Below are 52,014 nucleotides of genomic sequence, written 5' to 3'. Positions count from 1 at the left end.
ACGGTGTCGTCGGTGGCTGGGCGCCCGACTCCTCCGCACGTGTAGCACTCGTACGCGTCCGGGACCCCTTGGCCTGCGCGAAGTGCGGCACTGTTCGGAGTGCCGATCCGTTGCTCCACCGTCGGCGAGATGGTCAGCACGAGGGGTCAACTCCCTGGTCGATAGCGGTGGATCCGATCCTAGGGCGCTATCCCGCGGCGGTGCGCGGTGTTCACCCGATGGCGTGCAATCGCGCCGGTCGGCGGTCAAAAAGTCACCCGCCGCAGGGATCTCGCGACACCATTGCCGCCAGCCCGCCTCCCTGGCGGCTGCCCGAGCTGGGCTCAGGCCCCCGACCTGCTTGCCCAGCGAGGCTTACCGCTGCGACCGGATGAGATCACGCCGAGGCGACCGGCACGCCGTTGCGGACGAACCATGCGCGGACCTCTTCCAGATCACGGGCGCTCCGGCCGTCCTTCGCGGGGAAGGGATCGGTGCTGGTCTCCGGTGTTCGCGTCTTGGCGTAGTACCGCACCTGCTCCAGCGTGACGCCGAGCTCCCGGGCGAGAGCGCTCGGGCCCAGCATGCGCGTCGGTGCCGGCGCCGAGGCGGCCGGGACTCCCCGGAGCAGCTGGTCCGCCTGCTCGGCGTCCTCCAGGCCGAGGGCTTCCGCGACCCACTGCGCCGGAACGGCCTCCCCGGCGGCCCGGGCGACGCGCACCCGCTCGATCACGTCCCGGTGCCCCACGGTCAGACCCAGCTCGTCGTGGAAGACGCGGCCGCTCGGGTAGTTGACCGTGTGGAGGTGGTTGCGCATCAGCCAGATCTGCACCCTGCTCCACTCGCGTGTCCCCTCGGGGCCCGGCTTGGGGAGCGGGTCGGCGTGCCGCAGCAGCCAGGCCCGCACCTCGCTCCAGGAGAGCCTGCCGTCGCTGTCCTTGCGCGGGAAGGGGTCGTCCGTGGTGCCGGGCGCGTAGATCTCGCCGTACTTGTTCACCCCGCGTCGCGTGATGGTGAGCAGGTCGGCGACCTCGCTGGCAGTCAGATGCGTGCGCGGTGGACGGGCGGTCCGCGCGATGTCGTTCAGATCGCGCGGACCCCGGCGGGGCTCCTGGGAGAAGTCCTGGTTCAGGTACCACTCCAGTACCTCGCCCCGGTCGCGGTAGTCGGTGCGCCCCACGCGCTCGGCCTCGGGGAAGCCGACGAATCCCTTGGTGGGATCGGTCCAGTTGTGGATGTGGGCGCGGCCGGTGGCCTCGGCGATCTGGCTGGCGGTGACCTTCGGCGGCAGCTTCGCGAACGCCGCGATGACTTCCTCGTGGGTCTTCATAGGTGGGTGCTCCGTGTGGGCAGGGGGGCGGTGGCCTCTCAGTGGGGGCGCCCCGCCCGGGGCGGGCGTGACGCCGGACTGTCAGGCGAAGGTGGGGCTCGGGTTCTCGCGCTGCTGGATGGTCGTGTCGGTTGCGACCTGCACGGAGGGCAGGGTGCCGACGCGGCCGTCCGCCTTGTAGACGACGGTGACGCCGCCCAGCTCCGCGAACTGCGGGTCCTGGTCCTTCAGGAACTCGCGCGCACCGACCTCGAAGACGTACATGTCCTTGTTCTCGACGATCTTCCGGTCGTCGATGCAGAACGTGCCGTTCGTCCAAGTGGGCTGAAGCGCCGTGCGCACCCGCTCGCGAGCCTGCTCATAGCTGATGGTCATAAGGGGGTCCAATCCTCGTCACTAGAATACATTCACTAATTTACCCGTAGCGGGGGTTGTTGTCAAGTCCACCCGCTGAAAGTCGGCCGGCCTAGTCCGCGATGAAGCGGGAGAGCGTCGACTTGGAGGGGGTGGGCTTGTCGTCAAGGCGCATGTACGCACTCGACTTGGCGAGCGAGAAGTAGTGGGAGGCGTCCTCCACCGCCGGTGTCGGCTGCCCGTCGACGAAGCGGACCTTTCCGCCGACGTTCTCCACGGTGAAGGCGTGTCCGCCTCCGCTCTTCCACCACACGGCGACCATGCCGCGGGAGCCGGGCTCGCTGAAGGCCCGTTCCACCTCGGACCGGCCGGTGTCCGCCTTGCTGCTGTCGCACATGGTGAAGCTCGAGCCCCACGCTTCGCCGAGTTCGCCGATCTGCCGGCCACGTGTGGAGTCGGGGCCCGCTTCGACGTCCATCCCGCGCCGGCGCAACTCGTAAGCCTGAGCCACATGGCTGCAGTTCATCGAGTACGCCTGAACGCCCTGCTGGTAGTTCGGGTTGGCGGCGTGTAGGGCCTTGTCGATCTGCTTGTTCGTGCGCCGCTCGTCGGCCGCCTTGGCCCGCGGGCTCTGCGAGTAGTGCCGGGCCAGGCGGGCCGCGTGGTTCATCTGGTTCTTGGCGTCGAGCGCTGCGCGCTCGGCGGCGTCGTGGTCGCCGGCCTCGGCGGCGGCACGGGCGCGGTCGGCGCTGTCCTGCGCGCGCTGTTGAGCCCTCCAGGCGGCTCCGCCGTAGTCGATCTCGCCGTCGTCGAGGGCCTGCCGGTATGTCTTGGCGGCCGCGGAGGTGACGGTGGCGTACCGGGCCCTGCGCACCGCCAGACTGCTCCCTCGGCAGCGCCGGCCGCCCTGGGCGAGTGATCTGCACACGTCCTGCTCCCTGCTCCGGGCCAGTGACCTGGCCGTTCGCGCAGCAGGCTGACCCGGCGGGCCTGTGGACAGAGGCCGGCGGCCCGCCGGATCCGGCGCCCTCAGCGGCCTGCGTGCTGTTCGACCAGCAGCTGCAGCAGGAGTTCGGTGAGCTGCTCGGGAGGGAGCTCGGGCAGCTCGGCGAGTGCGCGCCGGGCAGCGGCCCGGGCCTCGTTGCGGGGGCGGACGGCGCCCCCGCCCATGCCCTCCTGGCGGACGTAGTAGCGGGCGTCGCGCAGCTGGCGAGCCGCGAAGGCGATGTGGTTGAGAAAGTCCTGGCCCAGCACGTCGCTGGCCGCCACCGAGCCCAGGGGGAGCGGGTGCGGCGTGTGCTGCTCGAGCAGGTGCTGCTCGCGGCGGAACAGTGCCTCCTTGTGGCTCGGCGGGCAGGCGACCTCGCCGTGGTCGTCGCAGTGCACGAGGAAGTTGGTGAAGGGGCCGGCGCTCGCCGCGCTGAGCCGAACCGTGTCGTTCTCGCTCTCCTCGGCCACTTCGAAGGTGCCGTCGGCGTGCGGCGGATAGCAGTGCAGGCAGGAAGTGCACATCCGGGTGCGGTGGCTTTCGGCGTCGTCGCCCTCGGCGCAGAGGTGGAAGTGTCCGCCGGCGTCCACCAGGAGGTGCCCGCGTCCGCGTCCGTCGGAGGCGAACGACGCGTTGGCGCTCAGGGTGCGCGAGTGGCGCCGGGCGATGGTTCCGAGCGTGTGCAGGATGCCGAACCAGACGCCGCAGTCCCACCAGGCGTCGGGGTCGGTGAACTCCACACCCGTCAGTGCGGGAACGGTTCCATCGCCGGCGTAGGTGGGCACGGCCAGCTGGCTGCGCAGGATCTCGCTGTACTCCGCCTCGACGGAACTCAGCGGGACAGGCGCGTCGAATGCGACGGAACCAGTGAGAAGCAGGTCGTCCTCACGCGACACTTCGGTTCACTCTCCTTGAGATGGGCGCGGGTTGGTGTCCCCGCTCAGGTCGGGCTGGATCGGGAGGCCCCGGCGCGGGGCGGGCGGCAGGCCCGTGCCGAGCGGGAGCGTGGTTGCTTGCCGGCCCGTGGCGCCGCCGCTCGCGGCGGCGCCACGGGCCGGCTGCTCAGGGCTGGCGCATGAGCAGCCGCAGGGACTCCGGGGCGACCTCGTCGTCGCGGACGACGGATCCGTCCGGGGCCGCCCAGTAGGCATCGGCGCCGTCGCCCGTTGCGACGACGGTGCGCAGCAGGCAGCGCCGGCCGTCGAAGGCGACGTCCCCCTGACGGAAGAGCTCGCGGGTGAGCTCGACGACCAGGTCGTCCTCGGACTCGTAGGTGATGAACGTGCGGGGTGCGAGTTCGAGTTCGCCGGGGCTGTGGCGCTCGACCTGGGCCTCGATGACGACGCGCACGCGGTCGCCGGGGGAAAGACGGGGAATCGGCATGGCTGCTCCTGGCTGGGCAGAGAGGGGACTTGGGGTCGGCGCGCGGAGGCTCGGCCCTCCCCGCGCGATCAGCACCCGCGAGTGCGGACGCCCCGATGGGCTGGGCGTCCGCGCAGTGCGCGCCCGGCCCGGGCGGTCAGATGGCGCAGGGCACGAGGTCGAGTTCGTCCGTCCTGTGGGTGACGCGGAAGGAGTGGTACGGCGCGGGACCGTCCTCCGCGTGCCGTACGACGTCGAGCACGCGGCCGCCCTCGGGGTTCTTGCGAACGGTGAACGTCCAGGTGATGCCGTCGATCTCGCGGGACCAGGCGGTGCGGCCATCCACGGGCCGGCGCGCGCCGACGAGCGGGATACCCAGGGCTCGTGCGGTTTCGTTGACGGCCTCGCGGGCTTCCTCGACCGCGTCGTACGAGAGGGCGCGGCCAGCGTCCAGCACTGCGTCGCTGACGTCGGTGGCGACGGCTTCGAGCTTGGCCGCGAACGCGGCCGGGGTGAGCCAGTGGTCGCCGGTGACCTCGTTCACCGTGTGGATGGCGAACGCGACGGAGCTCAGGGCTTCGGCCCAGACGAGAGCCGTAAGGAAGTAGGCGGGCGCAGGCTCGTGCTGGCCGAGTGCGGCAAGGATGCTGCCGAGGGCGACCAGGAGGCGGCGGTTGTGCCAGTCGCGCTGTTCCAGGCTGTCGAAGGCGTTCTCGCCGTAGGCCTTGAGGGCAATGGCGGCAGGGCCCTGGATGGCATCGGCCTGCACGCTGGCGTCGCGCAGGGCGATGTACGCGCCGTCGAGAGCCGTGGTGACGGCTTCGGCGTCCTCGGGCACGTGCGACAGCACATCCTTGATGGCCAGTCGTGCGGCGATGAGGGTGGCGGGGCCCGGCTTGTCATCGATGGCGCGGAGCGCGGCCAGAGCAGCGGACAGGGCGTCGCGGGCTGCGCGGTCGCTGGTCAGAGATGTCGTCACGGTGGCGCGGCTCCCAATGAGGGTCGGATCGAAGTGGCCAAGACGGGCGCTTGCACCGCCCGACATCACTAAATTACCCGCATCGGGTGCCATCGTCAAGTTTTACGCGCCGTCGTGTGAGGTTTGGGACGCGGGGCTCGGGGAGCAACGCCCTGGGCGCTGTCCGGCTGTTCGCTTCGGCTGATCGATGCGGAGGTAGGGGATCGCGGGCGCGGCCGTGCCTGTTCAGCAGCTGTGAGAGGCAGGAGGAGGGGCGGTGACGTAGTCCGCGATGAACGCGGCGGCGCGCGCGGAGTCCTCGAGGCAGTCCTGCCGCCCGAAGGAGACCGGCTGGGCGAAGACCGGGTCGCCGACCGGCTCGCCTGCGCTGTCGTGAAGGAAGACGGCCCATCCCTTGTGCGCGGCGGGTACATGATTCGTCGACCCGGACCGGTCGGCCACGGACAGATGGGCGCCCGACCACACGGCGTCGCCGTCGACGTCCAGGGCAAGGGGGACGCCGAATGAGGTGTCGCAGACGGCCGGGGTGATTCCGTAGTCGGCGAGCGCCGCGAGAAGTACCTCTCCGGCGTTCGGCCGCGGCCGGCTGAACCACTCGGCCGCCGCCATGGCCCCGCGGTCGATCTCAGCCTGAGTCGGCAGACCGCACGATGCGAAGACCTGCGCCAGTTCGTGGAAGTCGGGGCCGCCGTCCGGCACCCACGCCGTCACGCAGAGCCCCGCCTGCCAGCCGTCGCCACCGCGGAGGACCTGAAGTACGAGGTGCTCGCCACGCAGGGCGCGTTCCTGGGGCACCCCGCTCGGATATCCGATCACGACACCGTCCTCGTGGTCGTAGTAACCGCCGAGTCCCTGGCGCCGGACGGCGTCAACCAGACGCTGCTCGTTGCCCGGGACGGGGGTGGGGGTGATGCCGGCCGTCCACCAGGCAGCGTGCGTGACGACGGCCTGGGCGCAGGCCTCGGCGTCCTCCTGGATGCCGAGGTGCTGCTCCCCGGAGTAGATGACGTCGATGAACTCGCCGTCCGCGTCGTACAGGGAGGCGCTCCAGGGCTCGTCGTGCTGGCCCACGGGGCGGTCGGCGTGCTCGCCCGAGGCGATGAGGACGTGCGCATGAGTGCGTACCTCATCGGCCGGGACTGCCGGGTCGACGGGGACGGCGAGAAAGGAGACGCCGCCATCCTCGCCGCGGAACGCGGGATAGCCGTGCGACCGCAGTGCGGCCGCCATCACGTCGGCCTCGCAGAGATGGGCGCTGGGAGTGGAGTTCATGGGGCAGTCCTTCGTGTGGGCAGGCAGGGGATAGGGGAGCGCGGACGCCGTCCAGCGGCGCGCAGAGGCAGGCATCAAGAGGCAGTTGGTCGGCGCACGCCCGGTCAGGGCAGGTGGAAGACGGTGGCCGCCGGATAGCGCGTGGGCGGGGTGCCGTCGCGGTGGCGCAGCAGCACCAGGCCGTCGGTGCCCGGCTCGTGCCATTGACCGTGGTCGTCGATGACCGAGACCACGCCGGCCAGCTCGCCGGCGGTGGTGTGAACCGTGACGTGCTGCCCGCCGCGGAGACGGGCCGGGTCGGCCGGGAGGCCGGCCAGCCAGGGCAGCACGTTGTCCCGGTAGTAGTGGAGCTTGCCGAGCTCGCTCAGCAGTCGCTTGCCGACGATGCATCGGGACGCCTCGGACCAGAAGGTGAGGACGCGACGGCAGATCGAGCAGCCGGCCGTCTCTGCGGTCACCGCGGCCACCAACTCGGTGCCGCTCGCGGCGATTGCTTCGGCGGTGGGACGCAACGCGGGATCCGTGTGGACCAGGCCGTGCGGATAGGCGTAGGCGCGCTGGCCATCGGGGCGGGCCAGATCGATCACGCGATGCCGTCCAGCGGAGTCGAGTCGGGAGCCGATGACCGTGTGGGGCGTACGGTCCGGGTCCCGCGGCCGGAAGACGGTTGCGCCGGCGGCGTACTGGAGTGCGGACTCCAGCCGATGCGGAGGGGTCGGTCGGGTCAGGAGCTTCTCCTTGCCATCGAACGGGGTGGCGCAGAGCGCCAGCAATGGGGACCGGGGCCCTCTGTGGCAGAGCGGACATCCCCGGGCCCCGGGCTACTCACTAAATTACCCACACGGCGGAAGTGGGTCAAGTTTTACGCGTCCCCCTGGAGTGCTGCTCGCACGGCGAAGTGGCGGCCGCCGTCGGCGCCTCCTCCCCGGCCGATGACGATGCACGACGAGCTTGGCGACATCCGCGCTACTGGCGTCGCCGAGTACACATTGGGCGCGTCCGGGGACGTGTCCAACACCGGCATGCCGGCCTCCGCTCGGCCGAACGAACCCCGCGCGTGAAGTCCTCGGTTGCGGTCGCGCCCCGATCCCCGCGGGCGAGCATCGATGGCGCTGCGGGAGTGTGGCGGCTGCAGCGGGCGGTGCAGCGCGAAGGGCTGCGTCCCCGCCTCGTGCAGCGCCGCGTCTTCCGCGGTCGTGTGCAGCGGCGGCTGCGCTCGACCGCCTTGGGCAGCGGCGGCCGTGCTGCACGACGAGATGAAGCGCCGTGGCAAGCTCGGGCCGTCGATGTGGCGGCGCCTGCTGCTGCTCGTCTGACCTGAGGATTTCGTGAGCAGCACCGTGCTGCAGCAGCGCAGGAGGCCCGGCAGTTGACCGGGACGGCTGCCGTTGGGTGTCCCGCTGGCCTGGGTGCAGCAGGGGCGTTGGTGCTGTCTACCAGGAGACGCGGATGAGGTAGGTGCCGGTCGGAATCACGTTGCTGCACGCGAGGTCGTGCAGCACCTCGTTGATGCCGGGTTCCTGGGCGCCGCTGTCGCGCCAGGCCCGGACAGCCTCCGCGGCCTCCGGGTCCAGGCCGTCGCGCGTGGTGAACTTGGAGCCGGGGGCCGCGTCGGGGTTGTAGTGCTGGTGCGTCTTGGCCACGGTCACCTTGAAGTAGGAGCCGTTCTTGGCCTCGAGCGCCACGGCAATGCTGTACGGCAGCCCGTAGTGCTGGGCGATGAGGCATTCCAGGGGGCCGTAGTCGACCTCGAGGACCGTCGTCAGTGTGATGGGCAGGGGCGATGCGGACTGCGTCATGGATCTCTTTCGGGGGAAGGGGCGGTCGTCGAGCCGAGGTTGGGGGATGGACCCGCAGCGCTGGCGGCCGCGGGCGTGGTGTCCCCGCTGGCACGGGCCTCCCGGCGCCTGTGTGGCCAGTCCTCGGCGGTGCCGGCGGTCCTCGCCGCGGTGAGTACGGACGAGTGCGCGTAGCGGGTCAAGCGGCCGGATGACTGCCCGGCGCCTGTCACGGACGGCGTCACGGTGACTTGTCACGCCAGGCAGCGTGACACCGCTGACCTGCACAAACGCATCCTGAGGGGCCTCGTGCGGGGCCCTGGCGGCGCTGTGACATCCGTACGCGTCCCAGCAGCTGCAGAGCGGCGGCCTGCTAGGCCGCCTGCAGCCGCTCCAGGCCTGCGCTGCTCAGGAGAGCGAGGGACGGATCGAGCGCGACGGTGGCCTCCGGGGCTGCCGCCCGCTCGGTCCCGGCTTTGATGAGCACGGAGGCTGTGCGTGCGAAGGCCGTGCGCGTCAGAGTGTGCAGGAGCAGCTCACACACGCCGTCACGGAAGACGTAACGGCCGGGAGCGCCGGGGATCGCGCGGAGCATGCCGCTGGTGATCACCTCGGCGAGGTGAATCGGGTTCGGCTGCCGCTCGACGGCGGCCTGGACCCGCTGCATCACGGCCAGCTCGGTGATGCCGACCGCCAGATGACCGGCCAGGCGGAACGCTTCGGGGGACGCGGTGGCGCGGAAGTTCAGAACGAGATCCTCGGCGGACATGTCGTCGCTCCGCTGGCCCTGGTGGAGAGCGGGCGCAGGTGGCACTGGGGCCACGTAGGCCGGGACCTCGGCCGCGGGGCCGTTGACGAGGGTGCGCCAGTTCTCCAACCACTGCGGGCATGCCTCGACGACGGGCATCGGGAGGCCGTCCCCGGCGTCCGCGCCCGCCTGGTCGTAGGGCGTGAAGCGCAGGGCGGCATTGGCGGCGCCCGCGGCGGGAGAATGGATCACCCCGGCCGTTCCGCGCAGCGCGGTGCGCTTCCACATGCGCTCGGGAAGCGGCTGGACGACGGAGACCAACTGCTGCCGGGCCCACGCATGTAGGGTGCGGAACCAGCGTTCGCCAGCTGGACCAGGTCGCCACTGAGGTCCCATGCAGTCGCTGACCACCAGCGTCACCGTGCCGCTCGCGGGCCGGCGGCCCCGCAGCCGGCCGTCGCTGGACAGGACGAACACGTTGAAGCCCCCGAACCCGCTAGCCTGAGCGGCCATCCGGTAGAGATCGGGCAGCAGCGGCCACCACACGGGCATCGTGGCGCCCGCGTCGACGACGATCTGCGCGGTGGGCCGGTCGCGGTCTCGGCCGTGGTCTACGTCCTTCAGGACCTGGCCCATGGCGGGGCTGTACGTCCAGGAGCCGGGCTCCGGCAGCTGCTGGTCCGGCGGGGCCGTCATGCGACTGCCTCGGTGCCCTCGATTGCCTCGAAGCGCAGGGCGGGGATGTTCCAGTGCGGGGCGCTGTCTTCCCCCTTGAGGATGCGGTGCTCCATGTCCCAGCGAGACCAGCCCAGGCTGTACGTGGTGTTGGTCCCGCGATCGTCGGGGCCGGCGCCGACAGGGACGCCGGCGAAGAGGCTGGGCATGTACTGGGCGGTGATGACGCCGCTGAAGTGGAAGGTGTAGTGCCAGTCGCCGCTCCACCAGGAGCGCTGCGCCTCGACGGTCTGCGGCTGCGCGAGGATCTCGGTCCACCAGGCCGCGGTCTCGTACCGCCGGGTGAAGGTGTGCTCCGCATCGAGGACGGCGCGGTAGGTGCGGGTGGGCGGATTGGCCAAGGCGTTCTCCCGGATCGTCGAGCGGGCTCGTCGGGGGCGTCACCCCCGAGCTACTCACTAAATTACCCACCTAAGGGTGTGTGTGTCAAGTTTTACGCGTTGCCTGTCGTGGGGTTGCGGGTCTCCTCGGCGAGGACGGCGGCGTGGTGAGCGACAGTGAACTCCTGCGCGGGCAAACGCCAGTCGGCTCCCTCCGCCAGGCGCACGGCGGCCGCCCGGGCGTCAACGGCACGCGGGTAGCCGCGCCGCACAACCCGCATGCCGCTGACCGTGTGATGGACGCTGAAGCGGGTCTGCGGATCGGCCTCCGGCCAGGCGCACCCCTCGACGCGGAGCCCGGGATGCAGGGGCACGGCCAGAGCGCTGGCCGCGTCCTTCTCGGTCAGCACGGCCCGAAGGCACTTGATCAAGTACGTCCGGTGCGGGTCAGGGTCGGCCACCTCATCGAGCCGCGCGAGCCAGCGGCGCAACTGCCTGCGGGTGCGCGGAATCCGCGCCCGCTCCTCGATCGCGGCCCGCTCGTCGGGGGTCAGTTCCTGGCTCAGGTGCACTCCTTGGGTGCGGGGCCGGCGGCCTCTCGAGGACGTGGTGTCCCCTCCGGCGAGTCGAAAGGGCAGGGGACGGGGCGAGGCGGCCCAGGCGCGCGGTCAGCTGCGGGATTTGGGTCTCGGCCGCTCTGGTCCCTCACCGGGTCGTGCGCCGCGCGGGCCTGCGCGGCGCACCGGCTCCGGGCGGTCAGCGACGGTGGTAGGGGCGGTCGTTGTCGACGCCGACCTCGTCGGCAAGGCGCATCCAATCGCGCCAGACGGTGAGGATCTCCGTCAGCCACTGGACGACGTCCTCGGATGCCCGCGCGGTGTCGGCGTGAAGCTGTTCGAGGCGGTTGCGCAGCTCCGTCTCCTGCTGCGCGAAGCGGCCGCTGAGAGGGTTCAGCGGGTCCGGGAACGGCATACGGCCGGTGAACGGCGCCTTCACGTAGTTGGTGAAGTCCATGGGGAATCGGGCTGCCGGGTGATCGTAGGCGAGCGTTTCGGCGATCCACAGTTCGCCCGACGCCGCGGCGGGGAGGTCGTGACCCTTGAGCCCGGGGGTGGCGCTGGGCGTGTAGGCGGCGAAGTGGTCGGCGGCGGCGGACAGGTGCCGCGCGATGTCGCGGAGGACGCGGAGGGTCTCCGGCGGTCCGAAACGGTCGCGGGCGACGGCGGCGATGACGCGCGCGCGGTCGGCGGCGTCGCGGTACGGGCTGGTGGCGTCCATGGCTGTCTCCGGTACGCAGTGAAAGTGAGGGTGGAAGAGCCGTCCGGTGGCGGCCGGGCCGGGCGAGAGCCGCCCGGCCCGGCGGAGGATCAGAACCAGCGGCGGGGGCGGCGGGGGCGGCGGTGCGCGGCGTGGTGGACGGCGCACAGGGCGATGAATCCGCCGACGACCATGCCGCCCTTCCCGGTCGTCAGGAGCATGTGGGGGTCGTTGCCGCCGATCAGTGCGCCGATGAGCAGGCCCGCAGCGACGAGCAGGACAAGGACGTCCGTGGTGAAGGCAATGGCGGCGCGCACCGGCCGACCGTGAGCCTTCGCGCAGCGCCGGGAGCGCAGGGCAACCCCCGTCATGAGCAGGCCCAGCATCGCGATGGTGGTCAGCGCGAGCAGTGTCACGCTGGTGGCACCGGCGAACAGGGCGGGGACGAGGCCCGCAGCGATCACGATCCTGCCGAGCAGGGAGCACCAGCGGTGCGGGAAGGACTGGGCGACGCTGGGGGCTGCGGTGCGGCTCATGAGATCCGACTCCTCGTGACGGTGTGGTTCGCCGTGGCCGGGAAGGGGCTTGCTCCCCCCTCCCTGCATTCACTAATTTACCCGCGCTGCGGCGTCGCGTCAAGTTTCACGCGTCACGGTTCGAGGCGTGCCCTCACGGAGGAGCGGCTGCACCGTAGGGCCCGCCCCAGTCCGCCTTCGCCGCCTACTCGGCCGGTTCGCTGAACTTCGGCGAGCTGATCACGGACTGAATCGCCCCGGACTCCTCGTCCCGGTTCTCCGGGTCCTTCACCCGCCCGCGAACAGTGACCCGCTGACCCTCTTCCAGATCGAACGCCGCCGCCGCGCCGGTGAACATGACCACCTCGACACCGGCACCGTCGTCCACGACCACGACCATCTTGGTGACCGGCCGCCAGTGCGGGCCGGACGTGTACCGGCGCAGCCTGGTCACAGCGCCCGTGATGGTGACCGTCTCGTCCTTGGCGCCGGCTGCCCGCGACCGGCGCACCCGCTCCAGCCGGGCCGCCTCCCGCTGCGCGGCGTCCTGCTCGGCGAGCGCGGCACGTCCGGCCGCGCGGCGGCACACCGCCCGCTGCCCCTCGCTCATCTCCCGCCCGGCCCGCACGAGCGTGCGCATCTCGCCCGCGAACTTGTCGCCCTCCCGCGAGGCGGCATCAATCCACGCGGCCACGTCCGGCCACCGTCCAGCGAACACCCCCCACCGCCATTCCGCGCGCAGCCCGGCCGCCGCGCGCCGGTTGACGGCCGCCCGTTCCTCGCGCGCCATGCGGCGAACCGTGGCCACCGCGTCCGCCGTGTCCCACGCCCCGACGCTGCCCTGGCCCTCACACGGTCCCCAGCACCGGCCGCCGTCGATGTGCTCGTAGCCGGAGATGTGACCCGACCCGTTGCACTTGGAGCAGGGCTCGGCCCAGTACCCGCCGCCGCGCCGCGCCTCCCACTGGAGGGACAGCCCCACCTGCTCGCAGGTGATGTCCAGCATCCTGACCGGCAGCCCGGGCCCGCCGCCCCTCCCGCTCGCGCACCCGGGGCTCGGCGACGTCCCACACACCCCCGGTCGCCTCATGCGCCGCCGCCACGGCCGCCGCCTTGGAGGAGCCCTCGGCCACGCTCGGGCCGCCCTCCCACGGGGTGACGACCCACTGCCCGCGACCGGCGCGCCTGACCTCATAGGCCCTGCCCAGCGACACGAACGCCCACCGGTCCCCGAGGCGCATGGTGGACGGCGCGTCGAAGTACCGCACCCGCTCAACCGGCGCCGCCGCGGCCGGGGCCGGCGCATCCGCGGGCACTCCCTCCGGACGTCCCGCCGCGCGCTCCTCCTCGCTCATCGGCACCAGCAGCAGCCGCAGCACCCGGCCGCCGTCCTTCACCTCCGCGTGCCACAGGGTGCCGTTCCTGGCCTTGTAGCCCTGTGCCCACACGACCCGGGTCGCGGCCCGGCGGTCGGTGTCGTACACCGAGTCGACCGGGACCTGGGTGAGCCGGGTGTGCGGCCAGTGGGTGTCCTTCCCGTGCTCGCAGATCAGCCGGACGTGAAGGTGCCCGTCCTCGGTGCGGTACGTCTCGGCGATCCATGCGCGGGTGCTGCATACGAACTCAGGCTCCGGGGCGTCGGAGTCGAAGTCCGTGAACAGGGCGAACAGGTCGACCAGTGCGGACGGGGTGGTGGTCATTGCGGGGTCCTTCCCGGCGTCTGCCGTGGTCGTGGTGGTGCGGCGTGCCCCGGGCGGGGGGGGCAGGCGCAGCGGGTTCCGCAGCGCCGAGGCCCGTGGCTGCCGCGTGCGCAGGGCAGGGGGGCGGTTGGTGCCGGGCGGCCTCAGGCCGCCCGGCACCGGGCTCAGCAGGGGATCTCGGCGTGGCAGGCGTGGCAGCAGTGGCCGCAGCTCGCCTCGCAGTTGATCTGGACTCGCTCTCCGCAGCCCTCGCAGCGGACGTCGGCGTCGTCCGGGGCGAAGGGGCCGCCGATGCCGGTGCCGTCGCAGGTGCAGGTGCTGGGGGCGGCCTGGCGGGTGCTGATGGTCTTGGCGGTGAGCGTCATCTCGACTCCTCGGCTGGGCGGTTCGCGGTGGTCCGGTGCGGCGCTTGCTCCGCCGCCCTGACATTCACTAATTTACCCGACCTGCGGGCATGAGTCAAGTTTTACGCGTTGCCCCTAGTTGGAGGTCGGTGGGAGTGTCGACTGGGCGCGCTGACGGTGGCCCGTGCAGGCGTCGGGGCGGATCGCGGCCGCCGTATCGGTGGCCGCGATCCGTCGGTCTGTCAGCGGCGGTCGAGCCGGATCTCGTCGACCATCGGAGTCCCGGTGTGGGTGCGGCCGAAGCGCCGCACGCTGATCGGGCGCGGGCGACGGCGGCCCGGCGTCGCGTAGTCGGCGAGCAGGGGCGCGGCCACGGCAGCCACTGCCTCCCGGGTCGGACCGCCCGCCCAGCGCACCGAGAGGCGGAAACGGTCCGGCCCCTTTCCCTGCCGGACGGAGAACCGCACGCCCGGGAACGCGTGCCGCAGCAGGCGGCGCAGGTGAGTGGCCGTCAACGGCATGGTGATCGCGGTGCAGTGCTCGAAGATCTCGTCCACCTCCAGGACCGGGATCACGGCGGTGTGCGAGACGTGCACGAGCGGGACGACGGCGCGGCCGAGCGCGTGCAGCTCGTAGTGAGAGGCGGGTGCGCCCAGCATCGTCGCCTGCATGCAGGCCGGGCACGTGCAGTCCCGCACCGTCCACAGGCCGCGGCTCACGGCCTCGCCCGCCCGTCGCACCTGCGTGCCGGACGGCAGTCGCAGAGCCATGTAGGCGGCCGAGTGCGTGCTGAGGGTCGGGGCTGTGGCAGAGAGCATCGCGTCGAATCCTTTGTCGTGTCAGGCCGGGCATCGAGGACTGGACTAGCCAGCAACCACTAATTTACCCACTGGAGGGGCTAGGGTCAAGTTATACGCGGCGAATGCGGTGGCGGGTCGGTGCTGGACCAGGCGGTCGGGGCGGGCTTCGCTCGGGCGGTCGGCGCAGGCGTCCCATACGGTGGCCTGTCGCCGGAGCGCCGGCTGTCCGGTAGCTGGCTCACCGGCCCGCTCGTCGACAGAGGGCACAGGTCAGTTCTCGGACGACAGTACGACGCCCCAAATGGCGTCAGAGATGCGGCGCCGGTCGTGAAAGTCGATGCCGCCGTACATCTCGGCCAAGTAGTACTCGGCCCACATCAAGTCGGTGAACAAGCCGTCATGGTTGGAGATGGCGAAGCCCCACGAACCCTCGCGCTTCACGATGTTGAACTCTCGACCGCCGCATGCGGCCACCCATACTTCGTCGGTGACCTGCCGGGTGCGGACTACCTCGTGCAACCGTGCGATCGGATCGGTCATGTTGGTGAACTCCTGGGGGCGCCTGGCTGCGTATGGCTCAGGGAAGAGGTGACCGGCCGCCCCAAGGCGGCCGGAAGGTGCGCCGGCGCCCTGCGGCTCCGGCGGGTTGATCACTCCGGTGGCAGTCACTTCTGCGCGGACTGGAGCGCGTGGAGCATGGTCGCGTCCAGGTCGTCTCCCAGCTGCTCCTGTCCCTCGTACTTCGCGTCGACGACTTCGCGGGAGAGTGAGCCGTCGATGCCGTACGCCGTGACGTCGGGGCCGGTCTGCGCCGACGCCGTGACGTCGAGGAGGCTCAGCAGCGCCGCCCTGGCCGTGTCCAGGGTCAGCGAGTCGCTGTCGAGGAGCTGGCGGATCGTGTCCTGGCGCTGCTTCACGCGCTGGTCCATGGGTGTACCTCCTTGTCGGGGACGGGCTGGCGGGCGGGGCGGCCACGGGGGCCGCCCCGGAAAGCGGTCAGACGACGCGCATCCCGCGAAGGCGGGGCGAGGTGTCCCGGATGCCGCACCAGTCGTCCGCGCAGTCCGGGCACATCTGGTGGGGGCAGCCGCAGTCGTCGAGGTCCAGGACGTGCCACCCGGCATCGTGGGCTGCGTCCGTGCCCTCGTCGGCGTCGTCCAGGAAGGGCGAGAGCCTGCCGCACTGGCCGCACTCGATTCGGTCGAAATCGATGACCTCCACGGCGATGATCGGGGCCGGGGTGGTGATCGCGGTCATCGTGGCGGCCATGGTGCACTCCTTGCGGCGGGGTGTTCGCGGTGTCGAGGTGGCGCTTGCTCCGCCCCCCCATTCACTAATTTACCCGAATGAGGGGGCGAGGTCAAGTTTTACGCGTCGCCTGTGGGTGCGAAGAAGTGACGGGCACCCGGGTGCCCGCGTGGCTGGCCGGGGCGGTCAGCGGCCGTAGGCGTCGGTCGTCAGATCGATGTGCCCGGCACGTGCCTCGAAGGCGCAGCGCAGTGCCGCCGCGACCCTGGCGGGCGGGATGAACGCGGCGCCGTGGGCCAGGTACATGATCTCGGCGACGTCCTCCACCGTGACCTCTCCGCGAGCGGCCAGGCGCTCACCCGGCGGGAGTCCGGGCCAGGTGACGTCGTACAGAGCCCGTCGCGCGATGCTCACCGCTGCGTCGGCGGCCGCGAGCAACTGCGCATCGAACTCGGCCACGTGGGGTGTGACGGCTTCCTGCCCGGGGCCCCGGCGTGGGTGGCCCGGCAGAAGCGAGAGGAGGGCGGCAAGCGCGCGGCGTACGGGGCCGGGCCGGTACGCGGCCGTCGGAGCGTCGGTCATGGAGGGCTCCAGCAGGAGAGAGATGCGGTCGGGAGGTTCGTTCGATGTCGCCGAGCGGCGCGCAGGGGGTTCGGCTCAGGTGCTGCTGGTCAGTCCCGCCGAGGCGGCTGCCTGGCGGACCTTCGCCCACCTCCGGGCGTCCTCCTGCTGAAGCGCCCTGAACTCGTCGTCGCGGATGCGGGTCCAGGTGGCCGTGTGGTGCGCCCGGGGGTTGGGCGACGCGGTGGAGGTCCCCGTGATGACGTCCGTCTGCTGGTCCTGGACGACCGTGCCGTACGTGCGCTCTTCACCGGTGTCGGTGTACGTCGTCGACGCGATGCGTTCGAGGACCACGCTGCCGAGGAAGGGCCGGGTCCTGCCCTGGGTTCCGTTGAGGAAGACGATGCTCTCGGCGTAGACCCCGTAGGGGTCGATGTTGAAGGGCTGATCGCTCATGAGCGTGCAAATCTCCGTGATCAGATGAAAGGCGGCTCAGTCGTTCTCCGGCAGTCCGGCCGCGCGAAGCACGGAACGCGCGCCGATCCACGCGCTGAAGACCGGCGTTGACGCGTCCGGCTCGCCAGCGGAGCGAAGGAGCTCGGCGAGACCGGCCGGGTCCTGCTTCCAGTGCGCGTGAATGTTGGTCGTGGCGAGCTGCGACCGCACGGCCGCCGGGTCGGCGGTCGTCAGGTGTGAGACGGCGCGGCTGATCGTGGCAAGGCGCTGGGCGCGAACCTGCTCGGGGGTGCGAGGGGTGGTCAAGTCCGTTTCCTGACGAGAGAGGGGGCGGGAGGGCATGGCGGTGGAGGCGGACCGGAGACTCACGAGTCCCGGGCGGCCTCCCAGCCGCAGCTGCCGCAGAACCAGTAGTCGTCCGAGGGCACGCCGAGCGCGGCCGCGGTGGGGTGCTCGTCCCGGAAGGTCGCGATCCCCTCGCAGCCGGGGTAGTTGACCTCGCACTCGGCGGGGGTCGACACCATCTCCGTCAGCGTCTTCACGTCGATCATCGGGGGCTCCTCTCGGGGGATAGTCCGGCCTGTCGCCGTCTGGACTCGGCGGCGACATTCACTAAATTACCCATGAAAGGGGGTAGCGTCAAGTTTTACGCGTCGCTATTGAGTATGGGAAAAGCGCCGTGCGTCGGAATCGGAGAGGCAGCCGCCGGCCCCTGCGCCGCAACGGCCGCGAGGACTCCGGTCTCACTCCACGAGGCGTCGGTCGCCAGGACCTCCAACTCGGTCGCGCCACGGCCGTCCCGTGTCCCCCTGTAGCCGGCCGGATGGGTCAGCCGCCCCTTCCAGAGGTGGGTGTCGGATCCGCCGTCGGCGTGGCCGGCGATCCACACGTGGCCGCGCGGTGCGAGAGCCTGCACCTGGCAGACGAACACGGTGCCGTCCCGCTGGTCGACCCAGGTGAACCATGTGCCCGGCGCGAACCCGGACGGCTTGAACGCGCCCCGGGACGGCGGCTTACGCGTCGAGGGCAAAGGACGGATCACGGGCGCGGAGTACGTGTCCGTGCCCGGCGCAGGCACGGCGTCGAACGCGGCGCGCCACTGCGCCACCTGGTCGGCGTCGGCCACCGCCTCGCGAATCGCCCTGCGATGCGCCGACCGCACCTCGCGCAGCAGCCGCCCGGTCGTCGTGATCCGGCGAGCGGGAACGCCGTTGAACGTCAGCCGGTGGTGTCCCTCGACCTGCGAACGCGGTGACCCGTGCAGCGCGATGTACCGCTTGAGACCGACCTGCGGCATGTTCACCTGGTGGCGGACGTCGAGCACCTCGTGCGGAGCGTCGATGGCCACCGTGGAGGTCAGGGCGTGCTCCTTGACCTTCCACCTCAGATAGTGGTCTTCGGCGGACGGGGTGCCATCGCCGGACCGGAAGACGGCATGGCGCCGGACCCCGTCGGGGCACAGCAGCCAGCCGTGGCCGTCGGGGTGCTCGACGCATCCGAAGCGCTCGATGAGGAGCGTCGTCGTCGACGGTGCCGCGGCGTACTCCTGGGCCTGAGCAAGGGTGGGGCGGGGCAAGTTGCTGGCACTCCTTGAAGATCGATGGGCGGGAAACCGGCGGGCGGGGGCCGGCGGGGACGCGAAAGGGTCTGCACGGCTGTCACGTCCCGCACCGGGCGGGTCAGGCCGTCAGGCGCACGGCGTGCGCGAGCAGTGCGGTCGCGGCAGCCTCGCCGAACGGAACGTCCCAGCTGGCGTGCATGGTGGAGCTGGAGAAGTCGCGAGAGGCGGCGCGGCTGAGCACGGTGCGCCCGTCCTCGACGGAGAATTCGATCCCGGGAACAGCCGGAAGCCGGGCAGGGATCTCAGGCGCCTCGGCGGGCGCCGGGGCCAACTCGTTGTCGGCGAGGTCGGCGGCAAGCTGCTGGAGATGCCAATCCTCGTGGGCGCATCCGCCGTGGCAGGTCAGCAACGCCAGACGCGTGCCCGCGGCTCCGCCGTACAGCGCGTGCCGGGTGTGGCTCGCGAACTGCCGGCTGCGCACGATCGCCGACGCCGCGGACGGGTTGTGGCGCACCAGCCAGAACGCCTGTCCCTCGTCGTCGAAGTAGGCGCGCCCGAGGTGGAGATGAGGGGTGTTGCGAACCGACTGCCAGTCGGCGTCGACGTCGACGTCCCCGCCGCGCCACGACCGCAGGTGCAGCGTGCTGCGCCCGGCTGCCGGGTCGGCGAACACCGCCCCGGGGGTTGGCGGAAGGGGGCGGACGCGGACCAGCAGCAGCGGGGTGCGCGCCGGCCAGTCGACGCCTTCGCGGTCCAGGTGGGCACGCTGGACGGGACAGGTCGGGCAGTGGCCCGGGCCGCGCTGCGGGCAGCGCAGGTAGTTGCCCCATCCCTGGCGGCCGGTCATCGAGTCGAACAAGGTCGCGTAGGTGGTCGGCCGCAGTCCGCACTGGTGCCGAATGTCGAAGTGTGCGCCCAGGTTGAGCCGGTTCCAGCCCTGGCCATCCGGGCCGCGGGAGTAGCTGGGCGCCTCGAGGAAGACGGGCAAGAAGACTCCTGAAGGTGGGTCAGAGGGCCGCTGCGCGCTACCGCCGACGGGAGTGCACGGCGGTGGGACGGGCGGGGGCGAGTGAGTACGGCTCGCCGGGGGTCTTGAGGCCGGCGAGGGCGCCGACTGCCAGGACGGCGAGGGCGAGAGTGAGGCAGAGGGACCGCTTCATGGCGAGATTCCTTGTGTGTAGGGGTGGTTGGGGCACGGTGCCGAGCGGCCCGTATTCACTAAATTACCCACCATGCCGCCATCGGTCAAGTTTTACGCGTTCCGCGTGACGGGGTTGTGCGGATGCCGGGGGGCGAGGCGGACCCCGCCCCCCGGTCGCGGGTCAGTCGACCCTGATGGCCCCCGCCTCGATCGCGTCCATGATCTTGGTCAGCTGCGCCGAGGCGGTGACGCCGAAAAAGGTCTCACCCTGGTAGCTGAAGGGCCGCGGGTCGTTGAAGCGGGCGTCCCAAGCGGCGCCGGTCTGCTGGCGGACGAGCTTCTTGGCCTGGTCCTCCACACCGTCCGGGCGCTCCCGGGTGTAGTCGAACAGGTCCGTCACCGGCCGGACCTCCACGAGCTCGCCGTCCTTGTGGATCAGCAACGGCTCACGCTGGTTCATGTAGTCGGTCGAGCCGTCGAAGTCCGACCCCTGCCACGGGTCACAGACCGCCTTGACCTGCTCCTCGGTGGGACCGCCGGTCCAGCGGATGCTCAGGTAGCCGTAATCCGAGCCCCGCCCGCAGCGGACAGAGAACTTCTGGCCCGGGAACGTCTTCCTGAGGAGCGAGCGCAGGTACTTGGCCACCTCGCGCGATCCCCACTGCTCCTGGCGGTAGGCCGGCTCGGGGATCGGAGTCAGGCGGAGGGCGAAGCCCAGGTGACTGGCCTCGACGATGATGACGCCGCTGCCGTGGAGCGCGACATCACCCCCGCTCGAAAGGTTGGTGAGCTCACGCACCTCGGCCCTCGTCACCTCGGTCCTGCGCACGTTGGCCGTGGTCCACGTGCCCCGGCCTGCGTGGGTGCCCTCGACGGTGTACCGGGCGGCCAGCGGATGAGCGGCGGTGAGCGCCGTCCACTCCCCGGTGGGCACGAAGCGGAAGCTGACCCGCGGGGCGGTGATGCTCACGACGCCCTCGTCGAGCGCGGCAAGGGCGTCCAGGTCGGTGAGCATGGCCGAGGCCAGCAGCTCCATGGTCGCCCCGGCCAGGGTGCCGTCCGGCATCGTGAGATCCTCGACGGTCTCCCACTCGGCCCCCTCCTGAGCGTCCCTGCGCTGCAGCGTGTAACGCGCGGCCCGGTCCGGGATGGAGAGGTGGCCGTGGGTGTCGAGGGCGAGGAGAGCGGTCAACGGATCCTCCGGATAGGTCGTAGTGGCGCTGGAGGCGCTTGCACCGCCTCTTGCATTCACTAAATTACCCGCGATCCGAAGTGGCGTCAAGTTTTACGCGTCATGACGTGCGGCGCGTAAAACTTGACTCACGATCTGTGGTGTGGGTAAATTAGTGAGTAGAGGGGGCGGTGCAAGCGCCTCCCGAACCGCTGCTGGCCGTCCGCGTCCCGAAGGAGTCATCGCTGTGCCCGCGCAACCTGAAGCCGTCAACGTGGCCTCCGAACTGATGGCGCGCCACGGATGGGAGATCGCCTGCCACACCAGCGCCGGTGAGATCCGCCTGGAAGGGGCCCGCCGGGGAGGGGCTGCCGTGATGGTCACGGCCCGCCACTCCGACACCAAGGGGTGGAGGGTCCGTCACTACGTGATCGGCTCCGTCAGTGACGGGTGGATCGAGTGGGCGCGGGTCCGCCGCGACGCCATGGAGTCCTTCATCGCGACCGAACGGCTCGACGGCAGCCCTGTGCGCTGGCTCGGAACCGAGACCAAGTGCCGCTGCCGCAAGGTCTCCGAGCCCACCGAGTGGCGTGCTCTCCAGCGCCTGGCCACCGTGCAGCTCAGGCGACTTGCCACGCGCGGTGTGGAGTCGGAGCGGCGCGTGTACCGCTGCCCCGACGATGCCCGCCGCTGGCACATGACCTCTCAGGAGCGCCGTGGGGCCGACACGTGGAACGGCGCGCAGATGTCCCTCTGACCCTTTGACCGCAGCGGAGCCCCGCTCGGCCGGCCAAGGCTGGCGGGCCCGCTTCTTCCGAGGATTCACCCACCCCGCTGACCACCCCAGGAAGGATTTTCCTGTACATGCGTGTGACCGTTTGGCACAACACCGACCGCGACTGCTTCATGGGCTACGAGTCGGACCACGCGATGCTCCGCGTGTTCTCCTACACCGTGCCCGACACCGGGGACGCCGAAGCCGAACTCTGGCGCGCTGTCGAGCTCTTCAACGCCGACCTGGACTGGCTCACCGGTGACGACCACCGTGTGGCGGCCATTTACCGCGCCCGCCGGCTGCGCTCCTTCTCCAAGGGGGACGGCTTCAGCGTTCTGCTCACGGGCGGCACGGCCGAGGAGTTCCGGATCTCCAACGGCTACGAACTGCTTCCCCATGAGGGGCCGTTCCCGCAGCTCGCGCTGCGGAGTGAGCACGGCTCCGTCGCCCTGGGGGTCCGCCTCACCTACATGCTCCCTGCTCGGGACAGCCTGGTCCGTGAAGGCCTCTTCGAGATCGGCGGAGACGGCATCACCACTGCAGAGCAGGCCGTTGCCGTGCACCACGGTGTGGCTCCCGAGAGTGTTCTGATCGTCGGCCGCCCGTAAGGGCGCTGCCTGCCCCTCAGGGGAGCAGTGGCGGTTGCTCCCGCTCTGGAGGTGCCGGCCTGCACGTACGGGCCGCGCTCGCCTTGTCGCCCGCAACTCCTGCCGCGCCGAGCGGCACGGGACGGCGCTCGCCGCGCAGCGCGCCGGGCGAAGGGATGGGAGCGTATAACTTGACCTTGCCCCCTTGAGTGGGTAAATTAGTGAGTGAGCGGTGGGGATGCACCGCGAACCCCACCTAGTCCGGGAGGAATCCGTGAAGCGCAGCCTGCGTCGCAACATCGAACGCGCCGTCAACCAGTCCTGGGTCGGCCCTGACGCGCACCGTTCGGGTTGGGCGGGAGTGCTCCTGCTGTTCCCGGACGACGCCTTCGCGGATGCGCCCACCTGGCACCCCGGCCCCGGCTTCGAGAACTGCCTGGCCTACTCCTGGCTGCGTTCCAACGGCGACGGCACCGCCACCGCCGTGGTGGCCGGGGTCGGCCCCAAGGAGATGCCCGCCTACGACGGCGGCGTCTGGACCGAGGAAGAGGTGTGGACCGTCACCGCCGACGAGGAGCGGCTGTTGGAGGTGTCTTCCCTCTGGGACAAGCCGCACCGGATCACGTGGATGTTCTACGAGGAGGGGGCCCAGATCCACCGCGAGCCGTACGCGACCCACCCCATCGCGGCCGTCGAGTCGTACTGGGAGAACTTCGAGAAGGTCTGGGGCTTCCAGCCGTTCACCCTGGAGTACGGGCGCAACCCCCTGGGCGAGGGACGCCATTGGCTGCTGCTCACGGCCGAGCCCGGCTGGGACAACATCCCCGACGAGGTCGACCTGCTGCGCGTCAGCCACACGCTCGCACGCGCCTTCAACGCCAAGGCCCGCGTCTACAGCTACGACCGCGCCCGCCGGGAGCTGAACGGACCCATCGAGCGGGCTGGTCTTCACGGCCCCCTGGCGCTGAAGCCGATCATGGAGGCGCTCGACACCCTCGGCCGCCCGTAGTCGACGGCCGTCCGGCGGGGCGCTCGCCAACGGCAGCGCCCCGCCCCTGTCGCACTCGTCTGCTGCGTGCACCGGATGCCGGCCCAGAGCGCCGCCCCGCCCGCTGCTCGGCCCCTGAACCCCTGGAGTGAATGACGTGTCCGCCCCTACCGCCGACTACGCCTTTCTCGTCACGGCAACTGTCATGGCCCACGTGACCGCCGGCCACGAGGCCGCGGCGCTGGAGGAGTTGAATGCCGCCCTCGGCGATGAGTGCGACCTGCCGAGCACGGCCAAGGTCTCCGGGATGCGCCTGAGTGCGATCACCCTGGACCAGGTTGAGCACCTGGACCAGGTCGACGGTGTCCCGGTGGGGGAGTTGTGCCGTAACGACGGGTGCCGCGAGCCGCTCGGTGGCGGCTCCTGGGACGGGGAGTGCGGCAGCTGCGCCGACCGCGCGTGCGCTGAAGAGGAATCGGCCCTGGCCGCATGAGCGATGACGCGTAAAACTTGACGCATCTTCTCTGGTTCGGGTAAATTAGTGAATGCGTTCGGGGCGTGCAAGGTCCCGCAGCGCAGCCACTGCGACCTCATGGAGATTCGTGCGCAACTACGCCACTGCCCAGCTCACCGGCACTCGCGACAACCAGTGCGACGCCACCGCCGTGTTCACCGACCGCCGTACCGGCGCACGAGCCTACGTGCTGCTCGACGGCATCGGCTCCACCGAAGTCGTCCGCGAGTGGACGCGGGCCGCAGCCCGCCGGCTGGCCCGTACGGCGGCACGCCGCGGTGACGCCGAGCGCGGGCTGCGCGCCGTCTACGACGCCTACGCCGCCGAGCTCGGCGGCTACGGCCCGAGTGCAGTGGCCGTGGTTGCCGTGACCGTACCGGGCAAGCCGCTGACGATCGCCTGGTGCGGCGACGCACGTGCCTACCTCGTGGCTGACGGCACCGCGCACAAGATGACCGACGACCACAACCTGCGCCGCGTCATCGGCGGCCGCCGCAACATCGTCACCTCGTGGCTCGGCTCGAACCTGAACGACGACAAGGTCAAGTACCGCTTCGGGCACCCGGCGATCGAGTCCGTCTCCCTCTGCCTCGTCGCCAAGACCGTCCGCCTGCTGCTCGCCTCCGACGGCGCCTATGACCCGCACGAGGACGCGGGACACGACCTCGCGAACCTGCTGACCGGCACGCCCCGCCAGGCGGCCCGCCGCTTCAGCGCAACCGCCGTGAAGGAGTCGCTCGCCGCCTCCCGCACCGACGACCCGGACAACGAGCCGTACGCGGACAACTCGACCGTCCTGGTCGCCGACCTCACCGCATGACCCGCTCGGCCGCCGGGCCTATTGCGCCCGGCGGCCAGCGACCCAGACAGGCCCACCTCTTCCCGGCCAAGGACTCTTCATGATCAAGCACAACGCGGACCCGCACGTGACCTTCTTCGGCGTGCAGCAGGGCATCAACCTCTACGTCGTGTCCAACGGCAAGGTGGCCACGGGCTCCGCCTGGGGCACCTACGAGGGCGTCACCGCCTACCTGCGCTACTGCGCCCAGCTCCCCGACACTCCCAAGTGCAGCCCGTACCAGCAGTTCTGGTGGGAGCTCCGGAACCCCCGCACCGGCGAGCTGCTCCACACTCCGCCCAACGGCCTCACCCGCCCCCAGGTGACGGAGAAGAAGACGACGCCGGCACCGGGCGCCAGCGACGGCAACGAGCCGACGCCGGGAGACTGGACCTGCGCGTGCGCCATGCAGAACCCGGGCGACCGTGAGGACTGCCACGGTTGTCACCTCACCCGCGCGGGGCAGGGAGAACCGATGCCACCGTGCACCTGCGGATGCGACCCCTCGCCTGGCCGGTACGGGGAATACGACACCGAATCCTCGGCCTCACGGCAGCACTTCATCGACACGGGGCGCTTTCTCCGCTACGGGGAGATCCTCGCCACCGACTGAGCACCTCACCGGGCAAAGCGAGTTGGCAAGCAGCACGCCCGGGCCGCTGACCCGGCGTGCTGCGTTCCAGCAGAGCGGCGCTGCCCCTGCACGCCGCACCGTGCCGCTGCCCGCCAAACCCAGGTCAGCCACGCATCAGCACGAGACACACAGCAGGCTCCGGGCCCCGCTCTTTGCAGCGGGGGCCCCGGGCCGACCTCGTCTTGCGGACCGCCCAGGGACCCCTCTGCTCCCCGCCCCGCTGACTTACGGCCGCAACCCAGCGTCCGCCCCCACCCCGCACCGACGTCCACCTACTCCGTGGAGGAAGCCTTGCCCCCTCTCAGCGTCCCCGCCGACAACCCGTTCCTGCCGCTGCCGCGTGTACCGGATCCACACCGGCTCGAGGTTGACGAGCCGGCCTGGACCTACCCGTCCTCGTGCGCAGGAGGGGGCGGAATCGCCCTGCTGCGCGTATGGCGCACCGCCGACGGCGGTCACCTCGCCATCCTCACCGAGAACGGCATCGGGGTGAGCATCACGAACGCAGCCGAGGAGATCGGGGCGAAGCTCGCCGCGAACTTCCCCGGGCCGCTGGTGGTGCTGGAGCACTACCGGGCAGGCGACGGCGCCGACCACGAGCGCCTGGACCAGGTCCTGGTGCTGCCCGGCCACAGCGCCCAGTGGCGGGCGGTGTGGCCCGTCCCGCCCGCCAACCCCGACTACGCCGTACTCCGTGACTGGATGCGCGACTACGGCACCGCCCTGCTCACCGCTCGCGCCTGAGCCGCCTGCCCCATCCCGTCTTCGGCGGCCCATCCGGTGCCCGATGAACCGTCAACGGCACCGGACGGGTCCTGTCGAGCCGGCTCACCAACTCGAGGCCGTACCGGTCCCGAAGAGCTTCACCCAACTGGAGGTCATGCATCATGCCGTCTCCCAAGCGCGAGCGCGCCGCCCGCGCCATGGCCGGAAGGTTCGCCGTGTGGCGCCCCTCCGGCCGGCGCCGCCAGGCCGACGGGGACGAGGGAAGTGTTGGCTTCCCCGGCTATCCGATCGGCAGTCGCGAGCACTGCTGGTGCGGAGACATGAAGGATCACGACTGGCCCGGCAAGGACGTCGGTGCCGCGCACCCTCCAGCCGGCGCAGGAGAGAACAGGCCGTGACGACCCGGGCCGCGGCGCTCCAGACAGCCCGTGTCCGGGTGCAGTTGGCGCCCTCACGCCAGCAGCCGGCGTAGCGCGTCTCCCAGAAGTGGTGTCCCCCCGGCCGAGCCGCGCGTTGCTGTCACGCCGTCCGTCACGCTCGCCCGTCACGGCCCGCTTCAAACAGCCCGTGACCTGCGAATACGCCGACTACTCGGAGCCGGACAGGTGTGTGACAGCTCCGCGGCCAGCGGCCGGGCATGCGGGAACGAGGAACGCCCTGGCGGGGCCTGCGGACGGCGCTCCGCCGGCCGTCTGGGTGGCTGACACACCCCACAAAGTGACGCGTATAACTTGACTAAAACCACCCTGGTTGGGTAAATTAGTGGATAGATGGGGAGGTGGGGCAAGCGCCTCCCCGGCCGCTGCGGACCATCGACCGAGGGAGCCTGTGATGACCAAGAGCACCAGCGTTGCCGCGATCGCCGCTCGGGTTGAGAACGCCACTGAAGGGCTGGACGGAGTCTGGATCCTGGAGACCGGCGAGGACTTCGAGGGCGGCCGCATCGTCGGCGTCTACACCGACCGTGACCTCGCGGCCGGCGACTTCCTCGACCGCATCCGTGACCTCGCCCTGCGCACGGACCTGGACCCCAGCGAGCCCGGTGAAGGCATCACGCGGCTGTACGTTCACGGCGGCTGCGACTGGGTCAGCCTCACCCGCTATCCGATCACCACCCGGCCTCCGCTCGGCCCCGGCCCCTCCGCGCACGACATCCGGAAGTACGAGGACGTCGCCCTGGAGGACCTGGACGACGAACAGCGGCGCTGGCTGCCCGACCCTGTCCCGGCTGATCTGCGGATGAGTCGCTGCACGGCGTGCAACTCGACGATGGTCGTCCTGCCCGGCATGGACCCGTGGAAGAACCACGACCAGGAGTGCCGCCCCGAGGAGTGACGGGCGACCTGCAGCGGTGCGCGCAGCGACCTCATCCAGTTGCCGGCCGGCATCGAGGCAATTCCCGAGCTGCTCGGCGAGGAGAACCCTGTCAGCTGGTAGCGCACGCCGATCTTGCCGTCGTGTACCCCCGGCGCTTCCTCTCGGCAAGCACTCCTCGAAGTCGACTGCGCCGCCGGCGGCTTCGCGGCGGAGGAGCCCCTGCAGCGTCTCGGCGACTGCCGGCGCATCCGGCAGACGCGCAGCGGCGCCCGGCAGAACCGCTGGCAATCCTCCGAGCCCCTTTCCGGGCCTCTCGCCCGCCTTGCGCTCCACTGGGCAGGGCGGGCGCCGGTCTGGCCCGGCGCCCGGGCTACTCCTCGTACTCGTCCCCGCAGTCGGCGCAGGTGCGGATGCGGCAGTTGTCGTCCGAGCAGTTGAGGCCTACGCATGCCTCGTACAAGTGGCCGTACTCCTGGCAGGAGCTGGTCTCTGCCATGTCGAAGGTGCCGTCGGTGGCGCTTTCGACGGGCGAGTAGCCGACGGCGGCACCATCTGCCATGTGTTCCCTCTCGTTCCGGAAAGGACTGGACGGGTCGGTCTGCACGAGTACGCGGGGGCTCGTCAGTGGGCTTCGCTGGCGACCTTGGACGTGGTGGGGGTGCGGTCGAGGGGCGCAAGGGCGCGCAGTACGGAGGAGATGCCCCGGCCGTCGGTCCAGTTCCACCTGATCCCCTTGGGCATGGCCACGCCCGTCACCGGGTCGGTCTTCACCTCGCGCGGATCCTCGACCCGGGTGCCGGGGACGACGTAGTGGTGATAGACCACGGCCCACTTCTCGTGCGGAGCATGGCCGACGACGACGTAGTAGTCGTTGGGCAGGCGCAGCAGCGCGACGGTCCAGTCGTCCGGGGCGTTGGTGGGGTAGATGACGCGGATGCCGAGGTTGCCTGCGCCGGGGATGGCGGGCAGCGGACCACGCAGCGCGAGATCGTCGGTCTTGCGACGGGGCATAGCGGAACTCCTTGAGGTGTAGGGAGTGGCAGGGCGCCGAGGGGCGTCTCGGTCAGCCGCGGTTCAGGTGGATGGCGTAGACGTGCGGGGTGCCGTTGTGCGTGCGGCCGCCGACGCTGACGCTGATCCGTCGGGCCCGGCGGCCCGCGGAGTTGCCATAGCTGGCCAGCAGCGGGGCCGTGACGGTGGCCACGGCGGTGCGGGTGGGGCCCCCGCTCCAGCTGACAGTGATCTCGTACGGAGCAAGGCCCTTCGCGTCGCGACGGCCGCAGCGCACGGAGAACTTCTGACCCGGGAACGCGGAACGCAGCAGGCGACGCAGGTGCACCGCGGTGACGCGGGTGGAGACGTAGCACCCGGCGTGCCCGCGCTCCTCCTCGGTCATGCGAGGCACGACCGAGGTGTGCCGCACGTGCTGAGGGCCGGTGGGCTGGCCGTCGAGCGTGACCAGCTCGTAGCGGGTGGCGGCGCGACCCATCACGACACCGGCTGCGCAGTGCTTACAGGCGCACGGCTGGACGATCCAGAAGCCGTGCGAGTCGGCCAGGGAGCCCCGGTACTCGACGACCGTGCCGGGCGCCAGGCGAAGTGCACGGTAGGCCGGGTCGGTCATGTCCTTGACGGTGATCACGGTGTCGGTCATGGCCTGTCCCCTCGGTTCTCACGATGCGGTGCGAACTTCCGTCCGCATTCACTAATTTACCCACCCTGGCGGTCGGGAGTCAAGTTTTACGCGTCATCATCTCGAGGGGGCGCGGAACGACGGAGGCGGGGGCGCTACGCGGCTCGCGCCTGCCTCCATCCGGGCTTCTGGGTGATGGGGGTGGCTGCTGATCGGGCGGCTTGCGCGACTCCCTCGGGCGGATGGGCGTCTGCGCCCCTCGGCTTCGGCCGCATGCCGGTCCACGGCGCCCTTGCCGCCTCGCCGGGACGCCGGCGCCCTCCTTGGCGCGTATAACTTGCCGAATGCCTGCAAGTCGGGTAATTTAGTGAACAGATCGAGTGCGACCGAGGGAGCTACTGATGGCCAACGCCACCACCGTGTCAAAGGTGCAGCCGCTGCGATTCGTGGACGGGGACACCGCCCGGTCCCCGGAGGGCATCTCCTGGCGGCGCGGCCTGCGTGCGCCCGGCGTGTGGGAGGCGTTCCCCTTCATCCCGGAGGCCGGCACCCTGGGCGACGGCCAGGTGCGGGACGCGCTGGCGGATCGTGACGGCTGGCTCTTCACGCCGGTACTGCCGTCGATGGGCGCGGCGCTGCCGGGAACCGCGTACGGAGTGGACGAGATCCGGGCGTTGGTTCTGCGCCCGGCGACGGCGGCGGTCATGTACGCGGTCCGTCTCGACCGGGTGCATGCGTTCCTCGGGAATGACCAGGGCGTGTTCCGGGAAGGCCTGCGCCCGGTCTCGCTGCGCCTGGCCGACATGCGGGCCTCCCTGGAGGGGGTTCGCGCGAGGCGCCCGGCAGCAGGGGTCACGTTCCACCGGCTCGGCGGCCGAGCCTATGTCAGGTACCCGGTCGGTGCCGCGCTGCACACGCATGTCTACCTCCTCACTCGCTGACTGGGGCGGTTGCGTGACGCGTAAAACTTGCCACGAGCGGGTCAATGGTGGTACGTTATACGTGTCCACGGGGGCGATCGATCCCGTGGACGCCGGACAGCAAGGAGCGGCCGATCCGCGTTGCCCGGCAGGTCCGTAGCTCAGCTTGGTAGAGCGGCCCCCAAGCCGGGGGCAGGTCAGGGGTTCAAGTCCCCTCGGATCGCGAAGTGCTGAGGTTGGCCCCTTCAGAGGCCCGGCCCCGCTGCGCGGGAACACATCGGCACGCTGCTCGGGCCCGGCTGGTTGATCGCCAGCTGGGTTGAAGAGGAGGGGACGCTCTCCTTGGGACGGTAGCTCAATTGGCTAGAGCAACCCTGCGGGGTTGGGTGCGGGTTCGAGTCCCGTCCGTCCACGACGTGCTGGCAGGGGAGGTGATGCTTTCCCCGGCGGATCCGCCCTGCTGGCACGCGTCGCTCGTGGCTCCTGGGGAGGGGCCATCAGCGGCCCTGCCCCCGGCCGGGGAAGGTGACGAGCAAGCCCGTTCGCGGGCCCTACCTGATCCGATCCCCGGCCGACGGCGGGAAACCCACACGCCCTCGTGGAGTAGTCCGGCTCATCTCGCCCCGTTCTCAGCGGGGAGACCGCGGGTTCGAATCCCGCCGGGGGTACGCAACGCGCCTTGGCGCGCAGGCTCTTGTCGTCCGTAGGTAGGGCACCGGGTTGTCAGCCCGGGGAACGGGGTTCGAGTCCCCGCAGGAGCGCTCACCGCTTGCCAGAAGCGGTGGCCCGGACTCGCCGGGACGGGACATGCGACCCGCGCAGCCCCCCACGCCGCGCGGAGGCTCGCTTTCCGTCCTGGCGGGGCACCCCTCCGGTCCCTCCCGGCGCAGGACATGCGACCCGCCTGGCTTGACGGCCAGGCCCCCGACTCGCTTCCTGCCCCGGGAGGCTCCACCGCCCCGCCCGCCCCGCCCGCCCCGTTCGGCATGTGCGGCACGAGCGGGACCGGTTGCACTGGCTCCTGTCGTCCATGCGTGTAAGACACCGGTCTTTCAAGCCGGGGAACGGGGTTCGAGTCCCCGCAGGAGCGCCACACACCGATCCGACGCCCCAGCGCCGTGCGGCTCACGAGCGAGTGCCAGCCCGCTGATAGCGGCACCAGGAGAAGGAGAGGACCATGCTCGAGGAGTTCGCTCGCGGTGACCGGATCTGCGTCGTGCGCTGCACTGACGAATACGACCCGCTGCCCGCCGGCGCCACCGGCTCCGTGCGGGCCTGGAACCCTCATCCCGGACTGCGTCAGCTCGCGGTGGACTACGACCCGCCACACGCCCACCGCCGCCTCATGCTCACGCTCACCGACGGCGCAGACGCCGTCGAGAAGCTGTAGCCCTGCCCGAAGAGTTGCTGCCTCCCGCGCTGCTCCCGGGCGATCGTGCAGCGGCCGACACCGCGTGCTCGCTGCAGCAGCGTCCGCGTGCTGTCGCCCGGCGGCCGTGCAGCGTGCGGCACGAGACCGGGCGCCGCTGCTGCACAGGTTCGTGCGGCATCGTCGATGCTGCCCGCCGACCGCCGGCAGCACCTGCAGCTCGCCGCTACCGCTGCAGGCCGCTGGTCGGCCCTGCTGGAAGACCAGCGGGCCGGGCCTCCTCCCGCTGCAGCGCGTCGACCGAACAGAGCTGATCCATCGGCCTCCTGACGCAAGGCCTTCGAGGACGAGGCCATGGAGGCAGCCGTACAGCCCGCCGCCAGTCTGCCAACGGGCTAGGCCAGGCGTGGCCGGTCCCCCCTCACCTCGGGGGCGCTCCTGCGTCACGCCCTGTGTCACAGCCCCCGTCACGGCGCCTGTCACGCCGGGCGAAAAGGGGCTCTGACCTGCACTTACCTGGGCTACGGCCGCGCTCCGGGCGTTGGCGTGACAACGTGACAGCCAGGCGCCGCGGAAGCCGTTATGGCCGCCGGCCGCCAACGTGTACCAATAGGAGCGCGGCGGTGAGGTAGGCGGTCGCTCGCCGCTCGTCGGCCAGGCGGCACTGGTCTGGGCACGCCTGGCTCAGCGCGCCGCGGACAGCCAGACAGGTCCACCAGCTCCGATCGCGCAACGGCAGCGCGGCTTGATCAGGGGCGTGTTGCTGCCCGCGGTCAAGCCGCGCTGCCTCGTCACGCTGCATCGGCGGGCTGTTGTAGCTCGCTGCCTTTTGAGTTCTGCTGCTGCACGAGCACTGCGAGGGCTGCAGTGCACCGCCTGGCAGCGTGCTGCACCATCTGCTGCACGGGCGTGCTCAGCAGCCGCTGCACAGGCGCGGGCGCTTCCGGCGCCTAGGTGCCCATGCAGCGGCTCAAGTCGGCGTCCGGATCCTCGCTCTCGTCCATCTCGGCAAACAGCCGTATGAAGAGGTCTACGCGGCCTTGGCGTGCTTGGCCGTTCCGTAGGCTTCCAGTGCGAGGACGGGTTGTTGCATGACGCCGTCGTCGACGAGGGCCTGTTGGCCGCAAGTCGGCCGGCTAGCGTCCTGGAGGCGGGCGGTGACGGCCTCCCATGCGAGTTCTCCGGCATCACGTACCAGCTGTCTGGCCCGCGGCCGTTCACGGCCGTACAGGGCAGGGCTGGCCGCGGCGCAGCGCGTGCTGTGCCGGACGAGCCGGCGTCACCGTCTGGGCTTCACCCGTTGTCCAGGCGGTGTCCCCGATACGCAAATGGCGGACCGGAGGTGTCACGGCCGCTGTCACACCTCCTGTCACGCCGCTTGTCACGTTGCGCGAAAAGTGCCCCTGACCTGCGGAAAACCCCACCTGCAGAGCAGCCACAGGGTAGGCGTGACAGCGTGACAGGTTGTGGGTGTTGCGGGGGTGGCAACGCTGGTTGTGGTGGTGCTGCGGGCTCGACGGGTGAGCTGGTCGGGCTGGCTGTGGTGAGGTGCGTGTGCAGCGTGTTTGGTGGCTGTGTGCGCCGGTCGGGCGGTTGAGGCGGGCTGGTGTAGCGCGCTGTTTGTGCGTGCTGGTGTGCCGTGTCGTGCTGGCGTGCGGTGCTCGTGTGTTGGTGGTGCCCGGCCGGCCTCTGGTCGGTGATGGTCGGGGTGTGGTGGTGCTGACCTGGTGTGGGCTTTGCCGTGGGCGTCGTATGGCGGCGGTGCCTTGTGTGCCGGGGTGGTTCTGGCTTGGCCGTCCGCCGCTGTCCGGGCCGCTCGGCGTCTCGGGGCGGCCGTGCGGTGCGGTTGCCTGAGCGTTATGGCGGTGGGTGGCGGAGTTGTCGTGTGGTGGCCGGTTAGGCTGCCGTGCTGGTCAGGCGGTGGTCATCGAGGGGACGGGACAAGGGGTGCGGGAGCAGGAAGCGGGCCGTGTGGAGGATGAGGCCGCGGCGGTGGAGGCTGCGCTGGGTCTGGCCGGGCAGGATGTGCCGTCGCTGCATCTGCCGCCCGCTCGGGTGGCGTTCCCGGCGGGTCTGGTGCGGCTGGCGGCGGTTGCGGCGGGGCGGGAGCGGTTGCGGTTGATGTTCGCTGAGCATCCGGGGTTGGTGTTGTGGCTGGAGAACCGTACGGACGGGCAGCGGGTCCTGGCGGCGGTGGAGCTGGAGCACGCCCAGGAGGCGCCGGATGCCCAGGTTGCCGAGGAGGCCGTCCAGGCCGCGGCGGGCCCGGAGCGGGCGGTGTTCCGGCGTCGGTGGGCGGTCACCCGGCGCAGTGACTACGACGAGTTGCAGGCCTACCTGGCCTCGCCTGCGCACATCGCGGCCGCCGACCAGACGCGTGCGGTGATGATGGACGTCTTCCGTCGGCGGCTCGGCCAGTAGAGGCGCCGCCCGGGGCTCCGCCCCGGGCGGCGCTGCGCCGGACCTGCCCGGCTGTTGCTCGCCGCCTGCGCCCTCGCCGGCGTCGGTGACCACGGCGGGGGTTTGGCTTGGCTGCGTCTCGGCGAGGTCGTCCCGCTGGCCGAGGTCTGCGGGCCGGGTCGGTCTTCGCTGCTGGTCACCCACCCCACCGGGCTGGGTGGTTGTCCCGGACGCCGCGGGCGGTGTGGCGCCGTGCCGGTCTTACTCCGGGGTGTGGGTGAGGAGGGCGGTGAGCTCGGCGCGCAGGTCGTGTCCGTCGCGGGTGGTGGCGGCTTGCTGCTGCAGTTGTTCGATCTCGTCGGCGGTGAGGCTGTCGATCCATGCGGTCATGCGGTCGTCGGCGGCTTGTTCCTGGGCGCGCAGCTGCTGGTCGTAGAAGTCGGGTTCGGGGGTGAGCCAGGGCCGGGCGGTCTCGTTGGCCCGGCGTGCCTCGGCCTGTTCGACGGCTGCGCAGGGGTAGCCGGCCCATGAGTAGCCGTCCGCCTCGGGTTCCAGCGTGCCGGTGATGCGCCGGCGGGCGGCGAGCAGCGCCTGGCGGGCGGGTTCGCTCGCGTGGCAGGCGGCGGCGAACGCGGTCAGCAGTTGCTCGCTGGGCAGCCGTTTGTCTTTCAGGGCCAGTTGGAGTGTGCTGCGGGAGAGTTGGCCGGCGGTTTCGGGGGCGGTGGCCAGGGCGCGCAGGGAGGGGTTGCCGGCTTCCTGGCGCAGCCGTCGCATGGCCCGGGCGAGTCCGGCTTGGGTGGTGATGTGGCCGGGTACCCACGTCACCTGGTGCGGGTGGGTCTGGGTTCGAGGGTGGAGGCTGCGTCCGGCGGCCTCCCACAGGGCGTGTGCCGTCTGTTCGGCGCGCTGTACGTCGGGCGGGGCGGCGCCGCGGCTCGCGCCGGCGGCGTGGGCCCGTGCGTGGACGGCGCCGTGTGTGAAGGCCACGACCACGCGCAGGGCGGGAAGCCGGCCGTCGAGGGTCTGGCGTACGGTCCGGCGCAGGGTCCGCTCGGAGACGGGCTGGTGGTGGTCGCTGGCGCGGCGGGCGATGGTGGCGTAGGTGAAGGTGCCCTTGATGCCGCGCAACCAGCCTCGCAGGAGCGCCAGTTCGACCGTGCCGGGGTGGGGGGAGCTCACCGGCCGGCCCTGGTGAGCGCGGCGAGGAGCTGGTGCGCGCGGTGGGGGAGCAGTAGCAGGGCGGCGGCCGAGGCGATCGCGGTCAGGACGGCGGGGATCGGCCGCTCGAGGGCGGTGAGGACCGTCACCGCGGTGATCGCGGTGACGATGACGGCCGCTTCGCCGGCGCCCAGCCGCCCGGCGGCCGCGGGGGGCGGCGGGACGGTTGCGGGCGGGGTGGGTTCGTCAGGCGGGACGGTGGGCATGGCGGTGTCCCTCTTGGGAGTGTGCGGGTGACGGACCGGGCCGGGGACGGGAGTTGCTGTCCGGCGTGGTGAGGATGATGGTGGCAGCGCTGGTGCCCGCGGTGCGAGCCGGTCGCCACGCCCTCCGGAAGGTACGTCGGCCGGGCCGGGCAGGCGTGGGTGCTGGTGGTGGGCGAGAAGCGGTCAAGAGCTGTCCACACCGCCCCGGAGCTCCGCCCCTCCATCCCGGCCGGTGCTGCGCCGTCCTCGCCCGTCCGCCTGGGGCTGCTGTCCGCACTGTCCGGAGCTGTCGTGGCCTGCTGCGCGCCTGGTCGTTGGCCCGCACTGTGTCGCGGGTGGGTCCGTACGGCCGGGCACGGGCCCGCAGGCGAAGGCCTTTGCCCGACCGTCGGCGGGCCGCGGTGGGTGTCTACGCGGTGCGGGCGGCCTCGGCCGGCTGGGTGTTCTTGGCTTGCCAGACCGCGGGGGCGCCGCGCAGCACGTGGCTGTCCTTGCGGACGGTGATGGGTCCGCCGCGCTGGAGGCGGGAGGACTTGGTCTCCACGACGACGAGGTCGCCGCGGGGGCCGAGGACGCCGATGCTGTCGGGGCCTTGCAGGGCGGGCGGGAGGCTGTTCAGGTCGGCGAACAGTTCTCGGGCGGTGCGCATGACGTGGTCGAGGGTGCGGGGCGGGGCGGTGCCGTTGCGGTGGGCTTCGCCGGCGATGAGGTAGGCGGTGCCGACGGTGAGGGCGGTTTCGATGTCGTCGGGGGACATGGTGTCCATGAGGTTCTTGAACCAGGGGCTGATCTTGGCGGTGCCGCGGCCCGGTCCGGCTGCGGTCCTGGGGGGCGGGGGTGCGGTGCGCCGGCTGCGGGCGGCGCGGATGCGCTGGAAGGCCTCGCGGTAGTGCCGCTGGGCGGAGGGGCGTACGCGGCAGACGTCGAGGAAGGTCTGCAGCTGGTCGGCGTCGGCGGGCAGGCCGCGGCGCTTGATGATGCGCCAGGCGGTCGTGCGGTCGTGCGGGGGATCGGGGTGCGGCCGGCGGCCGGGCGGACGAGGTCGCCGGGGGAGGGGGCGCCGGCGCGTTCGTACTCGGCGGCGAGGGCGGCGCCGAGGTCCTGCTCGGTGTGGATGAGCGCCGGGGCGGGTGCCTCGAGGCCGCGGAGCCGGCCGCGGCGTTCGGTGCGTCCCTGGTTGCGCAGGACGAGCGCGCGGTCGCGGGCCGTCCGGTCGCCTCCGCAGGCGCGCACGAGGGCGTCGAGGACGGCCGTGGAGGGCGCGGCGGTGCCGGACTCGGCGCGCTGGACGGTGCCGCGGGAGACGGCCGCGGCCAGGGCGAGGTCGCGCTGGGACATCTGGGCGCCGGTGCGCAGCGCGACCAGGTGCTCGGCGAGGCGGGCGAACGGCAGCCGGGGGCCGGCCGCGGGGCGGGGCGAGGTCACGGCCGGCCCCTACTTGCCCGTGCCGGAGCGGACCGCGGCCTCGACGAGGACGGCCATCAGCCGGCGTCCGCCGCCGGCCGCGGCGAGGGTGGCCGCGCCGATCGCTCCGCAGCCGCCGAGCAGGGTGATGATGTCGCCGGTCGGCGTCCCCCTGAGGAACAGGACGGTGCCCAGCGTGAGGAAGACGATCAGCAGGATCAGCGCGTGCGTGGGCCCCAGGCGCCCCTCGGACGGCGCCGCGGGCGCCGCGGGTCCGGCGGGCGGGGGAGGGGAGGGCAGGTCGGTCATGGTGCGCAGGACTCCGTCCTGACGAGGGCCCGGCCGGGCGGCCGGGACCCGGGCTGGTGGTCGCAAGCACACGCAGCCCTGCGGCAGTTGGCCCTGCGGGTGCGGGGCTGCGCGGTACGCAACAGCCTTCCACGGCCGCCCCGGCACCCACCCCGCACGCTGCCCGGTCTGTCCGTTTCGCCGCTTCGTGGCCTCATGGATGTTCCGCTTGCCGCCCGGGAACTTCTGCGCCGCCGCAGCCCCGTACAGCAGGCTGGTGCCGGTGAGTTGACGGCGCGCGGGGGCCCGTACGGCCCATCGTTGGTTCCAGCGCGCTTGCGGTCTGGGCCCCTTCAGTAAGACGCTGCTCAGCACCGATGCCAACGGTCATCCGTTGGTATCGCCCTGACGGCGCGTTGGTCGCAAGCCCGGGCTTCAGGACACACGGCGAGCGCGTTGGCCCGCGACCGCCGACACCGGCCGGTACCGCCTCGGTGCCGGCCCTCGGTGTTTCCGGGCGCGGTGCGAGCCCCGCGCCCCTTCCGCCTCGTCGCCGACCGCCCGGTACCGCAGGCGCAGCACGGCGACCCGCGGCACGCCCGGCACCCGACGCCGTCGGCACGGGCCGGCCGCCAGCCTCGCGCGGAGCGCCGGATTCGACGCCCGCGCGGGCCTGCCGCGTTACGCGTTCGGCGGTGTGTCTGCGTCGGCCTCCTGGCCGATGCCGAGCTCTTTCAGGATCTCGTCGACGAGGCGGGGGTCCGTGGGCAGGGGGCGGTCGCCGGCGGGCCAGGGCAGATCGAAGGGAAAGGTGTGGGTAAGTGCGGGGCCGGGCCAGTCGAGGCTGCGGGGCGGGTCGGTGTCGATCAGGAGGGGCCGGGTCGTGTCCGACGAGAGGGCCAGGAGGCGGGCCAGCGCGGGCGCGTCCGCCACGGTCTTGCCGTCGCTGGGCCGGAGGGGCGTTTCGTTCAGCTGGATCCCCTGGCGGCGGGCCCATTCGAGGACGAGGCCGGCACTCGTGCGGGTCTTGCCCTCTCCGCCGGGCCGGATCGTCTTGCTGCTCACGATCTCCCGGGAGGTGCGGCGGAGAGCGTCGTAGGCGGCGGCCGCGGCCGTGCCGATGGGGGTGGGCGGGCTGGCGAGGGCGTGGGCCTGGGCAGGGGTCATGCCGGTGGCCGCGACGAGGGCCTGTACGGCGTCGTCGGGCAGCCGGCCGCGGGTGAGTTCGGCCAGGCGCCGGGTGGCGGAGGTGCCGGGCTTCAGGCCGAGGAGTTCCATGGCCCGGTGCAGGTGGGTGCCGGTGGCGGCCGCGACGCGCCGGATGTAGCCGGGCAGTGTCTCTGCGGGCCGGGGCAGGGGAGCGGCGGGGATCCGTGCCGGGGTGGCCTGCTGGGAGGCGCGGGCGGTGACGGCTGCGCGGGCCTGCTCCAGGGTGGTGTGGGGGTGCTGGCGCCGGTACGCGCGCACGGCGCGGTCGAACTCCCGGGTGCGGCGGTTGGTCATGACGTCTCACGTCCTCGATCGGCCTGCTGCCCCACACGCGCCGGCCGGTCCAAGGATGGATGAGGCCATGACGAAGCTGCTCGCGCGAGTCTCAGACGTCTGCGGTCCCCTTCGGCGGTGTGGGCGTCGAGGTGGTGGACCGGGCGCGGCGCGGTTGCCCGATGGTGCGCCGCCATCGTAGCGACCGCGTCGGACACCCTGAGGAGAGGCTGCCGTGGCTTGGCCGGGATGCTGCGCTCTGCGGCCGGCCCAGCGCGCCCGGGCCGCGAGCTCCCGCTGTTCCTGGCCCGCGCGCCCGGGTCCGTGAGCGGGCTGCCGTGTGGTGTCCCCCCGATGGCCTGCGTAGATGCGGGAGTTGGCGTGACGGTGGGGCGGATCCGGCCCCGCCCCGCCCCGGCTGGCTGCTGCTCGCGGCCGCCGGGCGGGCGTCGGGCTGGTGTGGTGCCTGTTCGTGCGCCGCGCCGCTTGGGCCGGGTCAGGCGGGGGTGATGGTGATGGTGAACTCGGTGCCGTCGACGAGCTCGACGCCGACGGTCGTGCTGTCGGGGATGTTCCAGGCCTGGCCGATGCCGGTCTCGCGGGTGAGCCAGGTACGCAGCCGCTCGGCGAGCGCCTGGTGCGTCTCGGCGCCGGGCTCGGCGGGGCGGGGCGGTTCGTCGTCGGTGGAGACGGTGACGGCCAGGAGGAGGCCGCCGGTCAGCCGTACGGCGACAGTGGCGGGCGCGTCGGGGTGGACGGATGCGTCGGCGATGTCGTCCTGGGCGGCGAGCCAGTCGCGCACCTCGCCGGCGGTGGTGGCGCGCAGGGAGGCGTCGCGTGCGGCCTCCCGCCGGCGCGCGGCGTCGATCTCGGCCTCGGAGAACAGGGGCATGGGGGACCTCCAGGGGTGTCGGGGGGTGGCCCTTCTCGCAGATGGAGCGGGAGTTGGGCCGGGTCAGTGCAGTGATCTGGGTCGGCAGCCCGGCCGGTAGCCGTCCCGCCCGGCGCCGCCGCGCGGGATCCGGGGAGATTGAAGGCCCAGCGGCGCGCCCGGGCGCAGGGTCAGCGCCAGGGCTCGCGCAGGGCACTGGACTCGACGCCTTCGATGGCCTGTTCCTCGGCGTCCTGCCAGGTGGCGGCCCGGACGGTGACGCTGAAGCGGCCCTTGGTGTCGGTGTAGGCCCAGGGCCGTTCGTAGAGGTCGACCCGGGTGCTCTCGCCGGCGACGATTCCGGCGACGTCGAGCGAGGGCGTGGCGCCGTGGTGGTCGATGATTCCGAAGACGGTGAACGTCTGCTTGTCGTCCGGCTGTTCACCGCCGGCCGGGGTGCTCTCGGCGGCCTGGGCCCGGTGGGCACGCGCTTCGAGCCAGGCCCGGGCGGCGTCCTCCCAGCCGCGGTCGGCGACGAGGCGGGTGAACAGGTCCGGGAAGCCGGCCGGTCCGCTGGGGCCGGGCTCGGCGTCCATCTGCCGGGCGAGGCCGGCCGCGTCGTCGGCGGGGACGCTGAGGTGGGGCAGGTGCGGGTCGTAGGCGGCGACGTCGAAGCTGGTGCCGGCGGGGGCGCCGGTGCCGCGGACGCCGTAGTCGAGGGTGTAGGCGAACCCCTGGGCCCTCACCCGCTCGGTGAACGGGCCGACGCGGACGGTGGCGTGGCCGGGCTTGGTGACGATGACGCTGAAGGGGCCGGTCGCGGCGGGGGCGGTGGGCATGGGGCGGGCCTTCCGGGTGGACGGGGCGGGGCGGCGTGTGCGGCCGCCCCGGGGGCGGGTGCTGCTCGTCAGGAGGCGGGGGTGGGGACGCGTTCGATGTGGGCGAAGACCACGGTGTCGGCGGCGTGGTGGTCGAAGCCGCGCTCGGCGCCGTGGTAGGTGAACTTGTAGGTGCCGGGGGTGACGTCGACGACGGTGTACTTGCCGAGCAGCCTGTTTCCGGGGTGGCCGCCCTTGGCCTTCCAGTCGTCGAAGTCGGCGATCGAGTACGCCCACAGCTCGGTGCTGATCTCCGCCAGGCACGCCTCGTCGGGCAGGGAGGGGACGTCGTTGTCGTCGCGGACCGGGGCGGCGATGACGTAGCTGTTGGCTCCCTGGCGGTACAGGCCGGGGCAGGTGTTGTTCACGTTGCCGAAGGCGCATCCGAGGGCCGCCATCGCCTCGATGACCTGCTTCTTGCCGAGGGCGCTCCCGTAGTTGGCGCCCGCGTCGAAGTCGACGTCGTAGACGTCGCGCAGGTCGTCGGTGACGATCAGCTTCCCCGAGGGCACGTCGAGGGTGATCTCGGTGGTGATGCCCATCGGGTAGGGGCACGGGTCCTGGACGTGGACGGCGCCCTCGCGCAGGACGTACGTCGGCGTCTGGTCGCAGCTGGCGCAGCTGAAGCGGGCGCCGATCACGATCGGTTCCCCGCTCCTGGTCCCGGTGAGGACCTGCACGGCGTCGGCGCGCCGGGGCATCAGGTCGTGGCCGTTGGTGTTCAGGGGCGTCTGGTCGGTCGCCATGGCTGAGCTCCTCGGTGCTGTGGGTGTGCCGGGCTTACCGCTTCCGCAGTGGCGTGCCCCCTGGCTTCGATTCACTAATTTACCCATAATGCGGGCCAATGGTCAAGTTTTACGCGCCATGTGGGCGGGGTGCGGGGCGGTCAGCGGGGGCCGGTGAAGACCACGGCGGGGGGTTCGCCGTCGCGCGGCGGGCAGCCTCCGTAGGGCTGCTGGCACAGTCCCCGGCAGTGCCGGCAGCTGTCCCTGGGGGAGTGCGCGCACGGCCGGCCGCACGGGTTGCCGGCGCGCTCGCGGACGAGTTCCACCTGCTCGGGCCAGATGCCTCCGTCGATGCCGGGGAAGAACAGCAGGCCGTCCAGCAGGCACGCCACGTCGAGGACCTGGTCCCGGGCGGCGGGGTGCAGGATCCGGACGGTGTTGCCGGCCTTGTAGCGCCTGGTCATGCTCGTATCTCCAAGGGGAGTCCCGGGGCCTGGGTCCCGGGGGCGGGCTGGACGTTGTTCCGCGCGCCGCGGCGCGGGTGCTGGGTGCGGGGCGCGTTCGCCCCGGGCGGGGCCGGGCGGCGGGCGCGGTCGCCCAGGCGCCGCGCCCGGCTGGGCGGTTGCCGTCTATTGCGTCGGCGGAGCGAAGGCGAACGGCGAGAAGTCGCGGATCACCAGACGCTCTCCGGGCTCCAGGGGGACCGAGCTGTAGTCGCGGGTGGTGAAGGTGCAGTGGCCGCCGCTGAAGCCGTCGTGCGACCACTTCAGGTTCGAGCACCGGAGGGCCGCGCTGTCCGGCGCCATCCGGATGGTGCCGTCGGCGCAGAGCGGGCAGGGTATGCGGCGGTGTCCGGGGCCAGGGTTGAGGGCCATCTGCGGTGCTCCTTCTGTCGGGGTACGGGATCACGCTCCGAGCCCCGCCCATGGGGCGGTCCTTCGGCGTGTGCGCGGGTGGGAGACGGGCGGGGGCGGCCTGTGCGGGCCGCCCTGGGGGTCAGATGCCGAACTCGCACCACTCGCAGAAGTCCCAGTTCGCGGGGACGTAGCCGCCGCAGTCGGGGCACAGGTCGTCGTTCTCGTCGTCGACCGGCGCGACGGAGTCCGCAAGGACGGTGATCGAGCAGCGGTCGATGTCGAGCTTGATGGAGACAAATCCGGTGAGGGCCGCAGGGCCGTTGTAGATGCCGGGGAGCTTGCCCGGCCCCCAGGTGATGCGCGCGCCGGAGGTGAGGGTGTTGGGGGTGGTGATCGTGGCGCTCATCGGGGCTCCTTCGGGGTGTTCTCCGCTTCCATTCACTAATTTACCCACTATGGGGCGTGAGGTCAAGTTTTACGCGCTGTGCGGGTGGGGGGATTCCCGGGGGTGCTCGCACGACGTCCTGCTGCTCGTTGCGGTCCAGGCCGGCCCCGCCCGCCGGCGCGCCGTGGCGGAGAGGGCGGCGAGCGTCACGGCGGCAACTCCACCCGGATCAGGGGGCCATGGGAGGGGGCGCACCTCGGCGGCCGCGGGATGCGCCGGACGGGTCACAGCTGCGGGGCGTGGGCGGCCAGGGGCTCGGGGACGGCCTGCGTGTAGAGGCCTTCCAGGCCGGAGGGGGCGATCAGGCCCCAGGTGAAGGTGTCGGTGTCGGCGTAGAACTGTCCGCGCCGCGCGTGCGGGGCGGCGTACGGGCGCAGGACGCCGACGCCGTAGACGCCGAGCGTGCCGTCGAGGAACCCGTCCTGCTGCTCGGGGGTGACGTCCGGCCCGTACCGGTAGAACTCCTCGTCGGCGACGACGGCGAGCACCGCGGTGGGGTCCTCGTCCAGGGCGTTGCTGCGCCGCCACGCCATGTCGGCCATCGCCTCGGCCGCGGTGGGGCGGGTGTTGAGGTAGAGCACGCCGTCGCGGTGGTCGGTGACCTCGGCCGTGTCGTACAGCCACGCCTCGAACCGGTCCGGCGCGTACATGCCGATGCCGCTGTGGCGGCGGCGCAGGAAGCCGAAGGGCTCGCCGTCGAGGCTCACCGGGTGCTGCTCGGTGCAGACCTCGCAGGTGACGCCGACGTGGGGCAGGAAGCGCTGCAGGCGGGGGCGGCGGGCGAAGCGGGTGGCGCAGTTGCAGCAGGTGTACACCGCCCAGCCGGAGACGTCGCCGACCGTGTCGTGGTGGCACCGCGGGCACTGGTGGGGCTTGTTGCTGTCCCAGTTGACGACGGTCATCAGGCTCTCCTCCTGCACGGCGGACGGGGTGGGGCGTCACCCGCCCCTCTATCCACTAATTTACCCACATGGGGGGTGTGGGTCAAGTTTCACGCGCCACACCCCCGACCCCCGGGAGGTCGGCATGCAGGGAGGGTGAGCATCCTTGGGATGAGGCGCGTATAACTTGACCGCATGCCGAGTGGTGGGTAAATTAGTGAATGCAGGTTGCGGCCGGGAGGTAACCCGGCTGCCTGGCGGAGGAGTTGAGAGGGTGCAGGAGAGCCGTGAGGGCCTGAAGGGCGTGCTGGCGCAGATAGCGTGCCGGGGCACGGACGTGCTGAGCCGCCCCGACGCGGTCAGGATGAAGTGGCTGGTCTGCGAGGACGGGACGTACCTGTCCGTGGCCGCTGCGGCGTCGGTGGGCTCGTTGCCCTTCCGCTCGGGGGGCCCGTACACGCACGTGGAAGTCGGCTACCCCTCCGTCCTGCCGCCGCCCCAGTGGGCGCAGGAGTATGAAGTCGAGCCCGGCGTGTATCGGCGGGTTCCCGTGGAGGCGGTCCAGGAGTGGATCGATGAGCACGGCGGTGAGGCGGCCGCGTTCTCGGTGGAGGACCACGCGAGGAACTGGGCCGCGCTCCTGGCGAACCCGGTGCGCCGCGGTGGCCGCCGCTTCCGCGGCTGGTTCCGCGGCTGACGCCCCGCCCCGACCGGGCCGAAAGAACCCCCGCTGCCCCCTGGAGGCTGCGCCGCCCGTACCGCCCATCGCGGCGCCCCGCACCGGGGCGCCGCGCCCCGCCCCCTGCCGACTGCTGAATGCGAGGACCCGCGTGATCCGTGAGACCGAATTCCTGATCTCCCGCAAGCCGTTCGCGATCGACCTGTCCACCGTTACCGCCGAGCTGCGCCCGCACGGCGGCGATGACCCCTACTACAACCTGCGCGGGCAGGCCGACGCGGTCTGGTTCCGCCGGCAGAACGGCGTGACCCGGGCCTGCATCGGCTCGCTCATGCTGTTCCGCCACTACCTGCGCGAGCCGGTCGGCCTCGACGACCCGCACGACATCCTGTCCGCCGACCTGGACGGCCGCTACGGCGGCGACTGCCACGGCCGCTGGGACGGGGAGCGGTACTGGGGCGCGCAGGAGCCCGACGTGATGGAGCGCCACCTCGCCGTCCTGCGCCCGATGCTCGCGAACTACCCGAGCCTGCCGCCCGGTTATGACGGGTGGTGGACGTTCCAGGCCTCTGCGCGCTGACCGGCCCGCCCCGCCCGGCACGCGCTCTGGTCGGCGCGCCCAGAGCGGGCGGCACCTCACCAAAGGGCGCGCGTATAACTTGACCACCCTTCGGGAGGGTGGGTAAATTAGTGAATAACGGCGGAAGAGCCGCCGGCCGAGGAGGAATCACGTGATCGACCACGCCGATGTCGAGCTCGCGCCGGCGGAGACGTCCGAGGGTGCCGGCGCTCCGGCGCAGGTTCCGGCCGGCAAGCACTGCCCGCGCTGCGACCGCAACGCCCTGTACGGCATCGAGTGCGCGCACTGCGGCCACATCATCATCACGGCCCTGGTGGTGAAGCCGTGCCACCCTCCGGCCTGGTTCGAGGGGTGCTGCCCGGTCTGCTTCACCGCCGATCCGGAGATGTGGGAGGTGCGCGGCCGGCTGATGTGCACGGTGTGCGCGCAGGGCCGCAGCCGGTGGGGCGACCGGGTGAAGGCTGCACCGGGGTGGCGTGAGCATGCGCGCCGTGTCGTGGCGTGGGTCGACAACCCGGGCGAGCTGTCGTACGCCACCGCGTACGCGGACGGTCCCGGTGGGCCGGACGCCCTGGCCGATGAGTCCGGGGCGGCGCGGGACTCCTGACGGAACGGCTGCGCCTGGCCGGGAGCTGCGCCCCGGCGGCCGGCGCCCGCGGCTCCGGCCGCGGGGGCGGAACGGTGTGCCGGGCCGACCGCCAGCCATCGCAACGCGTAAAACTTGACCTCAAGCCGGAGTGTGGGTAAATTAGTGAATGAGGGGAGGGGGTCGCCTCCCGCATCCACCGATCTGCACATCAGGAGTTGCCGTGTCCGCCGCCCAGGGCCTTGCTGCCGACGAGTTCCCCTTCACCGCGCTGCCGGTCTGGCCGGAGGACGACCACACCGGCGACGCCTACGACTGGATGCGCGAACTGCCCCTCGGCTGGGAGGCCCTGGGCGTGTGGGGCACCGAGGGCTGGGACCTGGGCTGCTGGCCGTACGAGGCCGTCGCGCACTTCGACGATGTCCTGGACGTGATCTACGGCCTGGCCCACTACGTCGAGGGCGACGTCACCGTCCGGGCCTTCTCCTCCCGCGAGGCCCGTGATGCCGCGACCGACGAACTCGCCCTGAGCACCTGGCTGCAGGTGGGCAACGGCCCCCGCGAGGGACTGCCCGCCCGTAACACCCCGGCCGCCGAGATCCCCGCCCGCTTCCGCGGCCCCTACCGCGGCTGACACCGCACCCCTGCCGGGCCCCGACCGGGGCCCGTGACCAACACCGTGCCCTCCAGGAGGCGTTGATGTCCCGCACCGCTCACCACCGGCGTGTGCGTCCGCTGCGCGCGGGCAACCCGGCCCGGCGGATGGTCGACGACAAGGCCGCCGTCCGCAAGGGCATCCTGAAGTCCGGTGCCCGCGACGAACACGGCTTCCCCGACTACAGCAGCAGCGTGACCGTCTGGGCCAAGCCCGGCGTCCGCAAGGCCTACCAGAGCACCGCTCACCGCCGCGACCGCAGGGCCGCCCGCGAGGCGCTCGCCACCGCCGCCTACCAGCGCGACCCGGCCCGCCGCCAGGCCGTCCGCACGGAGCGCGCCCTGACCCCCGTCGTACGCCGCACCGTGAACTGGGACATGACCTGATGCTCCCGGCCCGCGCGCCCCGGACAACCGCCCCCACACCTTCCGCCCGCCACGACCAGGAGACCCCGATGACCACCACCGACAGCGGCGCCGGCACCTACGAGAGCGACCTCGCGGCCGCCAAACGGGCGGGGACCGGATGGGGCTGTGTCTGCGGGGAGGACAACCCGCCGTCGTACGACGCCTGTTACTTCTGCCAGCGTCCGTCCTGGACGTGCGCGGCCTGCGGCACGGTGAGCAGCTGCGCCCGCGGCGAGTGCGCCGAGTGCAGCAACACCATGCCCGCCGAGCTCCTCGGGGACCGAGCCGAGGGCTTCGAGATGACCCACGAGGAGTGGGTCACCCTGCAGGTCGGGCCCCGCGCCGTCGCTGGCCGCTACGACCACGGCGACACGGCCGGCGCGTACGAGGTCCTCGCCATCGACCGCGGCCCCCGCACGAGCTGGCCGACCTGGCAGATCACCGTCCGCTACGCGCGGGACGGGAGGCAGACCACGCACTGCACCGGCTGGAACCCCGCCCGGGACCGCATCCTCGCCCGCCCCGCGGGATCCGGGAGCGAGCCGGCGTGACGGCGCTTCCCGCACCGCCGCCGTGCCCCCAGTGCGCGTACCCCACCGAGCCGTTCGCCGCCTGCGGCGAGGACATCTGGCGCTGCCCCAGGTGCAGCCGCCGTACGTACGGCACCGGGGACCCGGACGACGACGACCAGCTCCCCGCGTTCAGCGAGACGGACGCGGACGGCCGCCTGGTCTGCTACCTCGGCACCGGCGACATCGACGTCGAGGCGACGGCCGAACTGGCCGCCCAAGACGCCCCCGACGACGAGGACGACGAGGACCGCCACCAGGCGGCGCACACCCTCGCCCCCGCCCATCACCAGCCCTGAGCCGCGCCCGCGCGCTGTTCGGGACCGGACGAGACCCGCACCGCACACAGAGAGGGAGAGTTCCATGGTCACATCGGTCTGGGTCGCGGAGAGCGTTCCCGCCCACCTGGTCTTCGAGAGCCAGGAGACGGCCGGCGATGCGCTGTCGGCGCCGGTGGTCGTGCTGCGGCACCGCGCGCGCAAGTCGGCCGCCCGCGCGATGGCCAACCACCTCTACGTCCAGGGCCGCCGCCGGCCCGCGCTGCACGGGCTGTTCCACGCGGCCGGGGACATGTTCGCCGCGTCCGCCAGCTGTGATCCCGGTGCCGCCCCGGTGCTGTGCATCAACGGCCGGGTGTACCGGCTTCGCCAGGAGACGCAACCCGCACCGGATGCCTGACCGCGCCGGGAGCCGGGGTCCTGCGGCCTCGACGGGAACCACGGGCGCCTCGGCGCTCCCGCAGACACGCCGGCAGAGCGGACCCCCCGGCAGGAGGCCGCCCCCGTGAGCCCGGCCGTGACTCTCCTGTTCCTGCTGGTAGGGGAGTTGTCCAGGGGTTGTCCGGAGTTATCCGGCGTGGTCGTACGGCGCCTCGGCGGGCTGTCCCGGACGATCACCCGGCTGCGCGCCGCCGAAGGCGCCGGTGCCCGCCGGCCCGGGCTGATGATGGGCATGGCCGGCGGCGAACTCCTGCAGCCAGCGGGGCATGGGTCGGAAGGAGCCGGGGATGACCGTGTGGGCACGCCTGGCCGCGTGGTCGAAGCGAGGCCGCGCCCCCGCCGGTGCCCCCGTATCCGCCGAGCCCGTCCGGCGCCCGTCGGATACCTCCGCCCCGGCCTCCGCCCCGGCTGCTCCTGCCCTTGTCCCTGGCGGCGGGCGCTCGGCGAGGACAGCGGACGGACCTGGCCTGCTGCGACCGCCGCATGCTGCCAGGGCGGTCCCGGTCCCGGTGGTGCCGGCCCAGCAGTGGCAGGCCCGCCGCGACCCGCCACTGCTGTACGCGCGGATGTCGAACGCCGAGCGGGCCCGGCTGCTCCAGCAGCGCCCCGACTGCGAGTTGTGCCGGCGCAGGCCGTCGGCCGCCGTCGACCACGACGCGAAGACGGGCCGGGTGCGCGGCGCGGTGTGCAGGAGCTGCAACAGCTGGCTGGGGTCGATGGAGGCGGCGCTGCGCGTGCCCCGCCGCAGGATGCAGAACCAGGCGGCGTACCTGCACTGGCGGTTCGAGGCCGGCGGGGTGGCCGCGCTGGCCTGGTACCCGGGGGAGCTGTCCTATCTGGGCACGACCGAGGAGGAGTTCGCGGACGGCCTGCGGCGGCTGCGCCGGCTGGTGCCGGTCCCGTACGTGTACTGGACCGAGGACGACGGGCCGGTCACCCGCGACACCCAGTGGACGAAGATCGGGCCCCTGGTCGACGTCGAGGAGGCGGAGCGGCACCACCACCGTCTTCGCTGCGCCTTCGATGACCGGCAGGTGGTCCTGACCACCTTCGAGCCGGACGACGGGGTGAACAGCCCCTTCCCCCGCGGCCTGGTCAAGCCCTTCACCGGCGACGCCCGCTCGCTGTTCGGCGCGTGTCCTGACCGCATGCCGGCCAGGAACACGACCACGCCTCCCGGCCGCCGGTGGACCGCGGTGCGCGCCCCACGCTGAACTGCGGACCACCCGGGCCGCTCCGACCCTGTCACCCTGTGGTGTCCCCCCACTGACCTGCGAAGACTCGTCAGACGACGTGACAGCACGCGGCTTTCACCATCGGCGCCACGCCGCCATCCCGGCCCGCTCGGGCTGCCGCCGGCGGGGTCTTTGCCGGCCCGAGCTGCTGCGCCGCGGCGCTCCCATCGCCCCTGGTAGGGGAGTTGTCCAGGGGTTGTCCGGAGTTGTTCAGCCCGGCCTGCCGTACGGTGCCGCGGCCGACTGTTCCGAGGCGTTCGGCATCGTTCGGCGATGTTCGCCGATGTTCGGCGAACACCCGTGTCCGGCCCGCCCGTACGGCGCCCCTGCCGGCATGCCGCCCTCGTCCTGGGATCCCGGCCGGCCGCCGCCTCGAGCCTCCGGGCCCGGGGAAGCCCGCGGCGTACGGCGCCGCCAGGCCCGTGGAGGCCTTGGTGGCCGACCGTGGGCAGGGCGCACGGCGGACCGGGCCCGTGCGCCCTGCCGCAGACCGCGGCGCCACCCGTAGCGTCGTCCCCGGCGGGCCGGCAGCCGGCCGGGACCACCTGGACGGGAGGGGCGGTATGGAGCGGCGCAGGGTACTGACCGCGGGCGTGGTCGTGGCCGCGGCGGGCGTCGTACGGCTGGCACCGGCGTGGGCCGCGGCCGGCCCGGAAGCCCGGTTGTCCGCCGCCGATGTCGCCCTGGGACAGCGGCTGTTCGCGGCGGGCGCGTACGAAGGCCTCGGCCGGCTGCTGCCGCTGCTCCTGGCCGGCGCGGACCGCAGCGAGCGCGAGGGCCCCTCAGGCGCCGCCCTCGCCGCGCGGGTGCGGGTCCTGGCCTCCCGGCTGGCGGTCAAGCAGGACCGGACCCAGGACGCCGGCGTCCACGCCGAACGGGCCGGCGCCGCGGCGCACCGCTCGGGCGACGCGGTGGTGCTCGCGGCCGCGGCCCGGGCGGCCGCACCCCCGCTGCGCCGTACCGGCCGCGCCGGCACGGCCTTGTCCCTCCTGCAGGAGGCCCACGACCAGCTGACGGCCGGCCCCCGGCCCACCGCCGCGCATCTCGACGCCGCGGGCATGGTGGCGCTCACCGCCGCCTACACCGCCGCCCAGGCCCACATGCCCGCCCCCGCACGGGACTTCGCGGCCCAGGCCGAGCAGACGGCCCACCGCCTCGCGGCCCGTCATCCGCACTCCGCCGGCCCGCCGCGGGAGTTGTCCGCGGCCCAGTGTGCCCTGTACCGGATCGGCATCCACCGCCACCTCGGCGACGTCGACACCGCCCTGGCGTACGCCGCCGCTCTGGAGCCGGCCGGGCTGCTCACGCCCGAGCGCCGGGCCCGCGCCGCCACTGACACCGCCCGCGTCCTCCTCGATGCCGGCGATACCACCGCCGCCTTCGCCCAGCTGCGCCTCGTCGAGCTCGCCGCGCCGCATGAAGCCCGCCGGCCCTCGGTGCGCGCGTTGACGGCCCGGATCGCCGAGCGCCGGCCCGATCTGCCGGGCCTCATCGGCTACGCCCGCAGTACGACCATGGCGGCCTCCCGCTGACCTGCGAACTCCGCCTCCACGCCTGGACGGTGTGCCGCCCTGGCCGCGAAGGAACCGCGCCGCCGGAGTGTCTGCTGCCCCGATCCGCGCCCGGCCCGGTGCCGGCGCACCAGCTGCTCACAGCAGTGCCGCTCGCCGCCTCGGCGGCGGCGCCGGTGCCGTGGCGGCGCGCTCGGGGTGTACCGGCACGCTGATGCCGCCGCGGCCTTTCGCCCGCTGCACCTCGGCGACCCACACCCCCAGGGGAAGCGTAAAACTTGACTCATAGCCCCTCGATCGGGTAAATTAGTGATTAATTGGTCGGGGAGAGTCAAGGAGGAAGCCGGTGAAGGTCGCGATCGTCTACATGAACACGTCGGGTGTGTACCGGGTGCACGGCGAGAGCTGCCGGGACGCGGCCCGGGAGGCCTCCCAGAGCGACTGGGCCACCCCCGTGATCGTGGACGTCGACAGCCGCCAGGCGGCAGCGGAGTGGATGTGGGGCGACGTCGCCACCGACAGCGCCGAAGAGGGCTCGGAGCAGTGGCGGGAACTGTGCGCCCAGTACGCGGCCTCCGACACCCGGTTCCTCCCCTGCTGCTCGCTGTAGACCCGCACCGAAGACCCACCACCGTCTGCCCCAGCACGGGGCGGACGGCCACCCGCCGAGAGGGGAGAAGCAGTGCCACACGAGGACGAGTACGTGACTCTGACGGTCGTGGTGAAGCGGGGAGGCACGCAGGATGACCCCTGCGACGTCCTGCTCGACGAACACGCCGACGTGCTCTTCGTCGGGCACCAGGACGGAGTCACGCCCCACGCCCTGGCGCTGGGCGCGGATCCGAGCAGCTGGACCTGAACAACGCCCCCTGCCTCAACCCGACGCCACCAGACGGTCCTTGACACGTCCGAGGCCAACCGCTCCGCTGCGGCCCCGCGCCGAGCGGTTCAGCCGGCGCCCGGGACCGAGCCGTCATCGCCGGTCCCGGCGAACAGCCGCATGAAGAGGTCCATGCGACCCTCGGCGTGCTTGGCCGCTCCGTACGCCTCCAGCGCGGCGCCGAGCCGGCGCATGACGGCGTCGTCGACCAGGCCCTCGGTGAAGGCCGACCCGGAGGGAAAGAGCGCGTCCGCGTCCGGGTCCTCCTGGCGCAGCTGGGCGAGGTTGGCGTCCTGGATGCTGGCGGTGACCGCCTCCCAGGCCAGCTCCTCGGCCTCACGCACAGGGCTTGGCACACGAGGATCGTCCGGGGTGTCCACACCGCCACGGTAGCCCTCCGCCCAGCAGCCCGCGCCCCTGCCCGTCAACCCGTGGTGTCCCCCTCCTGACCTGCGGCGCTCCCGGCCGACTGGAGGGCGAGCGCCTCGAGTCGGGCCAGGCCGCGGGTGAGGCCGGCACGCCAGATCTCCCCGGTGGTGGTGACCTGCGCGGAGAGCCGCTCGTACTCGGCCAGCGGCCCGACGAGTTCGGCGCGCCCTTCCTCGGTGAGCCGGTAGCGGGGCGGGGTGATCCCGGGGTTCGCATCCCGCCACCGGCGCAGCTCGGCGATCGCCTCCCGGGACGTCTCCCAGCACGCCTGGACGGTGCGCCTGACCAACTCGCCGTCCAGCCGGACCGAGACGTGCTCCGGGAAACCGCCGTCCCGTGACCCCGGCCACCGCCCCCGGCCCCACGCCTCGTCCGGCGCCTCCGGCCACTCGTCGTGATCCCAGCCACGCGCCCGCAGCTCCTCGCGCACCCCGTACGTGGCCACTACGTCCCGCGTGTCCAGCAACTCCCCTTCGGCACGCAGCCGCTGACGCTCCTTCTGCCACTGCCCCCGCACCCGCGCCGCCTCCTCCCGGCGCAGCCCGTACGTCCGCCACTGCGGGGCGGCCGACACCACCACCTCCCGCACCTTCTCCGCCTCCACCAACTTCGCCAGCCGATCCCGCACCCCGTGCTCCACCCAGATGCTGACCGAGTAGCTCGCAGCGCGCATCATGCCCCTTCACCGGCCCCTTTGTAACTTGCAAGTCTCCACACAGTACGCCCCGCCCGACACACGCCCCATCTGGATGTCTGTGCAACCCCCCTGAAATGACATCACCCGCCGCGCCCCACCCGCCGGCTGAGCGCGAAGCGCTCACAAGATCACAAACCCAGCAAGTCACAATCTGTAACCAGAGGCGCGAAGCGCCACACACCACAAAAAGCGAAGACTGCAAGCACCCCACAACTCCGTAGCGGAGCGAAGGAGTTGACCCACCATCACCCAGGGTCCGCGGAACGGCCCCGAACCCAACTCCCCCAAGCGCGCCAGCGCTTGAGCCTCACTCACTCCCAACCCCCCACAACTCCGCAGCGCAGCGGAGGAGTTGACCCACCCAACCACCAGGGCGCGGAGCGCCCCACCCGGCCACGCCGAGGGCGCCAGCCCTCGGCCACATGGAGGAGACCTCCGGGCGCGACCTGAAGACCTGGTCGACGAAGTGGCTGCAGACGGCCGGCATCAACATCCTGCGGCCCGAGGTCGCC

The 52,014-nt window shown here is 72.0% G+C and carries 72 protein-coding genes, 5 tRNA genes and 1 pseudogene (1 of these 78 only partly in view); 29 read left to right on the top strand and 49 right to left on the bottom strand.

What is annotated here, in order from left to right; all coding sequences use genetic code 11:
- From ACWD5D_RS39845 to ACWD5D_RS39700, 30 genes are all read right to left on the bottom strand, one after another.
- Window positions 1-140 carry the start of a hypothetical protein gene (locus ACWD5D_RS39845; RefSeq protein ID WP_450707279.1) on the bottom strand. 670 nt of this gene lie to the left of the window's left edge, so only the first 140 of its 810 coding nucleotides appear in the window; its start codon is at window positions 138-140; its stop codon lies off the left edge, out of view.
- Between the two features lie 236 nt (window positions 141-376).
- Window positions 377-1,309 (bottom strand): hypothetical protein, encoded by a 933-nt coding sequence (locus tag ACWD5D_RS39840; protein WP_450707278.1) that lies wholly within the window; start codon window positions 1,307-1,309, stop codon window positions 377-379.
- Window positions 1,310-1,390: 81 nt separating this feature from the next.
- Window positions 1,391-1,684: a hypothetical protein gene (locus ACWD5D_RS39835; protein WP_450707277.1), complete on the bottom strand. Its 294-nt coding sequence runs from the start codon at window positions 1,682-1,684 to the stop codon at window positions 1,391-1,393.
- 91 nt (window positions 1,685-1,775) lie between these two features.
- Complete coding sequence (locus tag ACWD5D_RS39830) at window positions 1,776-2,591, bottom strand: toxin glutamine deamidase domain-containing protein (RefSeq protein ID WP_450707276.1); 816 nt, start codon at window positions 2,589-2,591, stop codon at window positions 1,776-1,778.
- Window positions 2,592-2,692: 101 nt separating this feature from the next.
- Entirely contained in the window at window positions 2,693-3,547 is an 855-nt protein-coding gene (locus ACWD5D_RS39825; protein WP_450707275.1) for a hypothetical protein, read from the bottom strand.
- Between the two features lie 166 nt (window positions 3,548-3,713).
- Window positions 3,714-4,034: a hypothetical protein gene (locus ACWD5D_RS39820; RefSeq protein ID WP_450707649.1), complete on the bottom strand. Its 321-nt coding sequence runs from the start codon at window positions 4,032-4,034 to the stop codon at window positions 3,714-3,716.
- A gap of 136 nt (window positions 4,035-4,170) precedes the next feature.
- Window positions 4,171-4,992, bottom strand: a complete 822-nt coding sequence (locus tag ACWD5D_RS39815) for a hypothetical protein (protein WP_450707650.1) — start codon at window positions 4,990-4,992, stop codon at window positions 4,171-4,173.
- 225 nt (window positions 4,993-5,217) lie between these two features.
- The gene (locus tag ACWD5D_RS39810; protein ID WP_450707651.1) at window positions 5,218-6,264 is read right to left on the bottom strand and encodes a hypothetical protein; all 1,047 of its coding nucleotides are present in this window, start codon (window positions 6,262-6,264) and stop codon (window positions 5,218-5,220) included.
- 104 nt (window positions 6,265-6,368) lie between these two features.
- Window positions 6,369-6,851 carry a hypothetical protein gene (locus ACWD5D_RS39805; RefSeq protein WP_451377647.1) on the bottom strand — a complete coding sequence of 161 codons (483 nt, stop codon included), beginning with the start codon at window positions 6,849-6,851 and terminating at the stop codon, window positions 6,369-6,371.
- A gap of 846 nt (window positions 6,852-7,697) precedes the next feature.
- The gene (locus tag ACWD5D_RS39800; RefSeq protein WP_450707653.1) at window positions 7,698-8,063 is read right to left on the bottom strand and encodes a hypothetical protein; all 366 of its coding nucleotides are present in this window, start codon (window positions 8,061-8,063) and stop codon (window positions 7,698-7,700) included.
- Between the two features lie 352 nt (window positions 8,064-8,415).
- Window positions 8,416-9,486: an SAV_2336 N-terminal domain-related protein gene (locus ACWD5D_RS39795; protein ID WP_450707654.1), complete on the bottom strand. Its 1,071-nt coding sequence runs from the start codon at window positions 9,484-9,486 to the stop codon at window positions 8,416-8,418.
- Window positions 9,483-9,866: a hypothetical protein gene (locus tag ACWD5D_RS39790; RefSeq protein ID WP_451377646.1), complete on the bottom strand. Its 384-nt coding sequence runs from the start codon at window positions 9,864-9,866 to the stop codon at window positions 9,483-9,485. Before ACWD5D_RS39790 ends, ACWD5D_RS39795 begins: the two co-directional genes overlap by 4 nt.
- Window positions 9,867-9,958: 92 nt before the next feature.
- A complete protein-coding gene (locus ACWD5D_RS39785; protein WP_450707656.1) occupies window positions 9,959-10,417 on the bottom strand; it encodes a hypothetical protein in 459 nt (152 codons plus the stop codon).
- A gap of 184 nt (window positions 10,418-10,601) precedes the next feature.
- Window positions 10,602-11,123 carry a hypothetical protein gene (locus ACWD5D_RS39780; protein ID WP_450707657.1) on the bottom strand — a complete coding sequence of 174 codons (522 nt, stop codon included), beginning with the start codon at window positions 11,121-11,123 and terminating at the stop codon, window positions 10,602-10,604.
- Window positions 11,124-11,212: 89 nt separating this feature from the next.
- On the bottom strand, window positions 11,213-11,638 hold the full coding sequence (locus ACWD5D_RS39775) for a hypothetical protein (protein WP_451377645.1): 426 nt from the start codon (window positions 11,636-11,638) through the stop codon (window positions 11,213-11,215).
- Between the two features lie 184 nt (window positions 11,639-11,822).
- Window positions 11,823-12,407, bottom strand: a complete 585-nt coding sequence (locus tag ACWD5D_RS39770) for a hypothetical protein (RefSeq protein WP_451377644.1) — start codon at window positions 12,405-12,407, stop codon at window positions 11,823-11,825.
- Between the two features lie 58 nt (window positions 12,408-12,465).
- The gene (locus tag ACWD5D_RS39765) at window positions 12,466-13,317 is read right to left on the bottom strand and encodes a hypothetical protein (RefSeq protein WP_451377643.1); all 852 of its coding nucleotides are present in this window, start codon (window positions 13,315-13,317) and stop codon (window positions 12,466-12,468) included.
- Between the two features lie 164 nt (window positions 13,318-13,481).
- Window positions 13,482-13,682 carry a hypothetical protein gene (locus ACWD5D_RS39760; protein ID WP_450707660.1) on the bottom strand — a complete coding sequence of 67 codons (201 nt, stop codon included), beginning with the start codon at window positions 13,680-13,682 and terminating at the stop codon, window positions 13,482-13,484.
- A 221-nt stretch (window positions 13,683-13,903) separates the two neighbouring features.
- On the bottom strand, window positions 13,904-14,479 hold the full coding sequence (locus tag ACWD5D_RS39755; protein ID WP_450707661.1) for an LPD29 domain-containing protein: 576 nt from the start codon (window positions 14,477-14,479) through the stop codon (window positions 13,904-13,906).
- 252 nt (window positions 14,480-14,731) lie between these two features.
- Complete coding sequence (locus ACWD5D_RS39750; RefSeq protein WP_450707662.1) at window positions 14,732-15,001, bottom strand: hypothetical protein; 270 nt, start codon at window positions 14,999-15,001, stop codon at window positions 14,732-14,734.
- 125 nt (window positions 15,002-15,126) lie between these two features.
- On the bottom strand, window positions 15,127-15,390 hold the full coding sequence (locus ACWD5D_RS39745) for a hypothetical protein (RefSeq protein WP_450707663.1): 264 nt from the start codon (window positions 15,388-15,390) through the stop codon (window positions 15,127-15,129).
- A 67-nt stretch (window positions 15,391-15,457) separates the two neighbouring features.
- Window positions 15,458-15,730, bottom strand: a complete 273-nt coding sequence (locus ACWD5D_RS39740) for a hypothetical protein (protein ID WP_351228559.1) — start codon at window positions 15,728-15,730, stop codon at window positions 15,458-15,460.
- A 165-nt stretch (window positions 15,731-15,895) separates the two neighbouring features.
- Window positions 15,896-16,291, bottom strand: coding sequence for a hypothetical protein (locus ACWD5D_RS39735; RefSeq protein WP_450707664.1), 396 nt, complete (start codon window positions 16,289-16,291; stop codon window positions 15,896-15,898).
- A gap of 75 nt (window positions 16,292-16,366) precedes the next feature.
- Window positions 16,367-16,726 (bottom strand): hypothetical protein, encoded by a 360-nt coding sequence (locus ACWD5D_RS39730; protein ID WP_450707665.1) that lies wholly within the window; start codon window positions 16,724-16,726, stop codon window positions 16,367-16,369.
- A gap of 36 nt (window positions 16,727-16,762) precedes the next feature.
- A complete protein-coding gene (locus tag ACWD5D_RS39725; protein WP_450707666.1) occupies window positions 16,763-17,032 on the bottom strand; it encodes a hypothetical protein in 270 nt (89 codons plus the stop codon).
- 59 nt (window positions 17,033-17,091) lie between these two features.
- A complete protein-coding gene (locus ACWD5D_RS39720; protein WP_351228567.1) occupies window positions 17,092-17,277 on the bottom strand; it encodes a hypothetical protein in 186 nt (61 codons plus the stop codon).
- Between the two features lie 95 nt (window positions 17,278-17,372).
- Window positions 17,373-18,302, bottom strand: a complete 930-nt coding sequence (locus ACWD5D_RS39715) for a hypothetical protein (protein WP_451377642.1) — start codon at window positions 18,300-18,302, stop codon at window positions 17,373-17,375.
- 103 nt (window positions 18,303-18,405) lie between these two features.
- Complete coding sequence (locus tag ACWD5D_RS39710) at window positions 18,406-19,275, bottom strand: hypothetical protein (RefSeq protein WP_450707668.1); 870 nt, start codon at window positions 19,273-19,275, stop codon at window positions 18,406-18,408.
- A 37-nt stretch (window positions 19,276-19,312) separates the two neighbouring features.
- Window positions 19,313-19,447, bottom strand: coding sequence for a hypothetical protein (locus tag ACWD5D_RS39705; protein ID WP_351228573.1), 135 nt, complete (start codon window positions 19,445-19,447; stop codon window positions 19,313-19,315).
- A gap of 162 nt (window positions 19,448-19,609) precedes the next feature.
- Window positions 19,610-20,620 carry an LPD29 domain-containing protein gene (locus ACWD5D_RS39700; protein WP_450707669.1) on the bottom strand — a complete coding sequence of 337 codons (1,011 nt, stop codon included), beginning with the start codon at window positions 20,618-20,620 and terminating at the stop codon, window positions 19,610-19,612.
- A 226-nt stretch (window positions 20,621-20,846) separates the two neighbouring features.
- Here ACWD5D_RS39700 and ACWD5D_RS39695 point away from each other — a divergent pair, with 226 nt between their 5' ends.
- The 9 genes from ACWD5D_RS39695 (at window position 20,847) to ACWD5D_RS39655 (ending at window position 26,996) form a co-directional block, all read left to right on the top strand.
- Window positions 20,847-21,356, top strand: a complete 510-nt coding sequence (locus ACWD5D_RS39695; RefSeq protein WP_451377641.1) for a hypothetical protein — start codon at window positions 20,847-20,849, stop codon at window positions 21,354-21,356.
- A 107-nt stretch (window positions 21,357-21,463) separates the two neighbouring features.
- On the top strand, window positions 21,464-21,982 hold the full coding sequence (locus ACWD5D_RS39690) for a hypothetical protein (protein WP_450707671.1): 519 nt from the start codon (window positions 21,464-21,466) through the stop codon (window positions 21,980-21,982).
- A 253-nt stretch (window positions 21,983-22,235) separates the two neighbouring features.
- Window positions 22,236-22,970 carry a hypothetical protein gene (locus ACWD5D_RS39685; protein ID WP_450707672.1) on the top strand — a complete coding sequence of 245 codons (735 nt, stop codon included), beginning with the start codon at window positions 22,236-22,238 and terminating at the stop codon, window positions 22,968-22,970.
- Window positions 22,971-23,106: 136 nt separating this feature from the next.
- Entirely contained in the window at window positions 23,107-23,442 is a 336-nt protein-coding gene (locus ACWD5D_RS39680) for a hypothetical protein (RefSeq protein WP_450707673.1), read from the top strand.
- A 109-nt stretch (window positions 23,443-23,551) separates the two neighbouring features.
- Window positions 23,552-24,283, top strand: a complete 732-nt coding sequence (locus ACWD5D_RS39675) for a mucin-2 (RefSeq protein ID WP_450707674.1) — start codon at window positions 23,552-23,554, stop codon at window positions 24,281-24,283.
- 79 nt (window positions 24,284-24,362) lie between these two features.
- Entirely contained in the window at window positions 24,363-24,914 is a 552-nt protein-coding gene (locus ACWD5D_RS39670) for a hypothetical protein (RefSeq protein WP_432139959.1), read from the top strand.
- Between the two features lie 312 nt (window positions 24,915-25,226).
- Entirely contained in the window at window positions 25,227-25,679 is a 453-nt protein-coding gene (locus ACWD5D_RS39665) for a hypothetical protein (protein WP_450707675.1), read from the top strand.
- Between the two features lie 143 nt (window positions 25,680-25,822).
- Window positions 25,823-26,059, top strand: coding sequence for a hypothetical protein (locus ACWD5D_RS39660; RefSeq protein ID WP_450707676.1), 237 nt, complete (start codon window positions 25,823-25,825; stop codon window positions 26,057-26,059).
- Between the two features lie 433 nt (window positions 26,060-26,492).
- Window positions 26,493-26,996, top strand: a complete 504-nt coding sequence (locus tag ACWD5D_RS39655; protein WP_450707677.1) for a hypothetical protein — start codon at window positions 26,493-26,495, stop codon at window positions 26,994-26,996.
- A 352-nt stretch (window positions 26,997-27,348) separates the two neighbouring features.
- Here the strand turns inward: ACWD5D_RS39655 and ACWD5D_RS39650 are convergent, their stop codons facing one another.
- The 3 genes from ACWD5D_RS39650 to ACWD5D_RS39640 form a co-directional block, all read right to left on the bottom strand.
- The gene (locus ACWD5D_RS39650) at window positions 27,349-27,537 is read right to left on the bottom strand and encodes a hypothetical protein (protein WP_351228595.1); all 189 of its coding nucleotides are present in this window, start codon (window positions 27,535-27,537) and stop codon (window positions 27,349-27,351) included.
- Window positions 27,538-27,599: 62 nt separating this feature from the next.
- Window positions 27,600-27,989, bottom strand: coding sequence for a hypothetical protein (locus ACWD5D_RS39645; RefSeq protein WP_450707678.1), 390 nt, complete (start codon window positions 27,987-27,989; stop codon window positions 27,600-27,602).
- Window positions 27,990-28,041: 52 nt separating this feature from the next.
- Window positions 28,042-28,632, bottom strand: coding sequence for an LPD29 domain-containing protein (locus ACWD5D_RS39640; protein ID WP_450707679.1), 591 nt, complete (start codon window positions 28,630-28,632; stop codon window positions 28,042-28,044).
- Window positions 28,633-29,012: 380 nt separating this feature from the next.
- Here ACWD5D_RS39640 and ACWD5D_RS39635 point away from each other — a divergent pair, with 380 nt between their 5' ends.
- The 8 genes from ACWD5D_RS39635 (at window position 29,013) to ACWD5D_RS39600 (ending at window position 33,321) form a co-directional block, all read left to right on the top strand.
- Window positions 29,013-29,552 (top strand): hypothetical protein, encoded by a 540-nt coding sequence (locus ACWD5D_RS39635; RefSeq protein WP_450707680.1) that lies wholly within the window; start codon window positions 29,013-29,015, stop codon window positions 29,550-29,552.
- A gap of 127 nt (window positions 29,553-29,679) precedes the next feature.
- A tRNA-Ala gene (locus ACWD5D_RS39630) sits at window positions 29,680-29,756 on the top strand.
- A gap of 119 nt (window positions 29,757-29,875) precedes the next feature.
- A tRNA-OTHER gene (locus ACWD5D_RS39625) sits at window positions 29,876-29,945 on the top strand.
- Between the two features lie 178 nt (window positions 29,946-30,123).
- A tRNA-Glu gene (locus ACWD5D_RS39620) sits at window positions 30,124-30,199 on the top strand.
- 22 nt (window positions 30,200-30,221) lie between these two features.
- A tRNA-Asp gene (locus ACWD5D_RS39615) sits at window positions 30,222-30,292 on the top strand.
- 256 nt (window positions 30,293-30,548) lie between these two features.
- Window positions 30,549-30,624: transfer RNA gene (locus ACWD5D_RS39610), tRNA-Glu, on the top strand.
- Between the two features lie 84 nt (window positions 30,625-30,708).
- The gene (locus tag ACWD5D_RS39605; RefSeq protein WP_351228603.1) at window positions 30,709-30,921 is read left to right on the top strand and encodes a hypothetical protein; all 213 of its coding nucleotides are present in this window, start codon (window positions 30,709-30,711) and stop codon (window positions 30,919-30,921) included.
- Window positions 30,922-32,871: 1,950 nt separating this feature from the next.
- A complete protein-coding gene (locus ACWD5D_RS39600; RefSeq protein ID WP_450707681.1) occupies window positions 32,872-33,321 on the top strand; it encodes a hypothetical protein in 450 nt (149 codons plus the stop codon).
- 240 nt (window positions 33,322-33,561) lie between these two features.
- Here ACWD5D_RS39600 and ACWD5D_RS39595 read toward each other — a convergent pair whose 3' ends face one another.
- The 13 genes and pseudogenes from ACWD5D_RS39595 to ACWD5D_RS39535 all read right to left on the bottom strand — a co-directional run bounded on the left by ACWD5D_RS39595 (window position 33,562) and on the right by ACWD5D_RS39535 (window position 42,576).
- Window positions 33,562-34,479, bottom strand: a complete 918-nt coding sequence (locus ACWD5D_RS39595) for a hypothetical protein (RefSeq protein WP_451377640.1) — start codon at window positions 34,477-34,479, stop codon at window positions 33,562-33,564.
- Window positions 34,476-34,724 (bottom strand): hypothetical protein, encoded by a 249-nt coding sequence (locus ACWD5D_RS39590; protein WP_450707683.1) that lies wholly within the window; start codon window positions 34,722-34,724, stop codon window positions 34,476-34,478. Before ACWD5D_RS39590 ends, ACWD5D_RS39595 begins: the two co-directional genes overlap by 4 nt.
- A gap of 409 nt (window positions 34,725-35,133) precedes the next feature.
- Window positions 35,134-35,490, bottom strand: a complete 357-nt coding sequence (locus tag ACWD5D_RS39585) for a hypothetical protein (protein ID WP_451377651.1) — start codon at window positions 35,488-35,490, stop codon at window positions 35,134-35,136.
- A gap of 440 nt (window positions 35,491-35,930) precedes the next feature.
- Window positions 35,931-36,149: pseudogene (locus ACWD5D_RS39580) on the bottom strand (helix-turn-helix transcriptional regulator); the annotation flags it as partial.
- A 9-nt stretch (window positions 36,150-36,158) separates the two neighbouring features.
- The gene (locus ACWD5D_RS39575; protein WP_351228613.1) at window positions 36,159-36,437 is read right to left on the bottom strand and encodes a hypothetical protein; all 279 of its coding nucleotides are present in this window, start codon (window positions 36,435-36,437) and stop codon (window positions 36,159-36,161) included.
- A 660-nt stretch (window positions 36,438-37,097) separates the two neighbouring features.
- A complete protein-coding gene (locus tag ACWD5D_RS39570; protein ID WP_450707685.1) occupies window positions 37,098-37,919 on the bottom strand; it encodes a TniQ family protein in 822 nt (273 codons plus the stop codon).
- A 475-nt stretch (window positions 37,920-38,394) separates the two neighbouring features.
- Entirely contained in the window at window positions 38,395-38,790 is a 396-nt protein-coding gene (locus ACWD5D_RS39565) for a hypothetical protein (RefSeq protein WP_450707686.1), read from the bottom strand.
- Window positions 38,791-38,960: 170 nt separating this feature from the next.
- Window positions 38,961-39,608, bottom strand: a complete 648-nt coding sequence (locus ACWD5D_RS39560; RefSeq protein WP_450707687.1) for a hypothetical protein — start codon at window positions 39,606-39,608, stop codon at window positions 38,961-38,963.
- Between the two features lie 68 nt (window positions 39,609-39,676).
- Window positions 39,677-40,393, bottom strand: coding sequence for a hypothetical protein (locus ACWD5D_RS39555; protein WP_450707688.1), 717 nt, complete (start codon window positions 40,391-40,393; stop codon window positions 39,677-39,679).
- 140 nt (window positions 40,394-40,533) lie between these two features.
- Window positions 40,534-40,836, bottom strand: coding sequence for a hypothetical protein (locus ACWD5D_RS39550; RefSeq protein ID WP_451377639.1), 303 nt, complete (start codon window positions 40,834-40,836; stop codon window positions 40,534-40,536).
- Between the two features lie 165 nt (window positions 40,837-41,001).
- Window positions 41,002-41,247 (bottom strand): hypothetical protein, encoded by a 246-nt coding sequence (locus tag ACWD5D_RS39545; protein ID WP_450707690.1) that lies wholly within the window; start codon window positions 41,245-41,247, stop codon window positions 41,002-41,004.
- A gap of 121 nt (window positions 41,248-41,368) precedes the next feature.
- Window positions 41,369-41,635 carry a hypothetical protein gene (locus tag ACWD5D_RS39540; RefSeq protein ID WP_450707691.1) on the bottom strand — a complete coding sequence of 89 codons (267 nt, stop codon included), beginning with the start codon at window positions 41,633-41,635 and terminating at the stop codon, window positions 41,369-41,371.
- A 263-nt stretch (window positions 41,636-41,898) separates the two neighbouring features.
- Entirely contained in the window at window positions 41,899-42,576 is a 678-nt protein-coding gene (locus ACWD5D_RS39535) for a hypothetical protein (protein WP_450707692.1), read from the bottom strand.
- Window positions 42,577-42,829: 253 nt separating this feature from the next.
- On the opposite strand from ACWD5D_RS39535, the gene ACWD5D_RS39530 reads away from it, so the two are divergent.
- The 8 genes from ACWD5D_RS39530 to ACWD5D_RS39495 all read left to right on the top strand — a co-directional run bounded on the left by ACWD5D_RS39530 (window position 42,830) and on the right by ACWD5D_RS39495 (window position 46,709).
- Window positions 42,830-43,252, top strand: coding sequence for a hypothetical protein (locus ACWD5D_RS39530; protein ID WP_451377638.1), 423 nt, complete (start codon window positions 42,830-42,832; stop codon window positions 43,250-43,252).
- A 133-nt stretch (window positions 43,253-43,385) separates the two neighbouring features.
- Window positions 43,386-43,814 (top strand): hypothetical protein, encoded by a 429-nt coding sequence (locus tag ACWD5D_RS39525; protein WP_450707694.1) that lies wholly within the window; start codon window positions 43,386-43,388, stop codon window positions 43,812-43,814.
- Between the two features lie 151 nt (window positions 43,815-43,965).
- Entirely contained in the window at window positions 43,966-44,421 is a 456-nt protein-coding gene (locus ACWD5D_RS39520; protein ID WP_450707695.1) for a hypothetical protein, read from the top strand.
- 202 nt (window positions 44,422-44,623) lie between these two features.
- Window positions 44,624-45,034, top strand: coding sequence for a hypothetical protein (locus tag ACWD5D_RS39515; protein ID WP_450707696.1), 411 nt, complete (start codon window positions 44,624-44,626; stop codon window positions 45,032-45,034).
- A 65-nt stretch (window positions 45,035-45,099) separates the two neighbouring features.
- Window positions 45,100-45,441, top strand: a complete 342-nt coding sequence (locus ACWD5D_RS39510) for a hypothetical protein (protein WP_450707697.1) — start codon at window positions 45,100-45,102, stop codon at window positions 45,439-45,441.
- A 68-nt stretch (window positions 45,442-45,509) separates the two neighbouring features.
- Entirely contained in the window at window positions 45,510-46,013 is a 504-nt protein-coding gene (locus ACWD5D_RS39505) for a hypothetical protein (protein WP_450707698.1), read from the top strand.
- Complete coding sequence (locus ACWD5D_RS39500) at window positions 46,010-46,330, top strand: hypothetical protein (RefSeq protein ID WP_450707699.1); 321 nt, start codon at window positions 46,010-46,012, stop codon at window positions 46,328-46,330. The genes ACWD5D_RS39505 and ACWD5D_RS39500 overlap by 4 nt, the downstream gene beginning before the upstream one ends.
- 64 nt (window positions 46,331-46,394) lie before the next feature.
- The gene (locus tag ACWD5D_RS39495; RefSeq protein WP_450707700.1) at window positions 46,395-46,709 is read left to right on the top strand and encodes a hypothetical protein; all 315 of its coding nucleotides are present in this window, start codon (window positions 46,395-46,397) and stop codon (window positions 46,707-46,709) included.
- Window positions 46,710-46,877: 168 nt separating this feature from the next.
- Here the strand turns inward: ACWD5D_RS39495 and ACWD5D_RS39490 are convergent, their stop codons facing one another.
- Complete coding sequence (locus ACWD5D_RS39490; protein ID WP_451377637.1) at window positions 46,878-47,018, bottom strand: hypothetical protein; 141 nt, start codon at window positions 47,016-47,018, stop codon at window positions 46,878-46,880.
- A 244-nt stretch (window positions 47,019-47,262) separates the two neighbouring features.
- Between ACWD5D_RS39490 and ACWD5D_RS39485 the strand changes: the two genes are divergently transcribed.
- The 4 genes from ACWD5D_RS39485 to ACWD5D_RS39470 all read left to right on the top strand — a co-directional run bounded on the left by ACWD5D_RS39485 (window position 47,263) and on the right by ACWD5D_RS39470 (window position 50,355).
- A complete protein-coding gene (locus ACWD5D_RS39485) occupies window positions 47,263-47,964 on the top strand; it encodes an endonuclease domain-containing protein (protein WP_450707702.1) in 702 nt (233 codons plus the stop codon).
- A 584-nt stretch (window positions 47,965-48,548) separates the two neighbouring features.
- Window positions 48,549-49,517: a transcriptional regulator gene (locus ACWD5D_RS39480; RefSeq protein WP_450707703.1), complete on the top strand. Its 969-nt coding sequence runs from the start codon at window positions 48,549-48,551 to the stop codon at window positions 49,515-49,517.
- 325 nt (window positions 49,518-49,842) lie between these two features.
- Entirely contained in the window at window positions 49,843-50,106 is a 264-nt protein-coding gene (locus ACWD5D_RS39475) for a hypothetical protein (RefSeq protein WP_450707704.1), read from the top strand.
- 93 nt (window positions 50,107-50,199) lie between these two features.
- Window positions 50,200-50,355, top strand: coding sequence for a hypothetical protein (locus ACWD5D_RS39470; RefSeq protein WP_450707705.1), 156 nt, complete (start codon window positions 50,200-50,202; stop codon window positions 50,353-50,355).
- 89 nt (window positions 50,356-50,444) lie between these two features.
- Here the strand turns inward: ACWD5D_RS39470 and ACWD5D_RS39465 are convergent, their stop codons facing one another.
- Together ACWD5D_RS39465 and ACWD5D_RS39460 are read right to left on the bottom strand one after the other, a co-directional pair.
- On the bottom strand, window positions 50,445-50,732 hold the full coding sequence (locus tag ACWD5D_RS39465) for a hypothetical protein (RefSeq protein ID WP_450707706.1): 288 nt from the start codon (window positions 50,730-50,732) through the stop codon (window positions 50,445-50,447).
- Between the two features lie 68 nt (window positions 50,733-50,800).
- Window positions 50,801-51,481, bottom strand: coding sequence for a hypothetical protein (locus tag ACWD5D_RS39460; RefSeq protein WP_450707707.1), 681 nt, complete (start codon window positions 51,479-51,481; stop codon window positions 50,801-50,803).
- Window positions 51,482-52,014: the final 533 nt, after the last annotated feature.

This window comes from Streptomyces sp. NPDC002520, assembly GCF_053595235.1.
This window is presented reverse-complemented; position numbering and strand designations above follow the sequence as displayed.

Coding starts and splice junctions, on each gene's coding strand:
- ACWD5D_RS39840 (WP_450707278.1), bottom strand. CDS start 1,309: ATGAAGACCCACGAGGAAGTCATCGCGGCGTTCGCGAAGCTGCCGCCG.
- ACWD5D_RS39835 (WP_450707277.1), bottom strand. CDS start 1,684: ATGACCATCAGCTATGAGCAGGCTCGCGAGCGGGTGCGCACGGCGCTT.
- ACWD5D_RS39820 (WP_450707649.1), bottom strand. CDS start 4,034: ATGCCGATTCCCCGTCTTTCCCCCGGCGACCGCGTGCGCGTCGTCATC.
- ACWD5D_RS39810 (WP_450707651.1), bottom strand. CDS start 6,264: ATGAACTCCACTCCCAGCGCCCATCTCTGCGAGGCCGACGTGATGGCG.
- ACWD5D_RS39800 (WP_450707653.1), bottom strand. CDS start 8,063: ATGACGCAGTCCGCATCGCCCCTGCCCATCACACTGACGACGGTCCTC.
- ACWD5D_RS39795 (WP_450707654.1), bottom strand. CDS start 9,486: ATGACGGCCCCGCCGGACCAGCAGCTGCCGGAGCCCGGCTCCTGGACG.
- ACWD5D_RS39780 (WP_450707657.1), bottom strand. CDS start 11,123: ATGGACGCCACCAGCCCGTACCGCGACGCCGCCGACCGCGCGCGCGTC.
- ACWD5D_RS39775 (WP_451377645.1), bottom strand. CDS start 11,638: ATGAGCCGCACCGCAGCCCCCAGCGTCGCCCAGTCCTTCCCGCACCGC.
- ACWD5D_RS39770 (WP_451377644.1), bottom strand. CDS start 12,407: ATGGCGCGCGAGGAACGGGCGGCCGTCAACCGGCGCGCGGCGGCCGGG.
- ACWD5D_RS39765 (WP_451377643.1), bottom strand. CDS start 13,317: ATGACCACCACCCCGTCCGCACTGGTCGACCTGTTCGCCCTGTTCACG.
- ACWD5D_RS39760 (WP_450707660.1), bottom strand. CDS start 13,682: ATGACGCTCACCGCCAAGACCATCAGCACCCGCCAGGCCGCCCCCAGC.
- ACWD5D_RS39755 (WP_450707661.1), bottom strand. CDS start 14,479: ATGCTCTCTGCCACAGCCCCGACCCTCAGCACGCACTCGGCCGCCTAC.
- ACWD5D_RS39750 (WP_450707662.1), bottom strand. CDS start 15,001: ATGACCGATCCGATCGCACGGTTGCACGAGGTAGTCCGCACCCGGCAG.
- ACWD5D_RS39745 (WP_450707663.1), bottom strand. CDS start 15,390: ATGGACCAGCGCGTGAAGCAGCGCCAGGACACGATCCGCCAGCTCCTC.
- ACWD5D_RS39740 (WP_351228559.1), bottom strand. CDS start 15,730: ATGGCCGCCACGATGACCGCGATCACCACCCCGGCCCCGATCATCGCC.
- ACWD5D_RS39735 (WP_450707664.1), bottom strand. CDS start 16,291: ATGACCGACGCTCCGACGGCCGCGTACCGGCCCGGCCCCGTACGCCGC.
- ACWD5D_RS39730 (WP_450707665.1), bottom strand. CDS start 16,726: ATGAGCGATCAGCCCTTCAACATCGACCCCTACGGGGTCTACGCCGAG.
- ACWD5D_RS39720 (WP_351228567.1), bottom strand. CDS start 17,277: ATGATCGACGTGAAGACGCTGACGGAGATGGTGTCGACCCCCGCCGAG.
- ACWD5D_RS39705 (WP_351228573.1), bottom strand. CDS start 19,447: ATGAAGCGGTCCCTCTGCCTCACTCTCGCCCTCGCCGTCCTGGCAGTC.
- ACWD5D_RS39690 (WP_450707671.1), top strand. CDS start 21,464: ATGCGTGTGACCGTTTGGCACAACACCGACCGCGACTGCTTCATGGGC.
- ACWD5D_RS39670 (WP_432139959.1), top strand. CDS start 24,363: ATGATCAAGCACAACGCGGACCCGCACGTGACCTTCTTCGGCGTGCAG.
- ACWD5D_RS39660 (WP_450707676.1), top strand. CDS start 25,823: ATGCCGTCTCCCAAGCGCGAGCGCGCCGCCCGCGCCATGGCCGGAAGG.
- ACWD5D_RS39655 (WP_450707677.1), top strand. CDS start 26,493: ATGACCAAGAGCACCAGCGTTGCCGCGATCGCCGCTCGGGTTGAGAAC.
- ACWD5D_RS39650 (WP_351228595.1), bottom strand. CDS start 27,537: ATGGCAGATGGTGCCGCCGTCGGCTACTCGCCCGTCGAAAGCGCCACC.
- ACWD5D_RS39645 (WP_450707678.1), bottom strand. CDS start 27,989: ATGCCCCGTCGCAAGACCGACGATCTCGCGCTGCGTGGTCCGCTGCCC.
- ACWD5D_RS39640 (WP_450707679.1), bottom strand. CDS start 28,632: ATGACCGACACCGTGATCACCGTCAAGGACATGACCGACCCGGCCTAC.
- ACWD5D_RS39635 (WP_450707680.1), top strand. CDS start 29,013: ATGGCCAACGCCACCACCGTGTCAAAGGTGCAGCCGCTGCGATTCGTG.
- ACWD5D_RS39605 (WP_351228603.1), top strand. CDS start 30,709: ATGCTCGAGGAGTTCGCTCGCGGTGACCGGATCTGCGTCGTGCGCTGC.
- ACWD5D_RS39590 (WP_450707683.1), bottom strand. CDS start 34,724: ATGCCCACCGTCCCGCCTGACGAACCCACCCCGCCCGCAACCGTCCCG.
- ACWD5D_RS39585 (WP_451377651.1), bottom strand. CDS start 35,490: ATGGACACCATGTCCCCCGACGACATCGAAACCGCCCTCACCGTCGGC.
- ACWD5D_RS39575 (WP_351228613.1), bottom strand. CDS start 36,437: ATGACCGACCTGCCCTCCCCTCCCCCGCCCGCCGGACCCGCGGCGCCC.
- ACWD5D_RS39570 (WP_450707685.1), bottom strand. CDS start 37,919: ATGACCAACCGCCGCACCCGGGAGTTCGACCGCGCCGTGCGCGCGTAC.
- ACWD5D_RS39565 (WP_450707686.1), bottom strand. CDS start 38,790: ATGCCCCTGTTCTCCGAGGCCGAGATCGACGCCGCGCGCCGGCGGGAG.
- ACWD5D_RS39560 (WP_450707687.1), bottom strand. CDS start 39,608: ATGCCCACCGCCCCCGCCGCGACCGGCCCCTTCAGCGTCATCGTCACC.
- ACWD5D_RS39555 (WP_450707688.1), bottom strand. CDS start 40,393: ATGGCGACCGACCAGACGCCCCTGAACACCAACGGCCACGACCTGATG.
- ACWD5D_RS39550 (WP_451377639.1), bottom strand. CDS start 40,836: ATGACCAGGCGCTACAAGGCCGGCAACACCGTCCGGATCCTGCACCCC.
- ACWD5D_RS39545 (WP_450707690.1), bottom strand. CDS start 41,247: ATGGCCCTCAACCCTGGCCCCGGACACCGCCGCATACCCTGCCCGCTC.
- ACWD5D_RS39540 (WP_450707691.1), bottom strand. CDS start 41,635: ATGAGCGCCACGATCACCACCCCCAACACCCTCACCTCCGGCGCGCGC.
- ACWD5D_RS39535 (WP_450707692.1), bottom strand. CDS start 42,576: ATGACCGTCGTCAACTGGGACAGCAACAAGCCCCACCAGTGCCCGCGG.
- ACWD5D_RS39510 (WP_450707697.1), top strand. CDS start 45,100: ATGTCCCGCACCGCTCACCACCGGCGTGTGCGTCCGCTGCGCGCGGGC.
- ACWD5D_RS39505 (WP_450707698.1), top strand. CDS start 45,510: ATGACCACCACCGACAGCGGCGCCGGCACCTACGAGAGCGACCTCGCG.
- ACWD5D_RS39495 (WP_450707700.1), top strand. CDS start 46,395: ATGGTCACATCGGTCTGGGTCGCGGAGAGCGTTCCCGCCCACCTGGTC.
- ACWD5D_RS39490 (WP_451377637.1), bottom strand. CDS start 47,018: ATGCCCCGCTGGCTGCAGGAGTTCGCCGCCGGCCATGCCCATCATCAG.
- ACWD5D_RS39480 (WP_450707703.1), top strand. CDS start 48,549: ATGGAGCGGCGCAGGGTACTGACCGCGGGCGTGGTCGTGGCCGCGGCG.
- ACWD5D_RS39460 (WP_450707707.1), bottom strand. CDS start 51,481: ATGATGCGCGCTGCGAGCTACTCGGTCAGCATCTGGGTGGAGCACGGG.